The sequence below is a fragment of the Vreelandella halophila genome, from assembly GCF_009856365.1.
In the GTDB taxonomy this organism is placed as follows: Bacteria; Pseudomonadota; Gammaproteobacteria; order Pseudomonadales; family Oleiphilaceae; genus Halospina; species Halospina utahensis_B.
This window is the reverse complement of record NZ_WMEX01000004.1, coordinates 115343-172709: the sequence shown is the minus strand read 5'-3', so window position 1 is coordinate 172709 and position 57367 is coordinate 115343. Positions and strand designations below refer to the sequence as shown.

Sequence of the window (57367 nt, the reverse complement as noted above, 5' to 3'; positions counted from 1 at the left end):
CATTTATCGAGATATCCGCAAGCTCCCGCCGGCGTCCTATATCGCGCTGGACCTTAAAAACACCAGGGCTCAGGTTTGGCCGGAGCCGAAACAGTACTGGGTACTGGAATCCTTCATCTGTAATCACTGGCCCGGTACGGCCCAGGAGGCTTCCCGTCAGCTTGAATCGCTTCTGGAGGATGTCATTGGTGACCAGATGGTCTCGGATGTGCCCCTCGGCGCCTTCCTTTCAGGGGGTGTGGATTCGTCCACGGTGGTGGCCCTGATGCAGAAGCAGGCCTCGCGGCCGGTGCGCACCTTCAGCATCGGCTTTGACGAACCGGGCTTTAACGAGGCGGAGCATGCGGCAGCGGTGGCGCGTCATCTGGGCACCGACCACACGGAACTCTATGTAACGCCGGAAGATGCACTACCGCTGATTCCCGATATTCCGCGTATTTACGACGAACCCTTCGCGGATTCTTCGCAGATCCCTACTTACCTGATCAGCCGGCTAACCCGGGAGCACGTCACCGTTTCCCTGTCCGGTGACGGGGGCGACGAGCTGTTCTGCGGCTATCCCCGCTACTGGGCAACGGAGCAGGCCTGGCAGGCGCAGTGGGGGACTTCGTCGCGCTTGAGGCGTCTGCTTGCGCGGTTTCCGCGCTCCCTTACGGCTCAGCTTATCCGCACGCTGGCGCCTTCCCAATGGGGGCGTTCCGCCGGCGCGATCCGGCGCCGTCTGGTGGCCGAAGCCTGTATTGCCGGGGCGGGGGACCTGTCTGAGTTCTATCGCCAGCGTGTCTCATTCTGGCCAGCACCTGGGGAAGCGCTGCATGGTGCGCGGGAACCGGCCTATGCACTTACCGCCGCCACGCCGAGTGAACTCGGGGATGATCCGCTCAAGACCCTGATGTGGCGGGATCTGAACTGGTACCTTCCGGATGATATTCTCACCAAAGTGGATCGGGCCGCCATGGCGTGCAGCCTTGAAACGCGCATCCCCTTACTGGACCGGCGTGTTGTGGAATTCGCCATGGGACTTCCTGCCCATTTGAATTACAGCGGTGGCAACGGCAAGCAGGTGCTCAGGGATGTGTTGTACCGGCATGTGCCCAGGGAACTGATCGACCGGCCCAAACAGGGTTTTGCGGTTCCGGTGGGGCAGTGGCTGCGTGGCCCGTTGCGTGACTGGGCGGAAGCCCTGCTCGGTGAGCAGCGGCTGAGGGAGCAGGGCTGGTGGCGCCCGCAGCCCATACGCTGGCTCTGGAACGAGCATGTGAGCGGGCGTGAGGATTACAGCTTTGAACTCTGGGGGATATTGATGTTCCAGGCCTGGTATGACGAGCAACGGAGAACGCACTGATGGTGGAGGTGGTTGCATACGGGCCAGACCATTACCAGGGAATCCTGGAACTGCTGGACGACGCGCCCTTCAAGGCGCGGGTCTGGGACTGGCAGTTCGAGGACCGGGCCGTGTGCGGCCACTTCGATCCCGTCGTGCTGGTCGACGGTGATGCCGTTGTGGGCTTCAACGGCGTGATGGCGGCGCCGCTCAAATACGGCAATCAGTATGTGGAAGGGCTCTGGAGCTGCGATTTCTACATTGCCCCGAGTCATCGGGGTCAGGGGCTGGGGCGCATGATCAAGGAAACGCTGATGGAAAAGGCGCCTGTGGTGATGTCGTTCGGGGTAAGTCCTAAGGCGGCGGCTGTTCTGGAGCATCTGGGGTGGCAACGCAGCGACGAAGTCTGGAACTACCGCCATTACCGGCGCAGCCTGTCATTACGGGATTTTGCGTTGCAGTTCCTGCAGGGGCTCAATAGGTTGCGCGGTATCCGTGCACCAGGCTACACGGGAAATCTTTTTTGGGCAGACTCTTTGCCCGGGCCAGGGGAGGTTGATGCTCTCTGGGAACGCACGGCTCCATCCCTGAATAAGTCGGTTTATCGCACTCACGGGTACATGGAATGGAAGTACCAGCGCCACCCCATGGCGCGTTATGCGTTTCTGCTGGGGCGGGATAAGCAGGGCACACTGGAAGCTTTGATGGTGGTGCGCCGGAAGGGCGAATCGGTGCGGATCGTGGACTGGATTGGCGATCCGGCCCGTGAGGACCTCGTCGCTTCCATGGTGATCGAATGCCGCCGCAGCTACCACGATGCCCGTGTATTCTCTGTAACGACCAGCCATGACCGCATGGGGCTATCGCTGGAGAAGTGCGGTTTTTTCAGGAGTCGGACGCAGCCCTCGTTTTATGTGCGCTCCACACTGCCGGGCGACACGAACCCTGAAAAGGGCTGGTTCATTATGGGTGGTGATTCCGATGGAGAGCTGCTTTCGGCGGCGCGGGAAGAGTTTAAAGGTGGAGTGAAGGTATGAGCGGGATACTGCTGAAAAGGCGAGGGCGTTGATGCCGGAGACTCCGCGTTCCGGGCAGGGCGTTGAGACCCTCCAGGTGGTGCGCCTTTCCGAGCAGTATTTTGCGGATATGGCGTCATCCTGGCAGGAGCTTGTATTTGATTCCGACTCGGATCCACTGTTTATGGGCTGGCCCTGGCTGTACACCTGGTGGGAGACCTGGGCAGAGTCGCTGGGACTGGAACTGGCCCTTTTTGGCGTCTTCACAGAGGAAGGCATGCTCGTGGGACTGGCACCGTTCTACTGCCACCATTTGCGGTTGCCACTGGGGTATGAGTTACGGCGGCTGCATTTCCTTGGGAATGCCTGGCGGATAAGCCCGACGGTGCGTACTGAATACTGCGGACTGCTCATTCGCCGGGGATGGGAAGATCCGGTCGTGGAACAGGTTATGTCGGAGGTCTGTCGTCTCGACTGGCAGGAGATGGTGGTGTGTGACCAGGGTTTCCAGGATCTTCTTCAGTGCCAGGAAACCTTCGATCGTATCGGACAGACCGTGAGTACCGTTCCAAGAGTCATCGATTCCGGAGTACGCGTGGTCACGGATGGGAGTTTCGAGGACTGGCTCGGGCAACTCGGACCCAATACGCGCCTCAAGGTCTATAACCGGCGGAATTATCTCAACCAGCGGGGTGAGTTGAGGTGCCGGTATGTGTCGGAGGAGGAAACGGATGATTTTTTCCGCTCTCTGAACCGTTTTCATGAATGGCGATGGGGCAAGCCCTGTTTTGAACCGGACGCCTTACGGTTTCATCAGCGTCTCCTTGCACGCCTGACGCGGGATAACAGGGCGCTTTCCGTGCTGGAATTCAATGGGGAACCGGTTTCCATGCTTTATGATCTTCGGGTAGGGGACAGCCAGTACAACCTTCAGACCGGTTTTCTGGAGTCGTTCGATTCCAAGGTGGCTCTGGGAACCCTGCACCTCGGGTTTGCCATCGAGCAGAGTTTCAGGGATCCGCAAGTGCTTTATTACGATCTGCTGGCCGGGCAAGGGAAAAAGACCTTCTATAAGAGCCATTTCCAGGGCGAGCTCGTGCATTTTCTGACCGTCCAGTATGCGCGCCATCCGGTAATGCGGTACATTTACCGGTTACAGTCCTGGCTTCCGGGGCGCCTGCGCCAGTCAATCAACCGATTCGTCAGGCTTTGAATTAGGGATAGAGTAATGCCGCATGAAGGAGTTGGCGTGGGTAATCCTGAGCAGGGATTGCAGGTTCCGCGTGTTCTTTTCCTGATCGACTCGTTCAAGGATCCTTATGCCGGTAGTGAGCGTCAACTGTACCTTTTGGTTGAGGCGTTGGTGGCGCTAGGGATTGACTGTCATCTGGTTGTGCTTACGGCATCTGATTACCTCTTGGACGAAGATTTCCCGTGTGCGTATACCGTTTTGGGTCACACTTCTCTGGGACGCCCCGGGATTTGGGGTGCCATGTATACTGCGGGTCGGCGGTTCAGGGCGCAGGGGTTCATGATTGCGCATACGTTTTTCAATGATGTATCCGTTGTGGCGCCGCCCATGCTGCGCCTGGCAGGGTTCCGGACTGTCATTTCGCGGCGCGATATGGGGTTCTGGCATACATTGGGCAAACTTTGGTTGCTTCGGGCGATGCGCAGCCAGGTAGCGGCCTGGATTGCGAACAGCCGTGCCGTTGCGGATATGACGATTGTTCAGGAATGGGCGAAGCCGGAGCGGACACGGGTAATCTATAACGGCTTTCCGATAGAGCATGGCGCCAGCACTGAGGGCGCGGCGGATCTGGATGCGCTGCGGTCGAATGGTCGGGTTCTCGTCGGGTTGGTTGCCAATGTGAGACCGATCAAGCGTATCCAGGATCTGGTCCGTGCACTGGCCCAGCTGAAGGATGAGGTCCCGGCGTTAAATGTGGTGCTTATCGGGGCCGGTGACCAGGAACCGCTGCGTGATCTGGGCCATGAACTGGGTGTTGGCGACCGGCTGCATTGTCTGGGAAGCCGCAACGATGTCCCAGACTGCCTGAATGCCCTGGATATCGGCGTTCTCTGCAGCGAGTCCGAGGGCTTCTCGAATGCCCTGATTGAATACATGCTCGCCGGGTTACCCGTGGTTTGTACTGAGGCTGGTGGTAATCCTGAGGCTGTGGAGCACGGGGAAACGGGTCTCCTGTATAGCGTCGGCGACGTGGAGACGTTGGCAACCCATCTGCAATGCCTGGCCGGCGACGTTGAGTATCGACAGAGGCTGGGCGAGAAGGGCCGTGGGGTTGCGCAGGAGCGCTTCTCGATGAAGACGATGGTTGACGCGCACATGGCCTTATACAGCGAATTGCTTGAGTGGAGATCACGCTGATGATTCCCTCCGCCTGGGTTGACTTTGCCGGTCGCTGGGGCGGGTATGCGCTCGCGCGCCAGTACACGCGAAACCACCCGCGCATTCTCATGTATCACCGCTTTACCGGCGACGCGTCCGCGGACCCGGCTATGGCTGATGTCTTCGAGAAACAGGTGCGTCATCTGGCCAAGCACTTCAATGCAATGACTCTCGGCGAGCTCCTGGCCTATTTCCACGCCGGAGAGCGCCCACCCCCTCACACGGTTGTAATGACCGTGGACGACGGTCATCGGGATTTCTTCGAGTTCGCCTGGCCGATCCTGAGACGGCACAATGTGCCAGCCACTCTCTTCGCAGCAACGGGGTTTATTGACCGGGAACTTTGGCTCTGGCCCGATCAGGTGACCTGGCTTTTGGGGCAGTGTGGGACTCTTCCGGAACGTGTGCAGATTGCCGGGGCGCCGTTGGAGCTTGGAGACACCCCCTGGCAGGCTATTGTGGACCGTATTCTGGCGGTGTCCGACGATAACCGGTTGCGCGCGCCGTTGGAGTTGGGCGAACAGTTGGGCTGTGATCTGCCATCCGAGGCGCCCGAGGGGTATGCGCCGGTCACCTGGGATGAACTGCGGGTGCTGGAGGCCAGCGGTATCGAGATCGGTGGCCATACGCATACCCACCCCAGCCTGGCGCGGATGCCGGAGATCCGGCTACCGGAGGAAATCCATCGGTGCCGGGAGCGCCTGGACAGCGAACTGGGTATGCGTCCGCGACCGTTCTGCTACCCCAATGGACAACCAGGTGATGTGACCCCGGCCGTTCGCGCGGCTGTCAAGGATGCCGGATTCACAGGGGCCGTAATGGCGTATGCTGATGGCGCCCGACACGAGGACGTCTACCAGTTGCGGCGGCACAGCAGCTCCTCCAATCCTTTCCAGTTCTATAAGGCCAGTTCGGGGGTCGAGTGGCTCGGACGGCGTTGGCGGCGGGGAGGCCTGTCGTGAACAGTCAGCCGCTGAGTGCGACCGCTTACCGCCGTGCGTCGAGTGTTCACGAGCGCGTCGTGCCGGCGGCGCTTTTCGTCCTGCTCTGTTACTTCATGATCGACTACTTTGGGCGCCTGCCCGCCCGCCTGCCTGTATATCCTAATTTTCGGCCGACGTTATTGCTGGTCGCCGCCATCACCCTGTCGCTCTTTTCCCAGGCGGATAAGGTCAAGGACCGCTTCAGTGAGCCGGTTCTCAGGATTATCGTCGTTCTTCTTCTTTACGTGCTGTTGTCCTTGCCACTGGTGGAGTGGCCGGGCAGCGTGATCCGGGAAAACATCCAGGACTTCGTTAAGGCGGTCGTTTTTCTTTTCTTTGTCGCCATCATTGCGGACACGGACCGGCGCCTGAAGACGCTCGTTTATCTTTTTGTCAGCCTTCAGGCGTTCCGCATTCTGGAGCCGTTGTTCCTTTACTTCACGACAGGCGTTCTCGGCGGTAGCACCTATGTCGGGGGCGAGTTTGCGGGTCGCTTGAATGGCGCTCCGGCGGACGTGATCAATGCCAATGGGCTTGGTTTCGTGATCGTGACCACGCTCGGGTTCATGCACTTCCTGATGCTCCGCAGCCCCAGCCGCCTGGTGCGTTGGACCTACTACCTGCTCCTGCCAACGTTTCTTTACGCGCTTGTCCTGACGGGGTCGCGCGGCGCCTTCATTACCTTTCTCGTGCTGTTGTTCTTCATGTTCCGGGACGCGAAGCGGAAGGTGCTTCTCACGGCTGTGGTGCTACTCGGTGCGGTTGTGGCCTGGGGCCAGATGTCCGATTTCCATCAGGACCGCTACCTGTCGCTGATCAGCGAGGATACGCAAAACAGCGGCACGGTCGAGGGACGTTTCGAAGGCATGAAGACGGAGTTCCTGCTCGGGCTTCAGCGACCGATTGTTGGTCATGGCGTGGGAACCACCTCGGAAGCCAAGGTGAACAAGTTGGGCGCGCGAAGCCAAGCCGCGCACAACTTCTACGCGGAGCTGCTGATCGAAGTGGGGGTCATCGGGTTTATCATCGTCATGACCTATATCGTCAGGCTGTATAGGCTGGTGCGCCGCAATCTGTCGCGCCTTCGGGAAGCCATGGATTCCGGTGCGGAGATCGACAGCTTCAAGTACCGGCTTAACAAGGCGCTTCTGGCGGTTTTCTGGATCTATGCCGTCTACAGCATCAACTATTACGGCCTGTCCCAGGAATACTGGTACCTCTATGGAGGTATTTGTGTCGCCTTTGCTCGATCCCTTGCCCGTGATTTCTCTCAGACGGGTGATGCGCTGCGAGCTCGTGATACACGGGATTTTCGGTCACGATGGCCTGCGGCCCCGCGCGCAAGGAACGATCTATAACCTTCAGCCGGTAGCAGCGTGTTCCGAAGCGGTCCATTGGTACGCTGCATCTCGGTTTTGCCATAAAGGAAGCGGTTCATGACTAGTGGTCCACTCGTCAGTATTGTGACTCCCACCTTCAACAGGGCTGACTATCTGCGGGAGGCCATCGACAGCGTGTCAGCGCAGACGTACGCCAATTTCGAGCACCTGATCGTGGACGATGGTTCCACGGACGACACCGCGGGCGTCGTCGCTTCCTATGGTGATGAGCGCCTTCGGTATTTCCGTCAGGAGAACCAGGGGCAGAGCGTTGCGAGGAATGTTGGCATCGAGAACAGCCGCGGTGAGTTCATCTGTTTTCTGGACTCTGACAACGCCTGGGTGCCTGACAAACTTCGTCAGCAGCTCGAGGCCTTTGAAAGCCATCCGGAGGCCGGTGTCGTCTACGGTGACATCATCTCCATTGATGCGGAAGGCAGTGAGTTCTCAAGGCGCAACATGCGGCGGCACAGCGGCTGGATCACCGAGGCCCTGCTCGGTGATAACTTCGTGAGCATGAACACCACCATGACGCACACTGAGCTCTTGCGCCGGGTGGGCGGCTTCGACCCCGCCGACCGCTATGCGGAGGACTATGGCCTGTGGCTGCGTGTCTCACTCCATGCGCCCTTCGCCTACGTCCCCGAGTGTTGGGCCTACTACCGGATCATGGAAAACCAGATCTCGAGCGACAAGTTGATTCGCCTGGAGGCAAACGAGTCCCTGATTCAGTCGTTCATCCAGGAGCACGCCGATCAACTGGATTTCCGGCAGGTGCGTGAAGCACTATCCCGCTTCCACGAGCGCAAGGGGCGTCATGAGGCCAGCGGTGGCCGGCGCTGGGTAGCCCTGGCGTCAGGGGTGCGCACTGTGCGCTATGCGCCCGGCCGAACGGGGGCTTGGCGGTCATTCCTGCGCATTCTGTTTGATGTGGTCCGTTAGTATGACAGGCATGCTTGGAGTTCCCTGCCGAATTCTGTGCCTTGTAACCGCGGCTGCGGGGCACTGATGCTTCGAAGCCTCCTCGCGAGCACTGCGTCCAACGGCTCCCGTTTCGCCGTAACGACGATCATCACCCTGGTGATGACGCCGGTGTATATCCGTGAACTGGGGAACTACGACTACGGCATCTGGGAAATCATGATGTCTGTGGTCGGCTATCTCGGCCTCCTGGATATGGGGTTGCGGCCGACCATCTCTCGCTTCACCGCCTACTTGAGCAGGAGTGACGATCCTGCGGAACAGAGCGCGCTCTTTGCCACATCGCTATGCATGATGGCAGCGGTGGGCCTGCTGATCAGCATGACGCTACTGACCTGGTCGATGACGTTCCCGGGGGTGCTCGCTCCCGATAGCGATTCCGTAGGGCGTTACGCGACGCTGATCCAGATTTTTGCGGTTCACGTTGTTCTGTCCTTTCCCTATTTCTCGATCGAGAGTACGTACGAGGGGCGGCTCTTCTATACAACCAAGAACAATATCTCCATTGGCATCTCGATTATCAGTGCAACCTTTCTCTACCACTATCTCCCGCACTTCGATCCGCTGCTGTTGCTGATTACAGTCAATGTCGTGATGACCGCGTCGAAGCTGGTGCTGCTCTTTGCCATCCTGCACGCGCCTTCCTATGGGTCGTATCGATTCCATCCCGGGCACTTCAGTCCGTCGATGATGTTCCGTATGCTCCGCTTCGGGGGCAAGGCCCTGGCACAGGGAATCGCCGGGCAAGTTTCAAAACGTGCAGACCCGCTCATCATCGGGGCCTTTCTTGGTCCGCAAAAGATCGTCTTTTTCAACCTCGGTTCCATGCTGCTTGAAAAAGTCAAAGATTCAACGCAGATCATGGGCCATGCATTCATGCCGGCGTTTTCGACACTGCATTCCGCAAGTGATCAGAAAACGATGGATCAGTATTTCCAGACCGGTACGAAGTACATCTACGGCCTCGCAGCGGCTTCATGTGCGGGGCTCGCCGCAATCGGGGACGTATTCATCAGTCTCTGGATTGGGCCGGAGTATGGCGCTGAGGTGCGACCGATTATCTGGATCCTGGCGGCGACTGCTCTGGTCGGGGGTGCGTTGCCGCTGCACAATCGCTTTCTCATGGCTCTTAACAGCCATGGAATACTGGCAATCATTTACTCAGCCCGCGCGGTGATCAACGTGGTTCTGACGCTGCTCCTGGTCCGGCCCTTTGGCCTTGTCGGGGTCGCATCCGCGACGCTTATCGGGCAACTGGTGACGGCACCGTTCGTATGGGCTGCGGTTTTCAGGCATTTGGCCATGTCTCCGACAACCTATGTCCGCACCACTCTGTTGCCAATCCTTGGGTCAACACTGGTGATGATGGCCTGTCTCGTTGTTGCGCTGCAGGTCTTCCCCGCGGACGGCTGGTACCCGTTCCTGGGAATTGTTGCTCTTGGTGTCGTTGTCTATGTTCCGCTTTTCGTCTTTGGTGTGCTTGATTCCGATGACCGACATGACCTGATCAGGGCCATCCGGAAGATCAGAAAGGCTCTTTGATCGTGGTGGCAGCCCGTCCACTCATCAGTATCGTGACTCCGGCCTATAACCGGGCCGATTATCTGCCGGTGGCCATCGACAGCGTGCTGGCACAGACTTATGCCAATTTCGAGCACCTGATCGTGGACGACGGCTCTACGGATAACACATCAGGTGTGGTCAGTTCCTATGAAGATGAACGCATCCGGTACTTCCGCCAGGAGAACCAGGGGCAGAGCGTTGCGCGGAACCTTGGTATCGAGCACAGTCGCGGCGAGTTCATTTGCTTCCTGGACTCTGACGATGCCTGGCTACCGGAGAAACTGCGGCAGCAGGTTGAAGTCTTCGAGCGTCACCCCGAAGCTGGGGTCGTCTATGGCGACTACATCTTCGTCGATGCGTTGGACAATCAGCTCCCGCTGAGCAACATGCGGCGGCGCAGCGGCTGGATCACGGAGCAACTGTTGGGTGATAACTTCGTGAGCATGAACACCACCATGGCGCGCGCGGAGCTGTTGCATCGGGTGGGCGGGTTCGACCCCACAGACCGTCATGCGGAGGACTACGGTCTCTGGCTGCATGTCTCGCTCCATGCCCCCTTCGTTTACGTCCCCGAGTGCTGGGCCTATTACCGGATCATGGAAAACCAGATCTCCAGCGACAAGCTGACCCGCCTGGATGCCAACGAGTCCCTGATTCACTCATTTGTTCACGAACACGCCGATCAACTGGATGCCCGGCAGGTGCGCGACGCGCTATCGCGCTTCTACGGGCGCAAGGGGCGTCATGAGGCTAGCGATGGCCGGCGCTGGGTAGCTCTTGTTTCAGGGATGCGCGCTGTACGCTATGGTCCTGAGCTAACGGGGGCGTGGCGGTCATTCCTGCGCATTCTGTTTGATGTCGTCCGTGGAAACGGGTAGAACCCGGAACAGCATGTCCAATCCATCAATAAGTGTGATCATCCCCACATTTAATCGCGCCGGCTACCTGGAACAAGCGCTGCACCGTTTTCTGCAGCAATCTGTGGTGCTGGATGAGATCATCGTTGTAGATGACGGTTCTACGGACGGGACGCGTGACGTACTGGATAAGTGGTCATCGAGCGTCGTTGCTCTGTATCAGGAAAACGCCGGTAGGCCCAGAGCAATGAATACCGCGTTGCAATACGCGACGGGGGATTACCTTTGGTTCTTTGATGATGATCTGCCATTCAATGATGCGCTTGAGCGGCATTTGGAAGCGCTTTCATCAGACCCCGGCGCTGGTTTTACGTACAGCCCCCCTTATATTTCCGACACGGACGAGCAAGGCCGGATAAAACCACGTCATGCGTCAAGGCTCCCGGACTTTGAAAGGGATTACCATCTGCTTCAGGTCATGTTTCGCATCTTTTGTCTGCTACAAGGCTCGCTTCTTCGTGCGAGCGTGATTTCGGATATTGGTGAGTTCAGGGAGGACCTGATCCGTAATATGGATGTCGATTACGCCATTCGAGTAGCGAGGCGGTACCGGGGAGCGAGAATTGAAAATCCAACCTTCTATTTACGTAAACATGAGGGCGCTCGGGGGACAGCTAATCAGCGCTTTGATGTGCGTGATAAAGAACGTCATTGGTTCATGGCGGACCAGCTGATATATCCTTATTTCTATGAAACCATGAACCTAGAGGAGTATGTCCCTGCCTCGGCGAAAAGCGATCTCAAACAGGAAGAATGTGACAGCCTGGCCCGGCTGATACGCGCGAATATCATGGCGCGTCGAGGCCTGTGGCAATATGTGTACTCCGATCTTGAGTCCCTGCCCAGCGATATTGGCCCAAGGGTACGTAACAATCCGGCGCTGCGCTTTTGTTTGGCACACCCATGGGTTCGCCCCCATGGGGCTGCGGCACTTGCAGGTGACAGGTCAACGGTTCGGGCGCTGCGGCGTCTTATTAAAGAAAAGTCGCTCGAAAGTATGGCGAGCCAGTGGGTAAGGTCGATGTATTACAGTTTGCGGAAGTCGTCGATTACACAATCCCAAATAGCGTACGCCAAACTATTAATGACCGTCTTGTCCCTCGTCAGTGTTCCGCAGGGGCTGCGCTTAGGTGGGCGACGAGCGGCAGGTTTCTTTCGAACAACGCTCGGTTGCGCTTCGCGGCGCAATGGCCGTTGAAAAGCCAGTAATAGGGTCTGCTGCTTGCTAAAGCCGATGAGGGTACCGGCGGCGGCTCTCCTACCTCTACCCAGCCACACCAAAGTACTGCAGTTATCACCTTAACTCAAAAAGGTAATTAAATCATGGCACTACGAAAGGTACTTCGTAATTCTTTCTTTTTAATAGCAAGAAAGTTAGGAGTTGTAGCTATTCCCGAATGGCGGTTAGACTCATATTTTCTTGCAATGAGGATCAGAAAAATAATCTCTGAGTATAAAATTGACTGCATTTTCGATGTTGGCGCAAATATTGGTCAATATCGCGATTTTTTGAGAACAAATGTAGGCTATGATGGTTTAATTATTTCCTTTGAACCAGATCCTCAAAATCTTGAAACACTTCATGAGGCGCAGAAAAAAGACGAAAAATGGATCGTTTATGGCTACGCCCTTGGCAAGGATAGAAAACCGCTTGACTTTCATATAATGAAAAAAAGTGTTTTCAATTCATTTCTTGAGCCTGATAGTTCGGAGACAGAAGCATTTAAGAATAACTCAGTAATAAAGACAATAAGACTTGAAACAAAAAGGCTCGATGAGGTAATCAAAGATATAAAAAAAACACACACATTTAACAATGTATTTTTGAAACTCGATACGCAGGGGTTTGATCTGGAAGTGTTCGATGGAGCATCTGGGTGCCTTAATCTGATTCATGGGGTTCAAACTGAAGTATCGGTCATGCCGATATACAAAAATATGCCAGCTTTTGAGGATTCTCTCCAAGCATTCAAGTCAAAAGGCTTTGAAGTAAGCGGGTTATATTCGTTAAGTGAATCAAGGTTTCCGCACGCTATTGAGTTTGATTGCATTTATCTACCCAAGTGAGTGCGTTAGACACCGTAGCTCTTAACCCAAAAGATCAGGGGTTACGCGCCCTTTGACGACGATCCCAGGCAGATAAAAAACCATCCGCGATGAGTGCGAGGCGCCGCTTGAACGTGCGCCGGTTTCCTAGCGGATTACCCTCCACATCGTAGCCCCGCGTATAAAGGTTACCTCGGAGGAATCTGCGAAAGAGCCTATAGCCGTGTGAAAGTAGGGACCGGATATAACGGTGCCACAAAGAACGGGCGCACCAGTCGTTGTATCCGGAAAGAGCAGTGCTTTCAAGGAAGGCGATCCAGGTGTCCTCAATGTGCTGAACATCAACGGTTGCGCCGAGTTGTTCGGCACGCAGACGTAAACGGTCGTACAAGCCGGGTGTTTCCTTGATAACTCTTATGCGATCCAGTAATTCTTCGGCATTGATGACGTGAATGAAATCGTCTTCTGATTGTCGGTAGTGATGGAAAGCGGGTTCAGAACCGACGAAGGCTAGACACCCAGCGCGCCAGGCGTTGAACAGCTTCGCAGGCGGCTTGCCGGCCAGGAAATAGGGAAGGCCGTCCCGGACGGCGATAACAGCGTCGATGTCCGAGTAATCGTGCCATTGCTCTCGTTCCTCCTGGATGACGAGCTCGACGCCCAGAGCCTGGAGTTGTTCGGCAAACTCCGGGGTGCGAAAGCAGGCCGCCAGATTCTTTCTCGGTCCAAAGAAGCCAAGGCGCTCAAACCTGTCACCGCGTTCAGGATCTCGTGGGATCAGTGCCGGCTGTGGCCAGTGCGGGAGATAGTAAACACCCGGCGCGTCGACGACGGCAGGGCTCTGGACGACTTCCAGGTCTGAGATGAAGGTCCGCTCCCGATCGGCACGAATGGCGACGTTAAATGATCGCCATACCCCTGGGGCGCTGGCAATATCGTCTCGATGAGCGATACAGAGTGCGCCGGGAACAAAATGATCAATAAGCTTCACCGGATAGTCACGGCTACGCAATCGCGTGTAGGTACTGATAACCCAGGCATCCCGACCGTTGCGGCAGCCAAGAAGCACTTGATCGAGCCCGTGGCGCTCAATCTGTTGGTCCAGGTCCTGCCAGTCCGACAGGCCTCGATGTACAAAGTATACGAGCTGCTCCCGCCATGGATTCTCAGTCATCCTCAGCTCTATTCCTTGGCTCATAGTATCCGTTGCATGGACCTTGTAATGGGCAGCCGCTACCATGCCGATCCGGGCATAAATTAGGCGTTAATCGCCACTAACATACTTTGTCTGTGCGGTCCGTGCCAAGGGAATCAGGCCTGAACAATGCCCCCGCGCGGTTCGTCCTCCGCATGCAAACAGGGAAATGCGCTAATGAGACCTCTTGTTTCCATCGTCATGCCGGTATTCAACGTAGAGGGTATTCTGCGCGAGTGTCTGGACTCCGTACTCGCGCAAACCTTTACCGATTTCGAACTCATCTGCATTGATGATGGCTCCCAGGATGCCTCCGGCGAGATCCTTGATGCCTACGGGGCCTCGGACCAGCGGATGCGTGTGGTGCATCAGGACAATCGGGGGCAGTATCCGACTCGTAATGTGGGCCTGGAGCTGGTGCGCGGCAAGTATATGCTCTCCGTCGATTGTGACGATGTGGTCTCACCCGCATTCGTCGAGCGGCTTGTTCACCGTGCCGAGACGGATAGCGCCGATATTACCCTGGTCGGCTGGGACTACCTGAGTGGGCCTTATCGATCACCGGATGTCCGGCGTTGGAATCTTCGGAAGTGGCAGCGTGGGGATTACACTGACGGCTTCCCCCTGGCTTTCGGTTATGTCTGGATGAAACTGTACCGCGTGGAGTTTTTGCGGCGGCATGGCCTTCGGTTCCGTGAAGAGTTCTACAGCAAGGCGGACGTGATCTTCCACTGGAAGACAATGTCCCTGGCGGAACAGGTGAGCGTGGTGCCGGAGCCGCTGTATCACTACCGCGTGCACGCGAACTCGGTGACCGGCACCATCGGGCCACGGTTTATCCAGGTGATTCATGTCATGGAGGCGATAAGGGAGGATCTCCAAGAGTTGGGGGATCCCAAGGGGCTCCTGCGGGCATGGTATCCGTTTGCACTGGGGTTCATCCGTGGCGCTTACTTCCAGCTCGCCCCCGAGCACCGTCCTGCGATGAAGGAGGAACTGAGGAAGTTCCTGCAGCGCCTCGGCGGTGAGGGGCGGGCAGTACTGCGGCGACCGGGGAGTGTTCCCCGTGATGTGCGCTATTTCTACCGCGCCCTGGAGTCTCCTGGTAACGCCTTCTGGTTCGGGACGCTTTATGGCTGGCGCAAGGCGTTTGCCCAGGCGTTGCGCCGGGTTCTGCTGCCGAGCCCGGTGCGCCGACGCCTGCTCGCCGTGGCGCGGGCGCAGTCCTACAACCTCTCAACTTCCTCTATTCATGACCTCAGGGATTCTGTTGATGAGCTCAACGAGACGGTGGATCGTCTGGCGGCGGAGAATTATCGACTTCGCCAGGGTGCTGGTGAGCAATCCGTAGAGAGTGTAGCGTCTCGTTAGCGGGTTACCAGGGCAGTTCCCGGTCGAGAAGATGGGCTAAACGTTCGTTGTGGGGCGCGTAGTAGCGACGTAGTTCTTCCATTTCGTCCTCGGAGACCGGGATGTCCCAGAATCGGCTTTGCTTGACCACCTCCGGAACGTATTTGCGGGCCATATGCTGCAGCCGTCCCGGGAGCCGTGAGAGACGGTAATCGAAGGGGGATCGGCGCTTGTTGTAGCGCGCGTCCATATGTTCCGGCTGGAAGTTGTCGTCAACACCAATGTGGCGGAAAACGTTGGAGAGAGTGTCGACGCGCGCGTCGCCGGTGAGATCGTCCTCGTAGATCAGGATCTGGAAACGCTCCCTCGGGAAATACCTGAACCAGCGTTCCAGGTGTTCAGCGTAGTGGCCCATGGAGCGGATGCCCCACTGGTCGCCCACCTCGCTGATGCGTCGATTGGGGCTAACGCGGTTGGCACCGATGTGGTGGAAGTACGAGGAGACAGCACGGCTCACCGGATCCCGCAGGATGACGATGAGCTGGACGTCCGGAAAATGCTCGGCCACTCGGGCCGGGACGTCCGGCGTTGCCTCGAATCCGCGTGCCTCGCTGTGCGCGTCCCGTACCCATAGATAGTCCGGTGTGAACTCGCCGACCGCCCTGGTTTGTTCCTCACATTGGAAATGGGCCAGGTACCAGTCAAGGCCCTTGTGGTAGTGGCGATTGAAAAAATGCGGCTCCTTGGGGTCCGCGCAGCAGACCTCAGGGTGCTGTTCTACCATGCGGTAGAGCCACGATGTTCCGGCCTTCTGTATGCCGATGCACAGGAATGTCGGTTGGGCGCTTGAACTCATGTTGTCGTTTTGGTCTGAAGGAGTTAAGGATTTCCAACGATGCCTGTGATCGGCCTTCGTCCCAGCTGATTCGCAGCTGGGATCCTAACACGGCCCCTCAAAGGTAACCAGCGCCCCGGCTGGCCCTGCAGTGCGCCGCGAAACCTCTTCTTGCGAGGGGCCCGGCAAGCTCATTGCGGGATAGTGTGGTTCATGAAATAGTCAGGGCAGTAGAATGCCTAGTGGAGTTGACCGATGAGCGGTGATCGCCAGGGTGGTGAAAAACCTCTTGTCAGCCTTATCCTGGTCACGGCGAACAGGGCTGAATGGTTGGGCGACGTACTGGATGCCATTCAGGCGCAACAGGAAGACCGTTGGGAACTGATAGCGGTGGACTGCGGATCCCAGGACGCTACCCTCGAGGTGCTTGAGGCGCGCGCTGCTGGCGATTTCCGTGTCCGGGTACAGTCCATTAAGGAGACGGATAAGGCCATTGGGCGGCGCCAGGCGCTCAGTAAGGCCAGGGGGCAGTACCTGGCATTTCCGGACCCCAACAGTCTCTGGTCTCCTGGTTTTCTGACCCAACTTTGCAAGAAGCTCGACCAGAGCCCTGAAAAGACGGGAATAACCTGTGCGCCATCGGATATACTTGGAAGCGGGGACGAGGTATGTTGGACGCTTCCCGGGGATGCCCGACACCAAACCATGGTTCAGGATCTGTTCGAGAAGCCACAGCTTGTGCTTTCAGCGTTACTGATCCGCCGTAAGGTTTTAAAGCCTCTGGAAAAAACCGGGATGCGGTTCTGGCTTGCTAACGACCATGCGTTATTGATCTGGCTGACGTGCAAAACAGCCATTCAGCCGTGTGGCGGGACATCTCTGGTCAATATCCGGCCCATCGAAGGTCAATATCCGGCCTGTCTTGACCCTGTTTCTGAAGCTCGGGGAGAGGCTCTGGAATATGCCCTGGAAAACCTCCCCGGGGTGGTCCCCTCACGCTTTGCGCGCCGCTGTCTGGCAGGCTTTTACCGGGGGCGCTCGGTTTCCATTGTGGTGAATGGAGGCACGGGGGATGCCTTGGGTTGTGCTTTACGGGCGTTAATGTACCGGCCTCTGTGGCCCCGGGCATGGAAACAGCTTCTATCTATTGTCGTGAGAGGCCACTGAGCGCAGAATCCGGTTAACCATTACCCGCATGGAATGACGCACATGGAAGGTACCCCAAGCAGCTCCGGCCGCTTGAATCGTTTGGCCCCGGCGCTGATGCTTCTGGCATTGCTTGGCAGCACGGCCGGCACCTGGTGGCTGACCCTGGATCGCTGGATGAAGCTTGATGAATCCTATTCCCATGGGTTCCTTCTTCTGGTGGTTTCTCTGTTCCTTACGTGGCAGGCGTGGCACCGGGAGCGCCCTGTAGTCGGCTTTTACCCACTCTGGCTGGTTCCTTTTGTTCTGGGGCTGGCAGGGTACGCAATTGGGGATCTGCTCGGGGTTCAGGCACTGCGTCAGCTTGCGCTGGTTCCATTGATTCTCGTGGGCCTGGCGGTTCTCTGGGGCTGGCGCCAACTTGTGCCTTTCCTGATTCCCATAGGCATTCTGTTCTTTGCGATGCCGGTCTGGGATTTCATCAGCTGGCCGCTGCAGCTCATGACAACCTCCGTGAACCAGCTTCTTCTGGGCGCCTACGGGGTCGATTTCGAGGTGGAAGGCGTTTTCGTCTATCTCATCGGTATTGGTGCCTTCGAGATTGCCAATGGCTGCTCCGGGCTGCGGTATCTGCTGGTGGGGATGACACTGAGCTCGCTTTACGGCCACCTGAACCTCCAGCGCTGGTCCAGCCGCATTCTGCTCCTGGTTGTTGGCGTTGCCTTTTCGTTGATGGCGAACTGGATCCGCGTCTTCATCATCATCCTGGCGGGCTACCTGACGGACATGGAGACCAGCCTGATCGAGGATCATGATGCCTTCGGCTGGTGGGTGTTCGCAGGCACGCTGGTGCCGCTGTTCTTCATTGCGCGCCTGATCGAGGGCAGGGCGGGTGAGCGCGAGACCCCGGCTGACAGCGGTGATCGCGTTCCAGCCCAGCCGCTTCACCGAAACAGTGATCGTTGGGCTATGGGCGTTACTGTGGCGCTGCCCCTGGTCATGGTGCTGTTCTTCTCCAGCAGCCAGGCCCAGGTCGAGACGCGGATGCAGACCTATTCGCTGGACCCGCTATCCTCCGAGAGCTGGGCCCCTCTGTTCCAGCGGCAACTGGTCGATTGGCGCCCGCATATGAAGGGGACGGATCGCTCCCTGGAGAAAACCTTCTTCCGCAAGGACAGCGGTGACCCGGGTGAAGACCGTGTGACGGGGTTTGTGGGGCTCTATACCTACAACCCCCAGCGGGGTGGGCATGAGGCCGTTATGTACGGGAATCGGCTGTACGACCGGGCGAACTGGCTTCCGGACGAGACCTTCGCCGTGGATACCGGCGACGGCATCCAGTGGCAGGGCCTGACGCTGAGGCGGCGTGCTTCCGAACAGCGGTTGCACCTGGCCTACAGCTACTATGTGGAGAGCTTCTGGGAGACCGACGAGATCCGCGCCAAACTGTCGCAACTGCTCGGCACCTTCAATGCCCGCTCGGACGGGTCACTGATGGTCGTGGGGATTCACTGCGGCGAGTGCGATGGCCAGGCTACAGTTTCGGAACTGGCCGCAGAGCTGCGGCCGGATCTTCAGGCGGCTGTTGATCAATTTTCCGTCGAATAACGAGGCTTGGGTCCGTCGTTCACACCGAAATCCAAACCCAAGGTATATTGGCGGGCGCTAACCAATACCAAATATCAAGCTTATCACCCCAATCCCAACCATCGAGTACGATGAGAGCATCAAAACCCACGCCAGAAAGTAATCCCAGGGGGTTGTGTAGCGTTTGACGTCAGCTGTATTCAGGAAGCTGTCATCCTCGTCATTAAAGACCCTGTCGGGCAATGCGATAGTCCAGGAATACCAGAATGCTCTCCCTCCGAGGCCATCCCATAAGCAGGGCCTTGCTTTCCCTTCTTCCATGATTCTCTTCTCAATTCTCCATACTGAAAAGACAAGAAATACAAACCAGGTGACGGTTGCGGTCGCGAGAGTGGCGACGAAAACCAGGGAAAAGATAAGATCGAAGTTCATCCGTTTTATTCCTTGAACATCCAGTCCCAAGCCCGTCCTGCCATGCTCTGGGCTTTCTCATCCATTTGCGTGGCCAACAGTGCGCCAGTGATAATCGTAGAACCGATCAGAATCAACCAGCCACCGGGAGTGGCGGCTAGACCGATGCGTAACAGGCCATGCTTGACCAGACGACCAGTCGCAAAGCCGGTGACACCCGCGCCGCTCATCCCTGCCGTCTGAACCGCCAATTCTCTTTGCCAGTCTTCTCCCGTCTGATACTTCGAATGTACTTGATGGATACGCATTCCTCCATCAAGAACCGCGACTCCTCTTCCTGCAAACCTCAAAGCTCCTGAAAACCGGCTAACAGCTTTCCCTTGCTCCAGGTCGGCCACATTGATTCGTCTTCCTTTGGGTTGTTCCGCCAAGGTCTGGCCACGCTTCGCGCTCGTAAGTGCAGACCCCTTGTTTTTACCTCGGTGGCTTTCGGGGATCAGGGTATTCAACTCCTGTCGAAATTTTGTGTTCAGTTGTTCGTAAGCCTTATTGAGATTATTGCGCAGTTTTGCCTTCTGGGCGGCGTCCTTGGTCACAGAACGGGCAAACTTGTTAAGGGCAATCAAGGCCTTCTGGTAATCCCTTAACGCACCCTTGAAGCTCTCAGCTCGACCAACCGCTACTGCTGCGCTTGAGCTCAGCAGGCTATTGGCTTCCTGCCCCAGCTCCCATAGATCAACACCGTCCAGAAACTTCTCATGAAAACGGGCCAGTGTGACCGTATCCTGTCCGAACTGGGCCGTACATTCAGCCAGATAGGTTCGTTGTTGAGGTGAGGGCCTGTTCAGGATGCGGGAAACGGCGCGGCTTGAGCTGAGACCATCCAAGCTTACATCGTAGGCGAAGCCGGGCTTGAGGGTGTCGTTACGGTAGAGCCCATTACAGTCACCGAACGAGGCGCGGATATCCGGGTCGGAGCCACACAGTTGTGTCGCGTTCTCGGCTTTGCGGGGGAAATAGAATTCCGGCATGCACTCTCTCCTTGTGTTTGGTCCTGCCTGCCCCGAAGCTTCAGATCCCTGAATTCCCTGTGGGGCGATTTTTGGATTATTCCATCACTGGTTGTCTGCTTCAAGATATCCGCATCCGTTCATCTCAAACCGCCCTCCAGGCGTAGAATAGGGAGAGGTATCCAGCGCGCGGAGGCGATCATGAAACGCAGGCACCTGCTCTCGTCATTACTGGCCGGTGGAACGCTGTCGCTCCTGCCATGTTCATGGGCGTTCGCCCGCGACATCCGGTACTTCCACGAGGTTTCCGTTGCGGATGCGGCGCTTCAGCCTCTGGAGCACAAGGGAGAATGGTGGCGTGGCAAGGTATCGAGCGACGCCTGGCAGATCCTTTTCAGGGAGGCAACGGAGCCGGCTGGCTCAAGCCCACTGAACGGGGAGAACCGCAACGGCACCTTCGTCTGCGCGGCCTGCTACCTGCCGCTGTTCAGCTCCGAGACCAAGTACGAATCCGGCACCGGCTGGCCGAGTTTCTGGGCGGCCCATGAGAAGCACATGGGCACGAAGACCGATTACAAGGCTTTCTGGCCACGGACCGAATATCACTGCATACGTTGCGGCGGGCACCAGGGTCATATCTTCGATGATGGACCTGAGCCGACGGGAAAACGCTGGTGCAACAATGGCCTGGCGCTGACATTTGTACCGGAAGGTGAAACACTTCCGGCGTTGAGGGGGTAAGCATGCGCGTTCTGATTCCGGTGCTGCTATTGATGACCGCATTGACTGGCCATGCCCAAGAGAATACCCAGACCGCGGTATTCGCCGGCGGTTGCTTCTGGTGCATGGAGCCGCCTTACGACAAACTGGAGGGAGTGACGGAGACGACCAGTGGCTACGCGGGCGGTGATCTTGAGAACCCCAGCTACCAGCAGGTCAGCTCCGGGCGGACTGAACACCTGGAAGTCGTTCGGGTTCGATATAACCCGGATGAGGTCTCTTACGGGAAGCTGCTCGAGGTATTCTGGCGCAATATCGACCCCCTGGATGACGGCGGGCAGTTCTGTGACCGGGGTTACCAGTACACAACCGCCATTTTCACGCAGTCGGAGGCGCAGCAGGAGGCTGCACAGGCGTCAAAGCAGGAACTGGTTGAGTCCGGGCGGTTTGATCAGGAGATCGTGACGCCCGTGAGGCAACTGGAGGCGTTCTACCCGGCCGAGGACTACCACCAGAACTATTACGACAAGAACCCGATCCGTTACTGGTACTACCGCACAAGCTGCGGGCGGGACTCCAGGCTGGAGGAGCTCTGGGGCGAGGGTTAGGCGCCTCGGAGATCCCGCACCAGTGCCCGCACCGTGTGCCAGCGGTTGACCAGCAGCGCCGTGAGAATAAGTGCGCAGCCGGCGAACTGCTGCAGCACCATGGTCTCGCCAAACCATCCTGCCGCAAAGAGGGCCACCCAGACCGGTTCCATGGAGAGGATCACCACACCATGACTGTGTGCGGCCAGGCTCTGGGCCCAGGTCTGCACGAAGAACCGGGCTGCTGTCCCCACAATGGCGCTGAGCACAATCCAGAGGACCAGGTTGCCGCCGAAGTCACTGAACGTGGGCTCCCACGGTTCCAGCAGGAATGAGAGCACCAGGGTGACGAGTCCCACCATGGTTAACCCGATTGTGGTCAGGGGAAAGACGGGGAGGGCGGCACGGCGAGACTGTCGGCCTGCCGGGTTGCTGTTGGCGGCCCTGGAATTGAGCGTGAAGTAGAAGGCAAGGATCACGGCGGCGAGCAGGAAGAAGAGCTGGCCGGCTTCCGGGTTGAAACCGCCATTCAGCGAGAGCAATGCCAGCCCCGCCATGGCGACAGGCAGAGCCACCCAGGTTGTTACCGGCTGCTCCTCGGAAAACACCAGCCTTGCGATAATGGGCACGAATACCACGTTCAGGCTGATGATGAAGGCACCTTCGCCAATATGGCTGCTCAGGTGAAGCCCGGTAACCCAGCTGCTCATGCCGGCACCGAAAACAACGCCCACGCGCGCGGCCCGCAGGAGCTGCTCGCGGCTCAGGCCTGCCAGCTGCCGCCAGCCGAAGACGGCCAGAACGCCGCCGGCAAGCAGGAAACGCAGCGACAGGAACAGCAGCGGTGGCATTGCCAGAACGGCCTCGCGGGAGAACATCCAGCTGATGGCAGCCAGGAGCGCGGCTGCGACAAAGAGCAGGTCGGATTTAGCAGTATTCGAGACGGGCAAAACAGCGGCCACTTCACAGAGCGAATGGAGTGCGGACTTTACCCCCTGAGAAGCCTTGACCACAATACAGAAAGGTACTGAAAGGAGACTGCCAGGATGAACGAGCGCCGCCGTGAACAGCGCCTGCCATGGGTATCCATGGATGCCAGGATCAAGGTCCGCAAGGGGTTGATTGGATCCGCATGGGTTGATGTGGAGGTTGTGGATTACAACCGGCTGGGCATCGGGATCATCGCGGCGGACGACCTGCTGAAACCAGACAGTAAGGTACAGGTCAGCCTGCGCCTGAACACGGAAGTGGGGGAGATCACGGTGGATCAGGTGGCAGCCAGTGTTCGTCACTCCCAGACGGATGAACACGGCTACTTCTTCGGGCTGGAGTTTGAGAAAGACCCTTCCGAGGGCGTGCGTGAATCACTGCAGCGTATCGAGGGCATCCTCAACCGCCATCAGGGGCTGGCGGAGAAAGTACAGTAACCGCGGAGCCCGGGGCTCAGGCCTTGAGTTCCCGCTCGCTGTCGTCGCTGAAGTAGCGGTAGAGTTCATCGAAACTCATGGGTGAGGCGTAGCGGTAGCCCTGTACCAGTGAGCACCCGTGCATGCGCAGGAAGTACTCCTGCTGTTCCGTTTCCACGCCTTCCGCCACCACCTGCTTCTCCATCTGCTGGGCAATGCCGATGATGGTGGTGGCGATGTCCGTGTTGGGGCCGTCTTCCGGGATCTCCTTCACAAAGGTCTGTCCGATCTTGAGCATGTCGATGGGCAGCGACCGCAGCTGCCGGAGGCTGCTGAAGCCGGTTCCGAAGTCATCAATGGTGATGGTGACGCCGGTCCTGCGGATGCGCGCAAGCTGGTCCCGTGCTACCTCTGGCTCATCCGAGAGCATGCCCTCGTGAATGTCGATCTCCAGAAAGCGCGGTTCCAGGCCGGACGTACGCAGTGCAAAGTCGATCACGTTTTCCAGCCCCGGATCCCGGAACTGGCGGGCGGAAATATTGACGGCAACGCGCACGCCACGCCCGAGCAGCTGGTGCAGAAGCTTGATCTGCATGCAGGCCTGCTGCAGCACCCAGTTGCCCAGGGGCATGATCAGCCCGGTATCCTCGGCCACCGGGATGAATTCATCGGGCAGTATTTCCCCCCGCTCCGGGTGCTGCCAGCGGATCAGGGCCTCCATGGCGGTGATATCGCCGGTGTTGAGATCAACCTGGGGCTGGAAAAGCAGGAAGAATTCCTCGCGCCGCAAGCCATGGCGCAGCTCCCGCTCCAGCGTCATCAGCTGCTCGGCACGGTTATTCAGGCTCTCGGTATAGAAGTCGTACTGGTCGCGGCCCTTGTCCTTGGCGCGATACAGGGCAAGATCCGCGTTCTTCATCAGCGTGTCGGGGGTTTCACCGTCGGCTGGGGCCGTGGTGATCCCGATGCTGGTTGAGATCAGTACTTCCTGCCCCTTAAGCCGAATCGGCGCCTTCAGGCTGGCCAGCATGTTCTCGGCGATCATGGTCAGATCCTTGGTATCCGAGACATCGTGCAGGAGTATGGTGAACTCATCGCCGCCCAGTCGTGCCACGGTATCCTGGGTGCGCACACAGGACTTCAGCCGGTCCGCCACGGTGAGAAGCAGCATGTCCCCGGCGTCGTGGCCCAGGCTGTCGTTGACCTGCTTGAACTGGTCGAGGTCGAGAAAGAGCAGGGCGATCTGGGTCTGGCGGCGGGCAACGCTCTGCAGTGCCTGCTCCAGGCGGTCCTGGAACAGGCGCCGGTTCGCCAGGTTGGTCAGGCTGTCGAAGAGTGCCAGCTGCTCCATGCGTTCATGGGCCAGCTTGAGCTCGGTGATGTCCACCGCGGAGACGATGTAGTTGACGGGCTGGCCGTCATCATCGAGTACCGAGGAGGTGGTGACGGCCGTCCACAATGGTGTGCTGCCATTGGTGCGGCACAGCAGTTCACCCTTCCAGTGGGGCTGGAGGCAGTCGAGAAAGTTGGTCAGAACACCGGTTTCGGTACCGGACAGGTTCACAGTGGCACTGAGGGTGGCGACGGAGTGGCCGAGGACATCATCCCTGGAGAAGGCGGTCAGCTGGCAGAACCGGTCGTTGACGAACTCGATACGGCCCTGCGAATCCGTGATGAGGATCATGGCGCCGCTGTTCATGACGGCACTGGAGAACTTGGTCAGCGTGGTCTCACGTTCGTTCTGCTCCCTGCGCGAACGTGCGAGCCGGAAGCTGAGCACAGCCGTGGCCGCGATCAGGACCATCGTGACCACCACGGCGGTTACCGTTGCGGTCAGGGTTAGCCAGGCTGGAAGGGTTCCCAGTGCCATCAGCGCCATCCTTTGTTATTCCTTGTGCGGATGCTTCAGCTTCCACACTAGACAAGATCCTTTCTATCGTAGGGAATTACGTCACACTTGGCTTGGGATATACGAAGATTTTACGTGTTAACGCACGTTAATGGATGTATCCGATAGTAACACTTGCTCTGGTAGGGGGGAACCGGGGCCGGTAATGGCCCCGATCGCAGGCGTTGAGGCTTGTTTACAGAAGCTTTTTCGCTTCCGCCTGCCAGCTGGGGAAGCTCTTGAGCTTGCGGAACTCTTCGAGCTTCTTGCTGTCATCCGCGGAGGGATTGGCGAGCTGTTTGATGGACGTGATCCCTTTGGCCTGCATCTTCTTCGCAGTGGCCGGGCCGATGCCCTTGATCTGAGTCAGATCATCCTTGCTTGCCGTACTGGATTTCGCGGCCTTGCCGGAACCGGAGCCTGCCTTGGAAGCACTGCTGCCGGAGGTACTTTTGCCTGCAGACTGTTTCGTGCTGGAGGTGGACTTGCTTGCGGCATTCGGCTTCGTGCCGCCTGACGCACCGGACTTTTCGTTATCGGAGGGTTTGTCACTGAAGCCCGCCCGCTCCATAAGCTGTTCACGCAGGTCGTTCACCTGGTTCTGCAGCGTGTCGATCCGCTTGAGCGCATCATTGACCAGCTGCTCCACGCGCTCCACCAGCGAACTGATGCCGAGTTTCTTTTTCTTACCCATCGGTATTGCTCCCTGAATATGCCTGTGAGTCAGAGCCCTTAAAGCTCGATCAGTCTAACATTTCACCAGCGTGGGTCACCCCCGCCATTTGAGTTCGTAGAGGTCCGGCCGCCGATCCTTGAGGTTGGTGACGGAGCCCTCCGCCCGGATCACTTTCAGCTTGTCGAGATCCAGGTCCGAAAACATGATCATCTCGGTATTCGGCGTGGACTCGGACATCACCGCATCGTGGGGGAAAGCGAAGTCACTGGGCGAGAACACCGAGGACTGGGCGTACTGTACGTCCAGGCTCTCCACGCGGGGTAGGTTGCCCACGCTGCCGGTAATGACCACGTAGCACTCGTTCTCCACGGCGCGTGCCTGGGCGCAGTTGCGCACGCGCAGGTAGCTGTTCTTGGTGTCTGTCCAGAAGGGTACGAAGACAATGTCCACGCCCTGTTCCTGGGTGGCGGCGATGCGCGTCAGTTCCGGGAATTCAACGTCGTAGCAGATCTGGATCATCACGCGCCCGGCGTCGGTGTCGAACACACCCAGCTCGTTGCCGCCCTCAATAACCCAGTCCCGGCGTTCGTGGGGCGTGATGTGGATCTTGCGTTGCTCGTCGATACGCCCGTCCCGGTGGCAGAGGTAGGAGACGTTGTAGATGCGGTCGTCCTCGAACAGCGGCATGGAGCCGGCCACAATGTTGATGTTGTAGCTCACTGCCATCTGCGACATCTCGTCCCGGAACTTCTCCGTAAAGGCGGCCAGGAAACGGATGGCCTTGGTCTGGTCCGTCTGGTCCGTCAGCCCCATGAGCGAGGCGTTGAAGAACTCCGGAAAGACGGCGAAATCGCTCTTGTAGTCGGAGAGCGCATCCACGAAGTACTCCACCTGGCGCAGCACCTCGTCCACCGAATTGAATTCCCGCATCTGCCACTGCACGGCACCGAGCCGGACCTGGCTCTTGCGGCTTTCGAGCACCGAAGAGGGCGGCTCGAACATGATGTTGTTCCACTCGAGGAGTGTTGCGTACCCCTTTGATTTTTCGTCTTCTGGAATGTACTTGTGAAGGAGGCGCTTGACCTGGAAATCGTTTGAGAGCTGGAACGAGAGGATCGGGTCGTAGACCTCCTTGCGGTGCACCTGTTTGATGTACTCCGCCGGGTTCATCTCATCCGCGTACTGGCGGTAGCCGGGGATGCGTCCACCCGCGAGAATGGCGCGCATGTTGAGGCTGCGGCAGAGTTCCTTGCGAGCGTCATAGAGCCGCCGGCCAAGGCGATAGCCGCGGTAGTCCGGGTGGATGAACACATCCAGGCCATAGAGGGTGTCGCCCTCGGGGTTGTACAGGATCCGGTCATTCTTCATGACCAGGTCGTCATAGGTATGCGGGTTTGAAAAGCGCTGATAATCCACTCGGGCCGTGAGCGCGACCGCCACCAGCTTGCCGTTGTCCTCGATGCAGATCTGGCCATCCGGGAATTTTTCGATCATGTGCTTGATGGTATCCCGTGGCCAGGCGCCGCCGATGTCCTCATAGACCATATCCATGAGCTCACGCAGCTGCGGGTAATCACGCAGCTCCAGGTTGCGCGTCTGGAGGTGGAGTTCATCGTGGGCCATCAAGCTGGTTCTCCTTACTCGGTGAATCGGTACAATGCACGCCGCCCATCATAACCCAGGTTCAAGCTCAGGCGATGGTTGCCGTTAAAGACTATACTGCCCACTAATTCCCATCAGATAAGCGGAGCGCCCCCATGAAGTCGCTTTCCTTCAGCCAGAAGCTGTTGATCGTATTCGGTGCCCTGCTGGTCCTTGCCATGCTGGCCACCGCGTTTCTCAACAACACCCGCCTGAGTGCCCATACCGAGCGCAACCTCAATGCGCTCACGGAACAGGTGGTCGACCAGAGTACGGCGACCATCGCCCAGTGGCTCAACACACGGCTGAACGCGACCCGGCGCTTTGCAGAGGCGGCCGAATCCGTGACCAGCGATGAGGGCATTCGCAACCTGTCATCGACCGCAGCGGAGAGCCTCGGTCTGAAACACTTCTATGTGGGCGCCGCCGACGGCACCATGCTGATGGAGAACCGGCAGGCAGAAAGCGCGCTGCCGGACGGTTTTGATCCCTCACAGCGGCCCTGGTTCGAAAAAGCCCGCAGTGAGGGGGCCGGATTCACTGAGCCCTACGAGGACGCCGCCGGCGGCGGGCTTATCATAACCGCTACCGCTCCGGTAAACGCCGGTGACTACGAGGGCGTGGCCGGGGCCGACATCAGCATGAATGCCATCAACGATGTGCTTTCACCCGTCACCATGGCGGGTAATGGCTACGCCATGCTGGTAAGCGATGAGGGCAAGGTGCTGTATCACCCGGAATCCGACCATATCAACGCCTCGCTTTCCAGCGTATTGGGGCAGAGCGTTCCCATGGATGGGTCGCGGCACCAGGTCGAATTCAATGGTGAAAGCTACCTGGCCAGTTTCCATCCGATTTCGGAAGCCGAGGGCGTGGACTGGTACGTCGGCCTGATGGTGAACGAGAGCCAGGCCTGGGCACCGGTGATCCAGGGGCGCTGGAACGCCCTGGGGAGCACGGTTGTGGCCCTGTTAATCACACTGGGTCTGATCTACGTCAGTCTCAATGTCCTCCTCAGACCCGCCCGGCGCCTGCTCAGCGCCATGAACGAGATTGCCTCGGGTGAGGGCGATCTGACCAAGCGCCTGGAGGTTGAGAGCCGTGACGAGTTCGGGCAGCTCGCGCAAGCATTCAATGGCTTTGTTGAGAATGTGCGTGGCGTCGTTGCCGAAGCCCAGGAGAGCGCCAGCGAACTGCAGCAGCATGTGTCGTCACTGCGCAATGCCAGTGCGACCAGCCGGGACAGCGTGACGCAGCAACAGCAGGAGATTGACCAGGTGGCCACGGCCATCAACGAGATGTCGGCAGCCGTCAACGAGATCGCCCAGAACGCCCAGAGCACGGCGGATTCGGCGGGCAATGCGGACAGTGACAGCAAGGAGTCCCTGCAGACCGTCCAGTCCTCCAATGAGGCTGTTGAACGCCTGGGCCGCGAAATCGGCGAAGCGGCGCAGGTGATCGATAAGCTGGGCAATGACGTGGGCGAGATCACCGGGATTCTGGAGGTGATTGAGGGCATTGCCGAGCAGACCAACCTCCTGGCCCTGAACGCCGCGATCGAGGCGGCCCGCGCTGGCGAGGCGGGCCGCGGCTTCGCGGTAGTGGCGGACGAGGTCAGGGCGCTCGCCAAGCGCACCCAGGACAGCACCGAGCAGGTCAACAACATGATCACCCGCCTCAAGGAGGGCGCTGACAAGGCGGTGAGCGTCATGCAGGAGTCGCAGGCGGTGAGCAACATGAGCATGGAGAAGGCGCGGGATGCCATGGAAGCCCTGGAGCGGATCAGCCAGTCCATTTCCGATATCAGCGACCGGACCAGCCAGATCGCGACCGCCTCAGAGGAGCAGACCTCGGCCGTGGACGAGCTGAACAGCTCCATCACGCGTATTGCCGACCAGGGACAGGATGCGGCCGAAGCGGCCTCGGAAAACGACCGTTTGAGCAGTGAAATCAGTGAAGTCGGAAGCACACTTCATGATAAGGTAGCGCGTTTCAGGGTCTGACAGAGGACGCGTCATGAAGGTGTTCAATACGGTTGCGCCCCGGGTTCGGGGCTACTTCGGGCAGCTCGAGGAAGCCGGGCGGCCCATCCCCGGGCTGGCCCGGTTCGAGAAGAAACTGGGCTACGGCCTGCTCAACCGCCTCATTGCGGCCAGCGTGCCGTTCACCCGCCGCAATGGCTTCAGTGTGGTGGAGCTGCGTGATGGCTATCTGCGCGCGCGGTTGACCCGCAAGGGCAACCGCAACCACCTGGGCACGGTCTATGCCGGCGCCCAGTTCCTGCTTGCGGAGATTCCGTTTGGGGCCATGGCCCTGGTGGAGTTCGAGGGACGGTTGATTCCGGTTCTTAAGGATCTGCACATCTTCTACGACCAGCCGGCCCGCACGGACCTGGAGGTGGAACTGACACTGGATGCCGAACGCAAGGCCCGGATTGAGCAGGATGTAGCGGATAACGGTAAAGCCGAACTCATCATCGAACTCGACCTGAAGGACACCAGCGGGGAAGTCGTCGCACGGGCCGAGGCGAACTATCAGGTCCGCCCGGTCTGACGCCTGCTACTGCACGTCGTCGAGGCACATGCACGCCAGCTCACGCTCGGTGAGCAGGTGGCCCGGCGGCTCACCGCGCCGGTACCCGTAGATGACCGTATACGCCATGACGTTGCGCACGTACTGGCGTGTCTCATGGTAGGGCATGGTTTCGACCCAGATGTCGGACGCCAGGTCGCGGCTGTCCTCGTCAATCCACTGGCTCACCCGGTACTCGCCGGCGTTGTAGGCAGCCGTGGCAAGAATCCGGTTATTGTCGAAACGCTCCAGAAGGCTGCTCAGGTGGGCGCTGCCAAGCCGGATGTTGGCCTCCGGGTCGAGCAGGGTGGTAATGCCTTTGAAGCTGAGGCCGGCTTGCTGCGCTGTCTCACGGGCGGTTGCCGGCAGCAGCTGCAGCAGCCCGAAGGCGCCACGGTGGGACTGGGCATCCGGCTGGAATGCGCTCTCCTGGCGGGCCAGTGCATAGACCCAGTTGACGTCCAGGTTGTAATCCCGCGCCGCGCCGTGGAAGCTCTGTCGATGGGCCAGGGGGAACCGCATGCCCAGATGGTCCCAGGCGCTGGTCGCGATCGCCCCGTGAACGCCCTGTTCATGCCAGCCCCAGCCCTGAGCGATGCGTGAGGCCACAAGCACATCCCGTTTCTCCAGTTTCTCCATGGCCTGTCGCCATTCCGCGCGGGCGGCATCAAGCCGGTCCAGCCGGTACAGTTCCAGCGCCCGGCGGACGCCGGGGGTGGCCTGGACCCGTTCGATGGCCTCGCTGTTCATGGTGACGCCCTGGTGGTTCAGGGAATAGGGCTTGCCGAGCTCATCCGCTGCCATGAAGCCATAGAAGGTGCGACGATCGGAAAGCGTCTCATAGAGGGCCTGTGCTTCTGCCGGTCTGTCCATCTGGTCCAGTGCGCGAGCCTGCCAGTACTGCCATCTGGGCTTTTCCCGGAGCTCCCGGCCCATGGCACCGATACGCTCAAGCACCTTGGGCCAGTTCCGGTCCCGGAGCGCGACCCGCACCTGCCACTCGCGCAGGGCCTCATCCTCACCGTGGGACAGTGCCTGCGCGAGCCAGGTGGCCGCTTCCGGGTGGAACCGGGTTGCCAGCAGCAGTGCAAGGCGTTTCTCGATTGCCGCCACTGCACCCGGCTCGTATGGAAAACGCCCGCGGTAGAAGGGCCATATCTCCGCGGCGCGCTCTGGATCCTGGTTCACCAGTCGCCGCATGCCATAGGCAACGATCTGGCCGACGCGCTTGTCGTTACGGTTAAAATCGCGTGCTTTCCGCAGCCGCTCCGGGTTGCTGTGCACGTCCAGCAGCAGCCGGGAGAGTGGGCGGTCGTCCTGATCCAGGTAACGGCGCAGGTAGCGGGCAAGCCCGGGGTCGCCGTTGGTTACCGCAAGGTGGAACCGCGTCCAGGCAAGTTCCTGTGTAAGCCCACCGTGCTCCCGCCAGTAATCCAGCAGCGGATTGCACGCCCTGGGCAGTGAATAACCGCTTTTCCAGAGTTCCGGTACCTGGTCCATCACCAGGCTGTGCCGGCCGTCCTTGAGGTGCGCGCGCAGGGATAGGCAGCGCAGCCGGTCGCCGCCACTGGTGCCGTCATGGACCTGCCGTAGCGTTGACCACTGGCCGCTTCGCCCCAGGTGGATCAGCCACTGCCGGCGAAGTGTGTGGGCCAGGGGAATGTCGCCGTACTCCGCCATCATGGCGTCGATCTCCGCCGGTGTGGCAACGAAAAGGCGCTTACTGAGGTGTTTCAGTTCCAGATACGGTTGGAGCGGATAGTCTTCCAGCCCCTTGCTCAGCGACTCGTAAGCTTCCAGATCCAGCTTCGAAAGGGCTTTTTCCGCCTTGAGGAAGCGTTCGCGCTGTTGTTCCAGTGACGCATTGTCATCCGTTGAGCGTACAACCGGAACGGCCGGTTCACCGGAAGGCTCGGGCACTTCGAGTACCGCCTGGGTAACCGGTGCGCCGGTCAGTGCCGCTGCCGAAGCGAGAGTAAGAATGAGTCGCCGCATCCCTGATCAACCTCGTGGTGATCGACTGGTGAAACCAATGGGTAAAGGGGCTGCGTGGGACAGCGTTCCATGCATCGCAGCATTGTCTGTTATAGCAGAGCGCGGTGGGGAATGCTGGAAATCGTAATGTACATGAAGAGAAATCTTGCAATCCGGCTTCCGAGACCTCATTTAACATAATATACATTATGCGTAATAAAGGTACATGAGGCATAGCGACGGCGCAGTTAGGCGCCAGGCAAGGGATTTCCTCCGGAAACGCTTGGTACTTTCTCAGTGGAACTATTTATGGAACTATGCAATCAATTAGGGACGCAAAACAACTAGATATAAAATGCGGAAAAATCGCTGGACAGTCAGAGGATTATAGACTGTAGCGCCAAAAAGTCAGAATCGGGATAGTCTCAGCCGCATGAGAGGCGAGTCATGAAATACAACGCAAAGAAGTTCGGAAGCAATGTCCGCGAGGTCCGCAGAGCCCGCGCCATTTCCCAGGATCAGCTGGCGCTGCGTGCCGGGATCGACCGCAGCTACATGGGGAGGATTGAGCGTGGACAGGTGAACATCACCCTGGAGAAAGTCTACAGGCTTGCGGAGGCGCTGGGCTGCGACGTCCGGGAGCTCCTGCCGCTGGAGACATGACGTCGGCCTGAAAGATGGCTATCCTGCCCGTCTGAATTTGGCCAAACGGAGCGGCAATGTCCCATTCAGACGATATCCGGCCCTTTTCGGATGACGAGGTTCAGCCTGTTATCGAGCGCCTGATCAGGCAGCCTGAATTCCAGGACCTGATCGGGCGCTTCCGCGCGGAATGGCTGCACCGCTTTATGCCCGGTGTGGTTCGATTCTGGGTCCGCTGGCAGCTTCAGCGCCTGCTCGGCAGCATTGATTCCGTCGACGAACTCCAGCACCGCGTGGCGCCGCTGATCGAGCGCGGGCTGCGCAATACCACGGATGCCATCAGCTGGTCCGGTCTGGATAACCTGCGTTCGGACCAGCCCTGTCTGTTCCTGTCCAGCCACCGGGACATTGTCCTGGATCCGGCGCTGGTCAATTTCGTTCTCTATAAGAGCGGCCATGCCACAACCCGTATCGCCATTGGCGACAACCTGGTTGATGACCCCATGGTGGCGGACATGATGCGGCTCAACAAAAGCTTCATCGTCCGGCGTAACCTCTCCAATCCCCGCGAGATGCGCAATGCTTTCCTGACCCTGTCCGGCTACATCCGGGAATCGCTCGGTGATGGGCACTCCGTATGGATGGCCCAACGCGAGGGCCGCGCCAAGGACAGTATCGACGTTACGGATCCGGCGATCATCAAGATGCTCCACATGAGCCACAAGCGTGATGGCGTGAGTCTCTCGGAAGCGGTACGGGATCTCAATATTGTGCCCGTTGCCATATCCTATGAGTTTGATCCATGTGATGGTGACAAGGCACGGGAGCTTGAATCCCACTACCGCAGCGGCAGCTACAGCAAACGTCCGGGAGAGGACATGGAAAGCATCGTGCGCGGCATTACCGGTCACAAGGGGCGCGTCCATGTGGCTTTCGGCTCGCCACTCGGCGAAGGGCTCGAAAGCGCACAGAAGGTCGCGGCCGCGGTGGATGACCAGATTCTGGGGCTGTCCCGGTTCTTCCCGGTCAATTACGCCGCTGCGGAAAAGCTGGCCACCCGCAATCAGGTATCCGCCCTGCCCGACAGCGTGGAAATGCCCGAGCGGGAGGCCCTTCGCCAGGCCCATGAATGGCTGGACGGGCGACTGCGCGGCATGTCGCCGGAACAGCACCCCTGGTTTCTCGGGGTCTACGCCAATGCGCTTCTCAGGTCATCCGGCCTGGACGTCCGCCAGCTCCAGGATCCACTTGCAGAGGAGGCATCGTCATGACATCTGTGGTACTCATTACCGGAGCCAGTTCCGGGCTCGGAGAAGGCATGGCCCGCGAGTTTGCCGCCCGTGGCTGCAGTCTCGCCCTCTGTGCTCGCCGGATGGACCGTCTGGAGCAGCTCCAGGCTGACATCCAGCGGGATCATCCGGGTGTGGACGTCCGGGTTGCCACTCTGGATGTGAATGACCATGACGCCGTTTTCCAGGTATTTGATGCATTCTGCGAGCAGTTCGGGCGTATTGACCGGGTGCTGGTCAACGCCGGTATCGGCAAGGGGCAGCCACTGGGCACCGGCCGCTTCGATGCCAACCGGGAAACCGCCGAGACCGACTTCGTGGCCGCTCTGGCCCAGTTTGAGGCGGCCATGGCGATTTTCCGCCGCCAGAATCACGGCCATCTGGTGGCCGTTTCCTCGATCTCGGCAGTCCGTGGAATGCCGGGCACCATGACGGTCTATGGGGCCACCAAGGCGGGAGTGGCCTCTCTAGCTGAAGGGCTCCGGGTTGAACTGCGCAAAAAGGCCTCGCCCATCCGTGTAACCACCCTGCTCCCCGGTTATATTCTCACGGCCATCAACGAAGACGTGAAAAACGCGCCTTTCCGGGTGGATCTTGAGACAGGGTGCCGGGCCATGGTGGCGGCTATCGAGAAGGGCCGACCCGTGGCGTGCGTGCCGCCCTGGCCCTGGACCCCCATAGCTTTTCTCCTGCGCCGGCTGCCGGAATCGATACTGGCCCGTATGTTCTGACCACAGAGGACATTGCCATGCGACATGCCCTGTTGCGCATGCCTGGATGCGCCCCTGCTCTTCTCGCCCTTCTTCTGGTATGGGGGGCTGTGCCAGGTGTGGTAGCGGCACAGGAGTGGAGCGGCGCCGGTGTCCAGGACGCCCCGCATACAGACGCCCTTCCCCAGGTTCTCACCACGAGTCGTCTCAGGCAGTCAAAGGCGCAAACGCCCGGTACCGTCACCATTCTGGAAGGCGAGCTGCTGCGAGATCTCGGTGTACTCAACCTCTGGGACGCCTTCCGCCTTGTTCCAGGGATGACGGTCGGTTATGTCGGCAGCAATGATCCGGTTGTCTCCTATCACGGGACCGTAGCGGTTGAGCAGCGCCGCCTCCAGGTGCTGGTCGACGGGCGTTCCTACTATAACGCCAGCCTGGCGGACATGGACTGGACCAATCTTCCTGTGCCCATTGATGCGATCGACCGCATTGAAGTGACCCGTGGACCGAACGCCGCCGCCTATGGGGCTAATTCCTTCCTTGCTGTGATCAACATCATAACCCGCTCCCCCAGTGATACCCACGGTGTCGAACTGCGGGGAACGCAAGGCCTGCGCGGTGACGATGGTTTCGGTCACTATTACGGCTCAGTGGGCTCAAAGACCGGCCCACTGGACTGGCGGCTTTCGGTCAACCAGCGCCGTAGTGACGGTTTCGATTTCCGCTACAGGCGGGACGCATCAGGCAGTCGTACAGACCGCACCCGGAACAGTCGGGACGGGTATGACACCCTCTCCATCAACTACTCCGGGGAGCTGGCACTGGGCGCCACCGACAGGCTGGCGGTGGAGACGGGTTACCATGAGCTGAACGAGAAGGTTGATCCATCGGAATACGATGGCTTCAACCCCATCACAAACCCGGATATCACCGGGGAGGATTGGCACGGTTCCATCACCTGGCACCATGAACCCTCTGCAGATCGTTTCTTCGAGCTGCAGCTCTATCACCAGACCCGGGACCGTCGCCAGGGCTGGCGTGCTTCCTTCCCGGATCCGGAAGCGGTTCTGGATGATGGTGCCGTGCCGGATGGGGTCACCATCCCCGCCTTTGAAACCGATGTTAATGAGGATCTTGAAGAGACACGCACGCATATCGAGTTCCAGCAGACCAACGTCTTCTCTCCCACCACACAACTGGTGTTTGGTGCCAGCTACAGGGAAGACCGTTATGAATCCGATACGTTCTTCAATGGCAGCGGAGAAACCAACCGGAGCCGGGTTTTCGCCAATCTTGAACATCAGCCGACACCCTGGCTGACCACGAATCTTGGGGGCATGTGGGAGGACGACAGTCTGAGTGGCTCTTTCTTCTCACCCCGCGGCGCGGCGAATATCCATTTCAGTGACAATCAGACGCTGCGTTTTGTCTTCTCCCGTGCCCACCGCCTGCCGGACCCTTTTGAGAGCCGGCCTGACTGGCAGTACCGGGGGGAGAACGTCACGCCCGAGGAGCTCCGTCCCTTTCTTGAGGGACAGAGGCGGGGGCCCAACCTGAGTACGGCCAGCCCCGAGGTCAGACCGCTTGAAGAAGAAACGATAACGTCACGGGAAATCAGTTACCTGTATCAGAAACGCATGACGACCGGCCTGTTCCAGGGCGAAATCAAACTGTTCCGTGATTCGCTCGACAACCTAATATCAGGCGTGACCAATCTCGGACTGAATGAGAATGATGAATCCCGCTGGGATCTGGAAAATAATGTTGACCAGACCCAGAAAGGCTTCGAGCTGGAAGCGAACCTTGAGATGCGGGGAAGCCGACTGCGGCTTACCTATGGCTATCTGGACACAGAAGGGCGCTATACGGGCGAAAGGGAAAGTGATCCGGAGAGGCAGCGCGAACTGGTCAGGCTGGAACAGCGCCTGAATGCCCGTCACAGTGGCAGTGTTGCGTGGATTCAGCGCTTCGGGAGAGGCATTTCGGGAGCAGTGTCCTACTATTTCACAGACCAGCTCAGGAACTTCCATTTCGAACGCCTTGATGCCCGCGTGTCCCGTCGCTGGCATCTGGATACAACCATGGTGGAACTAGCCGGCGTATACCGTCATTATCTAACGGAGGATCCGCTTTACCGCAAGGACAATAACTGGGCGGACCAGAACCATCTGTTCGCGGAGGCGCGCCTTCGATTCTGAGGGATCAGATTATGGGTAACCAATTCAGGCAGGCAGGGATCGGCGTAGGGAGTCTACTCCTGGCGCTTGCGGCACTGTTGTATCCCGTATCTGCCCTGCCCGATTCACAGCAGACGGTCTATATCGCCCCCGTGGATCACCCTCGATTCCAGCAGGTGCGGCGACTTCTGAGCGACGAAATCAGTGGTGCGGCCGTGCGTGCCTGGTCTCCCGGCAGCGACGCGGGAGAACTGGTTATTACCCTGGATAAGGCAACGCTCTCCGAGATCCGGGCCAATGCACCGCAACAACCCGTCCTGGCTCTTTTCACGTCCTCCGGGGCCATTGACTCGATCATCCAGGACCGGGAGCATTTTTCCGCCATCTATTCGGATCCGCCGTTGCCGCGTCAGGCCCGACTGGGCCAGCTGATCATTCCCCGGGCCGGCACCGTGGCCATCCTGGCCTCCCCCGAACAGGCCGGTGACTATAGCGAACTCCGAAGCAGGCTCACAGCGACCGGTCTGGAATCACGGGTCTTTGTGATTCCCTCACAGGATCAGCTCATCCGCAATCTCGCGCGGGCGCTCAGCTATGGAGACTTCCTTCTGGGGACGCCGGACCCCGCCATCTACAACCGTGAAACCGTCAAGCCGCTGCTGCTGACCAGTTACCGCAGTAACCGGCTCGTTATCGGTCCTTCCAGGGCCTTTGTGGATGCGGGTGCCGTCGCCTCAACCTACACCAGTGCCCGGACCCAGATTCTTGAGGCGGGCAAGTTGATCCGTCACTGGCTGGACCACGGTGAGCTGCGCAGCGCCCGTTATCCGGAGGCCTTCAGTGTGGCGGTCAATAACCAGGTTGCCCGCTCCATGGACCTGCTTGTGCCTTCCGAAGAGGAATTGCACCGGATTCTGGAACGTCAGGAGGTCAAGCCATGAAAGCCGCTCGTTGGACCCTCTATCATCGGCTCCTGTTGCTTGGCATGCTCCCAGCCGTCGCCATGTTCGTGCTGATGCTGCTGTTCTTCACACAGGCACGATTGGAGGATGCCCGCCAGGGCCTTTTCCAGAGCACCCAGCTGACTGCGGACAATCTCGCTCCTGCCGTGGAGTTTCCCCTTATGGCCGGTAACCAGGCGGAACTCAGGGGCATCATCACCCAGACCCTGGAGCGTTCCGCCGCTCACCGCATCGAGGTGGTCAATCGGGACGGACGGATTGTGGCAGAGGTCTCGGAGCAGACGCCGTCGGATACGCCGGTTCACCGGTTCTCAAGCCCAGTGCGCCAGACCGCCATCAACCTTGGGGATGCCACTTCACAGGGCTTGATCAACCCGACAACGAACACAGACTGGAAGAAAAGCAGCGGCCGGCGCCTGGGCGAAATCCGTATTGCGGTTTCGGAGGCCGAGCTGGCGGGCGAGCAGGAGGAGATCCTATGGACGTCCGCCGGTATCGGCCTGATCCTGTTCGCGGCCACCTTCCTGTTCTCGGGCCGCCTCGCCCATCGGTTGAGCCGGCCCATCGAACGCCTGGCGGACACTGTCCAGAAACTGCCTGAGGAGGATCCGGATCTATCCCGGCGTGACACCCGTGTGGCACGGGAACTCCATTCCCTGCAGCAGGCTGTTGAGGCAATGGCCTACCGCCTGCGTTCGGCGGAAGCGGAACGGGAGGTCAGCTTCCGGGAACTGGACCAGGCCAGGGACAAGGCGGAACAGGCCAACCGCGCCAAATCGGATTTTCTCGCGATGATGAGCCATGAGCTGCGCACCCCGCTGCACGGGATTATTGGCATGCTTCAGTTCCTTGAGGAGGAACCACTGAACGCCCACCAGGCGGATTACGTGGTCACTGCCCGCCGCTCCACCGAGGATCTGCTGGTGATCATCAATGATCTTCTGGATTTTTCACGCATCGAACGGGGCAGACTGGAACTTGAGGACGCTCCTTTTGATCTCCGCAGCGTCATTGAGAACTGTTTCGCCTCCTTCCGCCACGATGCCGAGGGCAACCAGCTCACCTATCGGCTGGTATTTGAGGGTGATTGGCAGAAAACACCGGAAGTATTCGGGGATCCGGGCCGTCTGCGGCAGGTTCTGGCACACCTGATAGGCAACGCCATCAAGTTCACCCCCGAGGGTGAGGTGACGGTCAGCGCCACCTGGCGCCTGGACAACGAGTCCGAGGGAACATTGATCTGCCAGGTAAGCGACAGTGGCTCCGGCATTCCCACCGAAAGGCTTGGCGACATGTTCGGAAGTTTCGAGCAGATGGATATCTCGGCCTCACGCGGTAGCGGCGGGACCGGTCTGGGTCTGCCGTTGGTCCAGCGTCTGGTTGAGCTGATGGGCGGGCACGTTGCCGTGGACACCGAGCCGGGATGCGGCAGCCGGTTCCGGTTTGTGATTCCGATGAAAGTCCACGACCGCCTGCCGGGGCTGGATGAAGCAACTGGTGTGTCTGAGTCCACGCCGGCTATTGGAACACGCACACGCGAGGCCCTGGTGGTGGAGGATAACCCCGTCAACCAGCGGGTCGCGGCCCGACAGCTTGAGAACCTTGGCTTTCACGTACGCTGTGCCGCCAGCGGAACGGCCGCCGTGGACGACATCTGTGACAACGGCAACCGGTACGATGTCATCCTGATGGACTGCCAGATGCCGGGGATGGACGGCTGGGAGGCCACGCGGCGCCTGCGTGCCTGTGAACGCCAGGGCCAGGGCCGGCGTACCCCCATCATCGCCATGACGGCGGACGTTTTCGAGGATACCGAGCAGTCCTGCCTTGAAGCCGGCATGGACGCCTACCTGCCCAAGCCGGTTCGGCGTCACGGGCTGCGGGACACGCTGAGGGGGCTGCTCCCCCTCTAGGCACGGTGTCAGTCGCTGACCGGTTCGCGCATGGTCACGAATTCCTCGGCGGAGGTTGGATGGATCCCAACCGTGGCATCGAACACCGCCTTGGTGGCACCGGCTTTCAGCGCCACGGCAATGCCCTGCATCATTTCGCCCGCCTCGGGGCCGACCATGTGCGCGCCCAGAACCCGATCTGTATCCGGGTCCACCACCAGCTTCATCAGCGCTTTTTCCTCGCGCCCGGACAGGGTGTGCTTCATGGGCCGAAAGGACGTGCGGTAGATCGTGACCGAATGGCCGGCCTCACGGGCCTCCTCTTCGGTCAGGCCCACCGTGCCGATCGGCGGCTGACAGAATACCGCTGTGGGAATATTGGTGTAATCCATGCGCTTGAGCCCGGTGCCATAGAGCTGATCCACCATGACCATGGCCTGCTCGATGGCCACAGGCGTGAGCTGTGGCGTTCCGATCACGTCCCCCAGCGCGTGGATGCCTGGCACGCTGGTGCGGAACTGGTCATCGGTGATGATGGCCCCACCCTCGTCGGTTTCCACGCCAACGGATGCCAGACCGAGACCCTGGGTGCGCGGCACACGGCCGGTTGCGGCCAGGACCAGGCCTGTCCTGTGGGTACTGCCGTCGGTCAGGGTCAGTTCATAGTCCCCGCCGGACGTCGTGATGGATTCAATGTTGGTGTTGAAACGCAGGTCAATCCCCTTGCGGTCCATCTCCTGAGCGACATGATCACGGATGTCGCCGTCAAAGCCGCGCAGGAAGCGTTCCCCGCGATAGATGAGCGTGGTCCGTACGCCCAGCCCTGCCAGGATGCCCGCAAACTCCACGGCAATGTAGCCGCCCCCCCAGACCGTTGCGGTCTCAGGAAGGCTGTCCAGGTAGAACATGTGGTCGGAGACCAGAGCGTGTTCGCTGCCGGGGATCTCCGGCACAACCGGCTCGCTGCCGGTGGCGATGGTGATCCGTTCTGTTGTTACGGCGGTGCCGTCGACCCTGACTGTTCCGGCATCCTCAATATGCGCTGTGCCCTCGATCAGGGTAACGCCCGCGTTATCGATTAAGCGGCGGTAGATATCGTTGAGACGCCGGATTTCATTCGTCTTGTTGTCCCGCAGTGTGGCCCAGTCGAAACGGATCGCTTCATCCGCCACATCGAACCCATACCCCCTGGCGTCCTCGATGTCCTCACGCACGTGGGCGCCGTAGACGAAGAGCTTTTTCGGCACGCATCCCACATTGACGCAGGTGCCTCCCAGGTCTGCGGACTCCACAATGGCCACGCGCGCTCCTGCCTGGGACGCCATGCGCGCGAGCCGGACACCACCGGATCCGGCTCCGATGACAACAAGATCGTAATCAGGGGTTTTCGACACTCCTACCTCCACGTCAGGGTTCAAGGGTCAGGCGGGCATCCACCAGACCGGGTTTGTCGGTTCTGTCCAGAGAGGCCTGATCCACGGTCAGGCCATACTCACTCTGGAGGTGGCCCAACCACTGGGTCAGGTCCGTGAACGGTACGGCCTCAAGCCAGAGCCGCATGGCATCATCACCGCTGGGTTCAAAGCGCTGCAGCGGGAGCCCGGAACGGTCCGCTGAATCCGTAACGGTCTTGAGCAGGTCCGCATCACCGAGTGAGCCGCCCTGCCCGGTTTCATTCACCTGCGAAATGCGCTCCAGGGCCTGCTCCCGGGAACTGATCCAGGCGACCCGTTCGCGGGACTGCTGCATGCGCTCGTAGCCCTCGCTGCGGAACTCAACAATGGGCTGCCAGACCCCGAGATACAGGATGGCCGCAGCCAGCGCGGTGACCATGATCTGCAGGGCGCGTCTGTCACGGTGGCTCAGTTGATCATACTGGGCAATCGCGGCGCGCACCGCCGGGATCTTCCGGATTGTCTCAAGCATCTGGCTCAACCTCCCTGTCTGACCGTGAGCCGGGCTTCGGTGCCGTCGTCACTGTTCACCACGGAGCCGATCCGGGCACTGAATCCGGAGCCACTGAGTCCATTGCGCATGGCGTCGAGCTGGGCAAAGCTCTCGCCCCGAAGCTCAATGCGGAGCTCGCCCCGGCTGCGGCTGAACTGGATGGTGTCAAAGCGCAGACTCTCCGGATCATCCAGGCCCTGGTACTGTTGCCCAGTGGCTCGCAGCATCGCCAGGAAATCGCCTCCGGAGCCTCCGTCACGGGCCGCGCGGATTTTGCCCTCGGCCACGCGTCTCAGGTTGCCGGCATGGGTGCCGCTTTCGTCGGGAAAATACTCGCGATAGATTGCGACCGCCTGCTCATCAAACCGTTGCGCCTGGTTCCGGTAATAGATGCCCTCCGCGAGCATGAAGCCTAGCTGGGCGACAATACCAATTGCCGCCACAATGGCCACAGGCCGCCAGCGTCTCAAAGGGGAATGCCCGCTGGACTCGGGAGCGTAATCCCCCTGGCACAGGTTGATCGCTTCCGCATGTCCGGCTACCAGGCTTTCCACCATCAGGTGCAATGGAAGCTGTTCCAGGGTTTTCACGTGGATCAGGGCGTCCGGGTGCTGTTCCAGTGAGGCCAGGGCCATCCGGTGTTGCTCCGCCGCCTGCGGTGTCACCAGAACGCGGGCGCTCGGTGGTGCCTCGGTGCCGTTGGCCTCAATGAGCGAATCCAGGAATACGGACAGGCCCTCGACAGGCACCTCGTACCAGCCACTGTCGTGTTCCTGGATCAGCGCCTGGCTGCCTTCAACGAGGATGGTCCACTGGTGCTGGCCGGCCGGCAGGAGCATCGCGTCCGCGTGGATGGCGCGCACCGGGTAACCGAAAGTGTCAAACCAGGCCGCATAGGCATCCATCCGCCCACGGTCGATCGCGGCCACCTGCCACTCATTGCGCTTCTGGGTACCCAGGGCGAGATGGACCGAATCAATGTCCTGCGCCAGCTGCTCCTCCACCGCGAAGGGCAGTGCCTGGCGGATCATGCGTTTCTGGCGGCCGGGAATACGGGCGGCACAGGGGGTGACATCCAGTGTCGGGATGATGCCGATGACTTCTGCCGCTTCCACTCCGATGGCTTCGAGCCGGGCTTCCAGGTTCTCCCGTGAGTCGCCCTGCCCCTCGCCGCCGAAATGGCCGGAGGCATCCAGCAGCACCCAGTCAAAAACATCGGCATCGGAGCCTTCGCCGGCTCCGGCACCTGCCCTTATGTAGAGTTGATAGGCCATATTATCCGTCTTCTCTGACCCTGTTCGCAGGCGCCTACTCGGACGCCTGAACCTGTTCTTTCGTGATCAGCTGGGTTCTGCCGGTATCCCGTGACAGAATCCGTATCGTGCCATTGCGTGTGCGCTGGGCCATCGAAACCAGCCGATACACTGTACCACTGACACTGACCCTTGCGGCGATCTCGAAGAAGTCCGTGCTCACCCCGAGCCCATCCGGTTCCAGCCCGAGACCCGCGAACTCCGGCAGCGCCAGGAACTCCTCCACGCTTTCAGCCGGAGATTCCCGCAGCGTCTCCCGGATGCTCTCCGCCTGCCCCTGGCTGATGCGGTCGTGCAGCGAGCGTAGCACGGCCGTGGAGGCAAAGTTGACGTTGAGCGTGCCATCCCGGTTCGGCAGCGCCGTGATGTGCGGCCGCAGGCGCTGGTAGGCTGCTTCGCTCATGCCATCCAGGAGCCGCACTTCGGTCACGCTGACGAACGGCTGATCACCGGCCCGGTAGGGCGGATCGAGGAGCATGTAATCGCTGTCCTCCGCACCGCCCGCACCACTGCGCTGGTCGTCCGCATCCACCCAGTCCACAAAGGTTGCCGGCCTGACATTCCGGATCTCCAGAACGCGCAGCAGCCGTTCCAGCCGGTTGCGCTGGCGTTCATTCACGGTCCCGTCCACCTCCGTCAGGGCATTGAGGTTGAGCCGGCCCCGCAGGTCGTTGATCTGGGCCTCGATGACGCCCTTTTCCACCGGTAGAGCCAGTGCGGCCCGTGCCCAGTCCTCACCGGGATGATCCACTTCCCGGCGGGTGGCCGTTCCCTCCTGTTCGCCGTCAGTGCCCTGGTCACCCTCCTGGTTTTCCTCCGGGGTATTGCCTCCCCCCTTCAGGTCCCTTGCCAGGAACTGGCGGGCAAAGGCCTCTGCCCCAAGTGCCAGGCTGCGGGCATCATTCTGGGCCAGGTAGGTGGTGGCGCCACGAATCATCACGCTCTGGCGCGTCAGCATGCCGGAGGCGAGGATCGAGCCCAGCGCAAAGGCCATCAGGACAATGATCAGCGCAACCCCCTGCTGGCGTGTGAAACGGCGGGATCTCATTCGCCCTCCCCTCCGTTCCCACTGTTCCCGCTGTCTCCGTCAGCCTGTCTGCGCCGGTCCGGAACCTGTGCGCCCATCGCCATGGGTTCACCCAGCGCGACGACCCGCCGCAGGGTGCCAAAGCGATCATGCTCGATGACCACTTCCACGGCACGGGGCATGGGCATCCTCAGTACCTCTGTGCCCTCGGCATCGGCAAATCCGCTGCTGTCGCCGCTGTCACCCGGCCACTGGCTGAGCCACTGGCCATTACTGTCGCGGAACTGCACCTCCACGGATTCCACATTTCCGAGCAGCTCCTGCTCGCGGCTGCGCGTGCCCTGGGCCCGGTCCAGCACCGGCCAGTAGCGGCGGATCAGGCGCTCCTCCAGTTCGTCGTATTCCCAGGCTACGCGCTGGAGCTCACTGCGTTTGTCTCCCAGCGGGTTCCGCCAGCCCTGGCGTGTCAGTTCAAGTTCGGAGTCGTTGATTCGGCTGGTAAGAGCAGGCAGCCGTTCGCCGTAGGCATCCTTCACCGGGCGTTTGACCGCCTGCAGCAGATCCCGTTCCAGAAGTGAGACGGTTTGCTGTACGTCCCGGAAAGCCCCTGAGACCCTTTCGATGCCTTCGCGGGAATTCATCAGGGTGTTCATGACCTGCCATACCCCCAGCGAGATCATGCTGGTGATGAACACAGCAATAAGAACCTCCAGCAGCGTGAAGCCCTTTTCCGTATCCGTTCCGCTCATCGGTTACGCTGCCCCAGAAAGCCCGTGAAAACCAGCTGCTGCACGGGATCACCATTCGGGGCGACCCGGTAAAGGGTCATCTCAACCCGCCGTATTGCCGGATCCTCGGTGGCGCTGACCACCGTCTCGATTTCCCATTCGTGGCCCCCGAACGCCACCTCATCATCGGACTCACCGGTCGCGGGCATCTGATCCTGGAGGCGCATCTCCGTGAGGCGATTCTGGGCGATCCAGGAGGCCATGGTCTGGCTTTCAATGCGCCGGTAATTGGATATGTAGCCGGAGGCGACCTGCTGCAGTGTGGCTGCCAGCAGGCCGAAGATCATCAGCGCGATCATCACCTCCATGAGCGTGAAGCCACGCGCGCGGGCCGGCATGACAGGCATTACAGGCGCTCCCTGTAGTCCTGATCGCCAGGCTGGCGCCATTCCACCCCGGTGGCGCCGTCACTGGTCAGAAGCTGGGCACTTCCATCATCGGCGCCTTCCCACCAGAGGTAGAGGTCAAAGGCGGTGGACTCGCCGGAGGAGAAAAACACCAGGTCCGGTTCCGGCTGGTCTTCCTCCTGGGTTTCCAGGGCATCCGCCTCACCGCCATCGGTGATCAGCTCCAGCTCAACCCACTCGGGCATGCTGGCTCCGGTGAGACCGCCACGCGGAAGCGGGGTCCACTGGGCCTGGTCGCGATCCAGCTGGACAAACCCATAGCCGTCGTCACGGAATCGCACACCGATCTCCCGGTTGGTCATGACAGCCTGCTCTGAGGCCGCCTGCATCCTGAGATAGAGGCTGCGCGTCATCTCCTCGAGTTCCCGCCGTTCGCCGCCGCCGCCAATGCTGAGCCCGACCAGGCTGATCAGAAGACCAACCACAACGAGCACCACCATCAGCTCGATGAGCGTGAACCCTGCTGAGCGCCAGCGCCCCATTCCGGGGTTACTCTTCCACGTCCCAGACGCTGATGTCCGCATTCACGCCTTCGCCGCCCTCGCGGCCGTCCGCACCATAGGAATACAGGTCGTAGGGCCCTTCGGAGCCCGGCTGGACATACTGGTATTCATTGCCCCAGGGGTCCTTCGGGATGGCGTTCATGTAGCCCTCAGGGTTCCAGTTGGAGGGCTCGGGGGAACCAGTGGGCTTCTCAACCAGTGCCTCGAGCCCCTGTTCCGTGGAGGGATAATGGCTGTTGTCCAGCCGGTACAGGTCCAGGGCACTGCTGATGTTGCGCAGCTGTGCCTCGGCGGCCGTCACGCGGGCCTCATCTCCCCGGCCCATGATATTCGGCGCCACCAGCGCCACCAGCAGCCCGAGGATCACCATTACAACCATGATCTCAATCAGCGTGAAACCGCCACTGCGATTTGCATGTTTCATTGTCATCAACGTCTCAACCCATCAGTTGGCTCATATTCATGATTGGCAGCATGATCGCCAGCACGATGATCAGTACCACCCCACCCATCACCAGCAGCATCAGCGGCTCGAACAGCCCCACCAGTGCGGAGATCTTGCCCTGGAGGTCATTCTCCTGGTGTGTGGCCGTGCGTTCCAGCATTTGGTCCAGTTCGCCACTGGCCTCGCCACTGCCAATCATATGGATCATCATCGGGGGGAAATACCCGGTGTTCTCCAGGGCATTTTTAAGCGACCCACCCTCGCTCACGGACTGGGTCGCTTCCCGGATCCGTTCCTTCAGGTACTCATTGGACAACACTTCACCGGCGATACGCATTGCCTCCACCAACGGAACGCCGCTGGTTGTGAGGATGCTCACAGTACTGGCGAAGCGCGCGGTGTTGAGGCCACGGATGAGACGGGAGATGAAGGGAATATGGAGAAGCTGCCGATGGACTCTGAGCCGGAAGGAGGGGCGACGCAGTGCAAGCCGGAACCCGATGCCCGCGGCAACCAGCAACAGCAACAGCAGCCAGCCCCAGTCCACAAAGAAGCTGCTCACGACCAACAGCCCTTCGGTCAGCGCCGGCAGCTCCTGGCCACTGCGCACGAAGACCTCGATGATGTCCGGCACGACATAGGTCAGCAGAAAGATCACGATGGCGATGGCCACGAACGTCAGAATCACCGGGTAGATGGCCGCGAGCTGGATCTTCTGGCGGGCCTCCTGGCGGGCTTCGGTGTAGTCCGCCAGACGGTTCAGTACGAGGTCCATGTGCCCGGCGTGCTCGCCTGCGGCGACGGTAGCGCGGTAGAGATGGGGAAAGGCTGAAGGAAACTCGCTCAGGCTGCCTGCCAGGGTATGGCCTTCCAGAACCTTGGCGCGGATGGCCAGCATCATGCTCTTGATGCGCGGTCTTTCGGATTGGTTGGCAATGGCTGACAGGGCCTGCTCCACCGGAATCCCGGACTGGATCAGGGTTGCGAGCTGGCGTGTCACCAGCGCCAGATCCGCCGCGGACAGCCCCCGGCCCAGTGTGAATCCAGAGCGCTGCTGGCGTTCACGGGTCGGTGATACCTCCAGCGGTGCCCAGCCACGGTCCCGCAGCTGCTGGCGAACAGCGCGCGCACTGTCGGCTTCCAGAACGCCCTTCTTCTGCTTGCCGCGCGTGTCGAGAGCCCTGAATTCAAATGCCGCCATGGATCATCCCCGGTGCGTCACCCGCAGCACTTCCTCCACCGTGGTGGTGCCGTCCAGGATCTTGGAGACACCATCCGCGTGGATGCTCGGGCCACGTTCGCGCGCCGCCTGCTCGAGCGCCTGCTCAGCGGCCCGGTCATGGATCAGGGTCCGCAGGCCCTCGTCGACGCCAATGACCTCGTAGATGCCCATACGGCCCCGGTAACCCAGCTGGTTGCAGGCGTCACAGCCGCCGTGGTGATAGATGGTGGGCGGATTGTCGGGATCGGCGCCCAAAAAGCGGCATTCGGTGGCATCCGGCGTATAGGGTTCCCGGCACTCCGGGCACAGCACCCGCACCAGGCGCTGGGCGACAATGCCGGCCAGACTGGAAGAGATGAGGAAGGGCTCGACACCCATGTCGATCAGGCGTGTGATGGCGCCGGTGGCGGTGTTGGTGTGCAGTGTGGAGAGCACCAGGTGACCGGTCAGACTGGCCTGGACCGCAATCTCCGCGGTCTCCAGGTCCCGGATCTCCCCGATCATCACCACGTCCGGGTCCTGGCGCAGGATGGCCCGCAGCCCCCGGGCAAAAGTCATCTCCACCTTCGGGTTCACCTGGGTCTGGCCGATGCCGGGCAGGTTGTACTCAATCGGATCCTCAACGGTCAGGATGTTGCGCGACCGGTCGTTGATCTCGGTGAGTGCACCATAGAGTGTTGTGGTCTTACCCGAGCCGGTTGGCCCGGTCACCAGCAGAATGCCATAGGGGCGGTTGACCAGATCCTTGAGCAGGCTGAGGTCGCGCTCCGCCATGCCAATGGAATCCAGCTCCAGAAGCCCCGCCTCCTTGTCCAGAAGCCGCAGCACTACGCGCTCGCCGTTGGATGACGGCATGGTGGACACACGGATGTCCACTTCGCGCCCGGCCACGCGCAGCGAGATGCGTCCGTCCTGGGGGACCCGCTTCTCCGCGATGTCCAGCCGCGCCATGACCTTGATGCGCGAGACCAGCAGTGGCGCCAGGGCTCGCTTGGGCTGCACCACCTCTCTCAGGACCCCGTCCACCCGGAAGCGGACAACCAGGCGTTTCTCGTAGGTTTCGATGTGGATGTCCGAAGCGCCGCTCTTGATGGCCTCGGTCAGAATGGCGTTGATCAGGCGGATGACCGGGGCATCATCCTCCTGCTCCATCAGATCCTCGGTTTCGGGAACCGATTCCGCCAGGCTGGCGAGGTCCATGTCCTCGCCGATGCCCTCAACCATCTGCATGGCTTCCTCGGAATCGTTCTGGTAGGCGCGGGTCAACGCCTCATCAAACGCCTCGGCTTCCATTTCACGGATGCGGGCACGGCCGCGGCTCAGGCGCGTGGCCTCGGCAATGGCCCGCGCCGAGGCACCAGGGCGCACCAGAAGCTCCAGTTCGCCCTGCTCGTCCGGTGTCAGCACAACGCCATTGCGTCGGGCAAAACTGAAGGGCAGTCTGGCCTCCGTGGTGCGGGTCTCGTTCAGGGTTTCGCCCATGTCGCAAACCGTGCGCTGTTGGTTTGTGGTTACGTTAGTATCCCGGGATAATGAAGGCAACCGTCATTCCCGGTCACCGGAAAGGGCTGATTGTCCATGGAAAAACGCATCAATGCCATGCCCATGATCACAGCAGCAGTGCTCGCTGTGGCAATCGCGGCCGTAATCGGCTGGCAGGGACTACGCATGGAGGACCGGGTTTCCGAGATGCCGCAGACCGCGAGCGGGGAGGACCCCCCCGGCAACAGCAGCAGTAGTGGCGATGGTGAAGCGCCAGAACTTGCGGATCTGGCCTTTTTCGGAACGCCGGGCGAACAGGCCACTGAGTCGGTTGAACGTGCGGAAACCCTTCCCGAAACCAACCTACAGCTTATGCTGCGGGGCGTGATGGCCGGCGACACGGAAAAACGCGACAGCGCCCTGGTGGAGGGGCCCGACGGCAAGACCGAGGTTTACCGCGTCGGGGACGCCCTGCCCGGCAATGCGAGCCTGCGCGAGGTGCGTCAGCGCCGTATCGTCATTGAGCGTGCCGGTGCCCTGGAAACCCTGACCTTCCCAGAGAGCCAGGGGGGAAAGCTGGCGCTTAACGGCAACCAGCGGTCATCGGCCGGCGACAGCAGCAGTGATGCGGCGGACGATGCAGCCACGGACACCTCGACGCCCAGTGAGCGCTCCAGTTCGGATGTCCGGAGCCGGCTGGAAGAACTCCGCGAACGCCTGAGCAACTGACCGGGTAAGGCCGCCCATGCGCCTGGCTGTATTAACGGTGTTGCTGATCGCGGGCCTGGCCCATGGCATTGACCTTGGACAGGACCTGCTTGCGTACGTCGAGCGCCAGTTCGGCGGTGACGCCCGCGCCCGGCTGACGGCCTGGGAGCAGCTCGTGGCCGAGCACGAGGGTGCCAGCGAAGCGCGCCAGATGCAGGTGGTGAACCGCTTCTTCAACCAGCGTGATTTCGTTACCGACCAGTCGCACTGGGGGCGCCAGGACTACTGGGCCACGCCGGTTGAGTTCCTGGCCACCAATGCCGGTGACTGCGAGGAATTCGCCAATGCCAAGTACATGACCCTGCGTGCCATGGGGGTGCCCGAAGAACACCTCCGTATCACCTATGTGGACGCGCTCCACCTGGAACAGGCACACATGGTGCTGGCCTGGTACCCCGAACCCGGCGCTGAGCCCATGATTCTCGATAACCTGGTGGATCAAATCCAGCCCGCATCGCGGCGCCAGGACCTCAAGCCCGTCTACAGTTTCAACGGCACAGACCTCTGGCTCAGCCGGGACGAACGCTCGGACCGTCGTGTCGGCAGCGCCGACGAAGTCGAACAGTGGCGTCATCTCCGTAACCGTATGCTCAACGTCACGGGTAATTGATTCCCTCCTTTCCGTGTCATCCAATTGCGGCTTCCTCGTGCTTTACGTTAACGTCAACGTAAGACGTAATGGAGGCCGGCATGAACGCTGAAACCCAGACCACCCATACCATCAGCGACCTGGCGCGGGATTTCGACATCACCACCCGCACCATCCGTTTCTATGAAGAAGCCGGCCTTCTGGAGCCAAGGCGCGAGGGTCAACAACGGATCTACACGGACGCGGACAGGGTCAAGCTGAAACTGATCCTGCGGGGTAAACGCCTTGGCTTCAGCCTGGCGGAATCCCGGGACATCATCGAGATGTACGATCCCTCCTCCGGCAATGAGCGGCAACTCAATGCGTTACTGAGCAAAATTCGGGAACGACGTGAACAGTTGAACGACCAGATGCGTGAGCTCCAGCTCATGCAGGTGGAGCTTGATGAAGCGGAACAGCGCTGTCTCGATGCCATGAATCACTGAACAACAACAAAGCGGAGCCTCTCCATGACCTACCCCGGCCTCAATTTCAACCTCGATGACACAACGGCGATGCTCCAGGACCAGGTTCGCCAGTTCGCTCAGGGCGAGATCGCACCGCGCGCGGCAGCCATCGACAGTGACAATACTTTCCCTCGCGATCTCTGGCCCCAGATGGGCGATATGGGCCTGCTGGGCATGACGGTCCCGGAAGACGACAACGGCACTGGCATGGGCTACCTCGCTCACGTCATCGCCATGGAGGAAATCAGCCGCGCCTCCGGCTCCGTGGGCCTGAGTTACGGGGCCCATTCCAATCTCTGCGTGAATCAGATCGCTCGCAACGGCAATTCGGAACAGAGGTCAAAATACCTTCCGAAACTGATGACCGGCGAGCACGTGGGCGCACTGGCCATGAGCGAGCCCAATGCCGGCTCGGATGTGGTCAGCATGAAGCTGCGGGCCACCCGAGACGGTAACGGGTTCCGCCTCAATGGCAGCAAGATGTGGATCACCAACGGCCCGGACGCGGACGTCTATGTGATCTACGCCAAGACCGATCCCGAGAAAGAAGCCCGTGGCATCACCGCCTTCCTGGTGGAACACGACACTCCCGGCTTCAGCCAGGGCCCCAAGCTGGACAAGCTGGGCATGCGTGGTTCCAACACCTCGGAGCTGATCTTCGAGGACGCCTGGGTCCCGGAAGAGAACATTCTGGGCGCAGAGAACAACGGCGCCCGCGTGCTCATGTCCGGTCTCGATTACGAGCGCGTGGTTCTGGCCGGCGGCCCCGTAGGGATCATGCAGGCGTGCCTGGACCTGGTGCTGCCGTACGTGCACGACCGCAAACAGTTCGGCCAGGCCATCGGCGAGTTCCAGCTGATCCAGGCCAAAGTGGCGGACATGTACACCGAGCTCAACGTCTGCCGCTCCTACCTGTATACCGTGGCCGCCGCGTGCGACCGGGGCGAAACCAGCCGCAAGGACGCTGCGGGGGCGATCCTCTACTGCTCCGAGAAAGCCACCAGAATGGCGCTTGAGGCTATCCAGATCCTGGGCGGCAACGGCTATATCAACGAATACCCCGCCGGGCGGCTGCTCCGTGATGCCAAGCTCTACGAGATCGGGGCCGGCACCCAGGAGATCCGTCGTATGCTGATCGGGCGGGAACTGTTCAAGGAAACGGAGTAAGCCATGGCGATCCTCGAATCCTCCGTGGACACCGACGGAGCCCTCTTCCGGGAGCGCCGGGAGCATATGCAGGCGCTGGTGGACGACCTTACTGAAACGCTCGCCACCATCAGCGAAGGCGGTGGTGAAAAGGCTCGGGAACGCCACCGTACCAAGGGTAAGATGCCCGTGCGCGAGCGCATCAACCGGCTTCTGGACCCGGGGTCCCCCTTTCTGGAACTGGCTCCCATGGCCGCCTACCAAGTCTACGACAGTGAGGTTCCCGCCGCCGGTGCGGTGGGCGGCATCGGCCGGGTCAACGGGGTTGAGTGCGTCATCCTGGGCAACGACGCCACGGTCAAGGGCGGCACCTACTTCCCGCTGACCGTGAAGAAACACCTGCGCGCCCAGACCATCGCCGCGGAAAACCACCTGCCGTGCATCTACCTGGTGGATTCGGGCGGCGCCAACCTGCCCCAGCAGGACGAGGTTTTCCCGGACCACGATCACTTCGGTCACATCTTCTTCCGCCAGGCCAACCTTTCCGCTAACGGCATTCCCCAGATCGCCGTGGTCATGGGCCCCTGCACCGCCGGCGGCGCCTACGTGCCCGCCATGGCGGACGAGGCGATCATGGTCGATGGCCAGAGCACCGTCTATCTGGCGGGGCCGCCCCTGGTGAAAGCCGCTACCGGTGAGAGCGTCTCCGCCGAGGAGCTGGGCGGCGCCGAGATGCACACAAGCACCTCCGGCCTGGCGGATCACCTGGCGCACAGTGAGGAAGACGCCCTGGAACGTGCGCGCGCCTGCATCGCCAACCTCAACTGGCACAAAGGGGACTGGTTGCGCCGCCGCGAGCCACGCGAGCCGCTCTACCCGGCCGACGAGCTGTACGGCGTGGTGCCCACGGACCTCAAGACGCCCTATGACGTCCGCGAGGTCATTGCCCGGCTGGTGGATGGCTCTGAGTTTGACGAGTTCAAGGCCCGCTTCGGCACTACCCTGGTCTGTGGTTTCGCGCACTGGGCCGGCATGCCCGTGGGCATCATCGCCAACAACGGCATCCTGTTCTCGGAGTCCTCCCAAAAGGGCGCGCACTTTGTGGAGCTGTGCTGCCAGCGCGGCATCCCGCTGGTGTTCCTGCAGAACATCACTGGCTTCATGGTTGGACGCGAGGCGGAACAGGGCGGCATCGCCCGCCACGGCGCCAAGCTGGTCAATGCCGTTGCCTGCGCCAGCGTGCCCAAGTTCACGGTTATCATTGGCGGCAGCTTCGGCGCCGGCAACTACGGCATGTGCGGTCGCGCCTATGAACCACGCTTCCTGTTCATGTGGCCGAATGCGCGCATCGCTGTCATGGGCGGCGAACAGGCTGCCGGAGTGCTGGCGGATGTAAAACGCGGCGCCATCGAACGCCAGGGGGAGACCTGGTCCGATGAGGACGAAGCCGCCTTCAAGCAGCCGGTGGTCGAACAGTTCGAGCGCCAGTCGCACCCCTACTACGCCAGCGCCCGGCTCTGGGACGACGGCATCATCGACCCGGCCAGAACCCGTGAGGTAATTGCCCTGGCCCTCTCCGCCGCGCTCAATGCCCCCGAGGCCGACACCCGCTACGGCGTCTTCCGGATGTAAGGAGCCCCAGATGAATAATATCGATAACGCCGTGCTGGTCGACACACCCCGGCAAGGACTGCGCCGCATCCGACTCAACCGCCCGGACAAACGCAACGCCTTCAATGCCGGTATCATCGCGGAGTTGAGCAGCGCCATCGAAGCGGCAGCGCGTGACGATGAAATACGCGCTGTTCTGCTGGCGGCCGAGGGCAAGCACTTCTCCGCCGGCGCCGACCTGGAATGGATGCGCTCCACCGCCGCCATGGGCGCGGAAGAGAACCGGGAGGACGCCCTGGCGCTGGCCCGCCTTATGCGCCTTCTGGACGAATGCCCCAAGCCCACGCTGGCCCGGGTCCAGGGCGCCGCTTTCGGGGGTGCGCTGGGGCTGATCTGCTGTACCGACATTGCCATCGCCGCCACCGATGCCCGTTTCTGCCTGAGCGAGGTGCGCCTTGGACTGGTACCGGCAACCATTGGCCCCTACGTGGTGCGCACCCTGGGTCAGCGCCAGGCACGGCGCTACATGCTCAGCGCGGAGCTGCTCGAGGCGGAACAGGCCCGGTCGCTTGGATTGATCCACGAACTGGCGGATCCGGCACAGCTTGATGACCGGGTCGAGGCGCTTGCCGGGCAATTGATGCAGGCCGGGCCTGAGGCCCAGTCCGAGTGCAAGCTCCTGCTGCGCGGGCTGGATGATCCGGCTGCTGGCGAGGGCGTGGATGAGTTCACCGCCGCCATGATCGCCCGGGTCCGCACCAGCGCCGAGGGTCAGGAGGGCCTGAGGGCCTTCCTGGAAAAGGATACCCCCGCCTGGCAGGAGGCCAGCCCCGATGAATGACCTCACCCTGCTGATCGCCAACCGGGGCGAGATCGCTGCACGCATCATCCGCACCGCCCGCCGCATGGGCCTGCGTACCGTGGCCGTGTATTCCCAGGCGGACCGTGATGCCCCATTCGTGGCCGCCGCGGACCAGGCTGTCGCCATCGGCCCGGCGCCGGCCCGGGAATCCTACCTGGACCCGGACCGCATCCTGCGGGCTGCGCGGGAGACCGGCGCCGACCTGATCCACCCGGGCTATGGCTTCCTATCCGAGAGCACGGAGCTGGTCAGGCGCTGCGAGGACGCTGGCATCCGGTTCGTGGGTCCGGGCACCGACGCCATTGCCGCCATGGGCGACAAAACCGCCGCCAAGCGACTGATGGAAGATGCCGGCGTACCACTGGTGCCCGGCTACCACGGCGACGATCAGTCCCTGGACCACCTGGAATCCGAAGCCCGCCGGATTGGCCTTCCGGTGCTGATCAAGGCCAGCGCCGGCGGGGGCGGCAAGGGCATGCGCGTGGTGCGTGAATTCAGTGAGCTTCGCAACGCCCTGGATGGCGTCAAGCGCGAGGCCAGCGCCGCCTTCGGTAATGACCAGGTTCTGCTGGAACGCTTTGTGGACCAGCCCCGGCACGTGGAAGTCCAGGTCCTGTTTGATCACCACGGCAACGGCCGACACCTGTTTGACCGTGACTGCTCCATCCAGCGCCGCCACCAGAAAATCCTGGAGGAAGCACCGGCCCCGGGTCTCACCCAGGCCACGCGTGACGCCATGGCGGACGCCGCGTTGCGCTGCGCCCACGCCATCGGCTATCGCAACGCCGGCACCGTGGAGTTCCTGCTCGGGCCCGACGGCCGCTTCTACTTCATGGAGATGAACACCCGCCTTCAGGTGGAACACCCCGTCACCGAGGCCATTACCGGCCTGGACCTGGTGGAGTGGCAGATCCGCATCGCCCTGGGCGACCCCCTCCCCTGGCCCCAGGAGGCGCTGGCGATCAACGGCCACGCCATGGAAGCGCGCGTCTATGCCGAAGATCCGGACCAGGGGTTCCTCCCGACCAGCGGCCGCATCCAGTATCTGGATGAGCCCGAAAACATGGCCGGCATACGCATTGACTCCGGTATTGCCCAGGAGTTGACGGTCTCAAACCATTACGACCCCATGCTCGCCAAGGTCATCACCCATGGCACGGACCGCCACGCCGCCATTAGCCGCCTGCGCGGGGCCCTGATGCGTTACCATCTGGGCGGATTCCCCACCAATATCGGCTACCTGTGCCGGATACTGAACCATGACTCTTTCATTAACAGCGATTTACAGACACATTTTGCGGAACAACATGAAGCGGATCTGGTAGCGCCAGCAATCACCGGGGACACCGCCCTGGCACTGGGCCTGCTGGGCTGGCTCTGGCTCCAGCAGCCGGAAACCGCCTCAGCCGACCCCTGGGATGCCCTCACCGGATGGCGCCTCGTTGGCGAGCCGTGGCAGCGGGCGGAAGTCCACCACGGCGAACGCCATACCCTGGAATACGCCCTCCAGCCCAGGACCGGCGATTGGCATCAGGTCCGGGTCCGGGGCCTCTCCGATCACACCCTGACCCTGCGCTGGCACCGCCGGGGCCATCAGGGCACGGTATTGGTGGAATCCCCCGGACGGTGCCGCCGGGAACTGTCCCTCACCGCCATCAGCCGCCCACCGGCAGGGGTGACGCTCTTTGCCGAGGGCGAAGCCTGGACCGTGCGCGTTAACCACCCGGAAATGGATCTGGCCGAAGCGGACACCGGCAACCTGACCGCCCCCATGCACGGGCGCGTGGTCGCGCTGCACTGCGCCGCTGGCGAGCGGGCCAACAAGGGTCAGCCGCTGGTGGTCATGGAAGCCATGAAAATGGAACACACCATCACCGCCCCGGCCGACGGCACGGTCACGGAACTCTACTGCAGTGAAGGCGACAGCCTCAGCTCCGGCCAGACCCTGCTCGCCTTCGAACCGGACGGAGACACCCCATGAGCGACCATGCCGAAATCGTCGAAGTCGGCCTGCGCGACGGCCTCCAGAACGAAGGCACGCCCGTCGACGCCACAACCCGCGCCCGCTGGTTCAACGCCCTCGCCGACGCCGGCCTGAACCGGATCGAGGCCGGCAGTTTCGTCTCGCCGAAATGGGTTCCCCAGATGGCCAGCACTGACCAGGTCATCGCCGGCATCCAGCGGCGCCCCGGTCTTTCCGTTGAAACCCTGATCCCCAACCAGAAAGGCCTCGACGCTGCCCTGGCTTCCCGGGTGGACCGCATCGCCGTCTTCACCGCCGCCTCCGATGCGTTCACGCAGAAAAACATCAACTGCAGCATCACCGAAAGCCTCGAGCGCTTCGCCCCCTTGATTGAAGCGGCCAATAACGCCGGCCTCCGCGTACGCGGCTACATCTCCACCATCGCCGCCTGCCCCTACGCCGGCCGAATCCAGCCCGGGGCCGTCGCCGACGTCACCGAACGCCTGCTGGGACTCGGCTGCGACGACATCTCCCTGGGCGACACCACCGGCGTCGCCCGGCCCAGGGAAATCGATGCCATCCTGGATGCCGTCCTCCCTCTCGTGCCGGCAGAGCGACTCGCCCTGCACTGCCACGACACCTACGGCCAGGCCCTTGCCAACATCCTCCAGGGCCTCAACCGCGGCATCAGGACCTTCGACAGCGCCGTCGCCGGCCTCGGCGGCTGCCCCTACGCCAAAGGCGCCTCCGGCAACCTCGCCACCGAGGACCTGTTGTACCTCCTTGAAGGCCAGGGCCTGCACACCGGCGTCGACCTCGAGGCGGTATGCCGCATCGGCAACGACATCTGCCACAGACTTGATCGACGTACACCCTCGAAAGTCGCGCAGGCGATGCAATGTTAAGCTGAGCGGCAGACAAGCGCCAAAACAACCCAGGAACCCAACCCATGACTGAAGCCCCAATCTGGCAACCGTCACAGGAACGAATCCAGAACGCCCGCATCACCCACTACCACAACTGGCTCCAGACCCAGGGCCATCAACCGGGCAACACCTGGCAGAGCCTCCACCAATGGAGCATCGACAACCCCGCGGCATTCTGGGAAACCATCTGGCAATACTTCGACGTCCGCGGCCAGTACCAGGCCCGCCGCATCTTCGAGAACGGCGACCAGATGCCCGGCGCCACCTGGTTCGGCGGCGCCCGCCTCAACTTTGCCGAAAACCTTCTGCGCGGCGAACCCGACCGTGTCGCCCTTATCGAGCAACGCGAAGACGGCCGCGGCCGCCAGATGACCTACGGCGAACTGCGTGAACACAGCGCCCGCCTCGCCGGCACCCTCCAGGAACACGGCGTCAGCAAGGGCGATCGTGTTGCCGCCTTCATCACCAACGGCATCGAAGCCATCATCGGCATGCTGGCCACCGCCCGCCTGGGCGCCGTATGGTCCTCCTGCTCTCCGGACTTCGGCTTCCAGGGTGTGCTGGAACGCTTTGG

At 60.6% G+C, this 57367-nt stretch carries 53 protein-coding genes (2 of these 53 cut by a window edge); 34 read left to right on the top strand and 19 right to left on the bottom strand.

What is annotated here, in order from left to right:
* The 11 genes from asnB to GLW01_RS08400 form a co-directional block, all read left to right on the top strand.
* On the top strand, window positions 1–1345 hold the 3' portion of the coding sequence (asnB, locus tag GLW01_RS08450; RefSeq protein WP_160898787.1) for an asparagine synthase (glutamine-hydrolyzing). The gene continues 596 nt to the left of window position 1, outside the view; only the last 1345 of its 1941 coding nucleotides appear in the window; the start codon falls outside the window, past its left edge; its stop codon occupies window positions 1343–1345.
* Window positions 1345–2361, top strand: coding sequence for a GNAT family N-acetyltransferase (locus GLW01_RS08445; protein ID WP_160898786.1), 1017 nt, complete (start codon window positions 1345–1347; stop codon window positions 2359–2361). Before asnB ends, GLW01_RS08445 begins: the two co-directional genes overlap by 1 nt.
* Before the next feature lie 31 nt (window positions 2362–2392).
* Window positions 2393–3553: a GNAT family N-acetyltransferase gene (locus GLW01_RS08440; protein ID WP_160898785.1), complete on the top strand. Its 1161-nt coding sequence runs from the start codon at window positions 2393–2395 to the stop codon at window positions 3551–3553.
* Window positions 3554–3589: 36 nt separating this feature from the next.
* Window positions 3590–4729: a glycosyltransferase gene (locus GLW01_RS08435; protein ID WP_340162445.1), complete on the top strand. Its 1140-nt coding sequence runs from the start codon at window positions 3590–3592 to the stop codon at window positions 4727–4729.
* Window positions 4729–5712 carry a polysaccharide deacetylase family protein gene (locus tag GLW01_RS08430; protein ID WP_160898783.1) on the top strand — a complete coding sequence of 328 codons (984 nt, stop codon included), beginning with the start codon at window positions 4729–4731 and terminating at the stop codon, window positions 5710–5712. Before GLW01_RS08435 ends, GLW01_RS08430 begins: the two co-directional genes overlap by 1 nt.
* Window positions 5709–7091, top strand: a complete 1383-nt coding sequence (locus tag GLW01_RS15800) for an O-antigen ligase family protein (protein WP_160898782.1) — start codon at window positions 5709–5711, stop codon at window positions 7089–7091. The genes GLW01_RS08430 and GLW01_RS15800 overlap by 4 nt, the downstream gene beginning before the upstream one ends.
* A 78-nt stretch (window positions 7092–7169) precedes the next feature.
* Window positions 7170–8054, top strand: coding sequence for a glycosyltransferase (locus GLW01_RS08420; protein WP_160898781.1), 885 nt, complete (start codon window positions 7170–7172; stop codon window positions 8052–8054).
* Between the two features lie 66 nt (window positions 8055–8120).
* On the top strand, window positions 8121–9635 hold the full coding sequence (locus GLW01_RS08415) for an oligosaccharide flippase family protein (RefSeq protein WP_160898780.1): 1515 nt from the start codon (window positions 8121–8123) through the stop codon (window positions 9633–9635).
* Between the two features lie 2 nt (window positions 9636–9637).
* Window positions 9638–10534, top strand: coding sequence for a glycosyltransferase (locus GLW01_RS08410; RefSeq protein ID WP_160898779.1), 897 nt, complete (start codon window positions 9638–9640; stop codon window positions 10532–10534).
* 13 nt (window positions 10535–10547) lie between these two features.
* Window positions 10548–11771, top strand: coding sequence for a glycosyltransferase family 2 protein (locus tag GLW01_RS08405; protein WP_160898778.1), 1224 nt, complete (start codon window positions 10548–10550; stop codon window positions 11769–11771).
* 125 nt (window positions 11772–11896) lie between these two features.
* On the top strand, window positions 11897–12640 hold the full coding sequence (locus tag GLW01_RS08400) for an FkbM family methyltransferase (RefSeq protein WP_160898777.1): 744 nt from the start codon (window positions 11897–11899) through the stop codon (window positions 12638–12640).
* Window positions 12641–12674: 34 nt separating this feature from the next.
* Here the strand turns inward: GLW01_RS08400 and GLW01_RS08395 are convergent, their stop codons facing one another.
* The gene (locus GLW01_RS08395; RefSeq protein ID WP_160898776.1) at window positions 12675–13793 is read right to left on the bottom strand and encodes a hypothetical protein; all 1119 of its coding nucleotides are present in this window, start codon (window positions 13791–13793) and stop codon (window positions 12675–12677) included.
* A gap of 198 nt (window positions 13794–13991) precedes the next feature.
* Here GLW01_RS08395 and GLW01_RS08390 point away from each other — a divergent pair, with 198 nt between their 5' ends.
* Window positions 13992–15185 carry a glycosyltransferase family 2 protein gene (locus GLW01_RS08390; protein WP_160898775.1) on the top strand — a complete coding sequence of 398 codons (1194 nt, stop codon included), beginning with the start codon at window positions 13992–13994 and terminating at the stop codon, window positions 15183–15185.
* Window positions 15186–15189: 4 nt separating this feature from the next.
* On the opposite strand, the gene GLW01_RS08385 is transcribed toward GLW01_RS08390, so the two are convergent.
* The gene (locus GLW01_RS08385; RefSeq protein WP_160898774.1) at window positions 15190–16020 is read right to left on the bottom strand and encodes a sulfotransferase domain-containing protein; all 831 of its coding nucleotides are present in this window, start codon (window positions 16018–16020) and stop codon (window positions 15190–15192) included.
* Window positions 16021–16254: 234 nt separating this feature from the next.
* On the opposite strand from GLW01_RS08385, the gene GLW01_RS08380 reads away from it, so the two are divergent.
* Together GLW01_RS08380 and GLW01_RS08375 are read left to right on the top strand one after the other, a co-directional pair.
* Window positions 16255–17166, top strand: coding sequence for a glycosyltransferase family 2 protein (locus tag GLW01_RS08380; RefSeq protein WP_160898773.1), 912 nt, complete (start codon window positions 16255–16257; stop codon window positions 17164–17166).
* A gap of 42 nt (window positions 17167–17208) precedes the next feature.
* The gene (locus tag GLW01_RS08375; RefSeq protein ID WP_160898772.1) at window positions 17209–18753 is read left to right on the top strand and encodes an exosortase/archaeosortase family protein; all 1545 of its coding nucleotides are present in this window, start codon (window positions 17209–17211) and stop codon (window positions 18751–18753) included.
* A 57-nt stretch (window positions 18754–18810) separates the two neighbouring features.
* Here the strand turns inward: GLW01_RS08375 and GLW01_RS08370 are convergent, their stop codons facing one another.
* A complete protein-coding gene (locus tag GLW01_RS08370) occupies window positions 18811–19164 on the bottom strand; it encodes a hypothetical protein (RefSeq protein ID WP_160898771.1) in 354 nt (117 codons plus the stop codon).
* Between the two features lie 5 nt (window positions 19165–19169).
* Window positions 19170–20174, bottom strand: a complete 1005-nt coding sequence (locus tag GLW01_RS08365; RefSeq protein ID WP_160898770.1) for a hypothetical protein — start codon at window positions 20172–20174, stop codon at window positions 19170–19172.
* A gap of 180 nt (window positions 20175–20354) precedes the next feature.
* Between GLW01_RS08365 and msrB the strand changes: the two genes are divergently transcribed.
* Window positions 20355–20894 (top strand): peptide-methionine (R)-S-oxide reductase MsrB, encoded by a 540-nt coding sequence (gene msrB / locus GLW01_RS08360; RefSeq protein ID WP_160898769.1) that lies wholly within the window; start codon window positions 20355–20357, stop codon window positions 20892–20894.
* 2 nt (window positions 20895–20896) lie between these two features.
* Window positions 20897–21481, top strand: coding sequence for a peptide-methionine (S)-S-oxide reductase MsrA (msrA, locus tag GLW01_RS08355; protein ID WP_160898768.1), 585 nt, complete (start codon window positions 20897–20899; stop codon window positions 21479–21481).
* Here msrA and GLW01_RS08350 read toward each other — a convergent pair.
* Window positions 21478–22410, bottom strand: coding sequence for a DMT family transporter (locus GLW01_RS08350; RefSeq protein WP_151439479.1), 933 nt, complete (start codon window positions 22408–22410; stop codon window positions 21478–21480). The genes msrA and GLW01_RS08350 overlap by 4 nt on opposite strands.
* 96 nt (window positions 22411–22506) lie before the next feature.
* On the opposite strand from GLW01_RS08350, the gene GLW01_RS08345 reads away from it, so the two are divergent.
* A complete protein-coding gene (locus GLW01_RS08345; RefSeq protein WP_151439480.1) occupies window positions 22507–22887 on the top strand; it encodes a PilZ domain-containing protein in 381 nt (126 codons plus the stop codon).
* A 16-nt stretch (window positions 22888–22903) separates the two neighbouring features.
* Here the strand turns inward: GLW01_RS08345 and GLW01_RS08340 are convergent, their stop codons facing one another.
* The 3 genes from GLW01_RS08340 to GLW01_RS08330 form a co-directional block, all read right to left on the bottom strand.
* A complete protein-coding gene (locus GLW01_RS08340; protein WP_160898767.1) occupies window positions 22904–24736 on the bottom strand; it encodes a putative bifunctional diguanylate cyclase/phosphodiesterase in 1833 nt (610 codons plus the stop codon).
* A gap of 214 nt (window positions 24737–24950) precedes the next feature.
* Window positions 24951–25448 (bottom strand): helix-hairpin-helix domain-containing protein, encoded by a 498-nt coding sequence (locus GLW01_RS08335; RefSeq protein ID WP_202405633.1) that lies wholly within the window; start codon window positions 25446–25448, stop codon window positions 24951–24953.
* 75 nt (window positions 25449–25523) lie between these two features.
* Complete coding sequence (locus GLW01_RS08330; protein WP_160898766.1) at window positions 25524–27053, bottom strand: bifunctional GNAT family N-acetyltransferase/carbon-nitrogen hydrolase family protein; 1530 nt, start codon at window positions 27051–27053, stop codon at window positions 25524–25526.
* Window positions 27054–27187: 134 nt separating this feature from the next.
* Between GLW01_RS08330 and GLW01_RS08325 the strand changes: the two genes are divergently transcribed.
* Entirely contained in the window at window positions 27188–29074 is a 1887-nt protein-coding gene (locus GLW01_RS08325; protein WP_160898765.1) for a methyl-accepting chemotaxis protein, read from the top strand.
* A gap of 13 nt (window positions 29075–29087) precedes the next feature.
* The gene (locus tag GLW01_RS08320; protein WP_151439485.1) at window positions 29088–29624 is read left to right on the top strand and encodes a YiiD C-terminal domain-containing protein; all 537 of its coding nucleotides are present in this window, start codon (window positions 29088–29090) and stop codon (window positions 29622–29624) included.
* Window positions 29625–29630: 6 nt separating this feature from the next.
* On the opposite strand, the gene GLW01_RS08315 is transcribed toward GLW01_RS08320, so the two are convergent.
* Window positions 29631–31637, bottom strand: coding sequence for a transglycosylase SLT domain-containing protein (locus GLW01_RS08315; RefSeq protein ID WP_160898764.1), 2007 nt, complete (start codon window positions 31635–31637; stop codon window positions 29631–29633).
* Window positions 31638–32063: 426 nt separating this feature from the next.
* Here GLW01_RS08315 and GLW01_RS08310 point away from each other — a divergent pair, with 426 nt between their 5' ends.
* The 6 genes from GLW01_RS08310 to GLW01_RS08285 are packed head-to-tail and all read left to right on the top strand — an operon-like array spanning window position 32064 to window position 39309.
* Complete coding sequence (locus GLW01_RS08310) at window positions 32064–32279, top strand: helix-turn-helix domain-containing protein (protein WP_095616915.1); 216 nt, start codon at window positions 32064–32066, stop codon at window positions 32277–32279.
* A gap of 56 nt (window positions 32280–32335) precedes the next feature.
* Window positions 32336–33529, top strand: coding sequence for a 1-acyl-sn-glycerol-3-phosphate acyltransferase (locus GLW01_RS08305; protein ID WP_151439493.1), 1194 nt, complete (start codon window positions 32336–32338; stop codon window positions 33527–33529).
* Window positions 33526–34278 (top strand): SDR family oxidoreductase, encoded by a 753-nt coding sequence (locus GLW01_RS08300; protein WP_160898763.1) that lies wholly within the window; start codon window positions 33526–33528, stop codon window positions 34276–34278. The genes GLW01_RS08305 and GLW01_RS08300 overlap by 4 nt, the downstream gene beginning before the upstream one ends.
* Window positions 34279–34295: 17 nt before the next feature.
* Window positions 34296–36455 (top strand): TonB-dependent receptor plug domain-containing protein, encoded by a 2160-nt coding sequence (locus GLW01_RS08295; protein ID WP_160898762.1) that lies wholly within the window; start codon window positions 34296–34298, stop codon window positions 36453–36455.
* Between the two features lie 11 nt (window positions 36456–36466).
* Window positions 36467–37375 carry a hypothetical protein gene (locus GLW01_RS08290; RefSeq protein WP_151439496.1) on the top strand — a complete coding sequence of 303 codons (909 nt, stop codon included), beginning with the start codon at window positions 36467–36469 and terminating at the stop codon, window positions 37373–37375.
* Window positions 37372–39309 (top strand): HAMP domain-containing hybrid sensor histidine kinase/response regulator, encoded by a 1938-nt coding sequence (locus GLW01_RS08285; RefSeq protein ID WP_160898761.1) that lies wholly within the window; start codon window positions 37372–37374, stop codon window positions 39307–39309. The genes GLW01_RS08290 and GLW01_RS08285 overlap by 4 nt, the downstream gene beginning before the upstream one ends.
* 8 nt (window positions 39310–39317) lie before the next feature.
* Here the strand turns inward: GLW01_RS08285 and gorA are convergent, their stop codons facing one another.
* The 10 genes from gorA to gspE are packed head-to-tail and all read right to left on the bottom strand — an operon-like array spanning window position 39318 to window position 48422.
* Complete coding sequence (gene gorA, locus GLW01_RS08280) at window positions 39318–40682, bottom strand: glutathione-disulfide reductase (protein ID WP_151439498.1); 1365 nt, start codon at window positions 40680–40682, stop codon at window positions 39318–39320.
* Window positions 40683–40695: 13 nt separating this feature from the next.
* Window positions 40696–41214, bottom strand: a complete 519-nt coding sequence (gene gspM / locus GLW01_RS08275; RefSeq protein WP_151439499.1) for a type II secretion system protein GspM — start codon at window positions 41212–41214, stop codon at window positions 40696–40698.
* 5 nt (window positions 41215–41219) lie between these two features.
* A complete protein-coding gene (gspL, locus tag GLW01_RS08270) occupies window positions 41220–42509 on the bottom strand; it encodes a type II secretion system protein GspL (RefSeq protein ID WP_160898760.1) in 1290 nt (429 codons plus the stop codon).
* Between the two features lie 34 nt (window positions 42510–42543).
* Window positions 42544–43596: a type II secretion system minor pseudopilin GspK gene (gene gspK, locus GLW01_RS08265; protein ID WP_151439501.1), complete on the bottom strand. Its 1053-nt coding sequence runs from the start codon at window positions 43594–43596 to the stop codon at window positions 42544–42546.
* On the bottom strand, window positions 43593–44324 hold the full coding sequence (gspJ, locus tag GLW01_RS08260) for a type II secretion system minor pseudopilin GspJ (RefSeq protein ID WP_151439502.1): 732 nt from the start codon (window positions 44322–44324) through the stop codon (window positions 43593–43595). The genes gspK and gspJ overlap by 4 nt, the downstream gene beginning before the upstream one ends.
* Entirely contained in the window at window positions 44321–44710 is a 390-nt protein-coding gene (gene gspI, locus GLW01_RS08255; RefSeq protein ID WP_202405631.1) for a type II secretion system minor pseudopilin GspI, read from the bottom strand. Before gspI ends, gspJ begins: the two co-directional genes overlap by 4 nt.
* Window positions 44710–45252: a type II secretion system minor pseudopilin GspH gene (gene gspH / locus GLW01_RS08250; protein ID WP_160898759.1), complete on the bottom strand. Its 543-nt coding sequence runs from the start codon at window positions 45250–45252 to the stop codon at window positions 44710–44712. The genes gspI and gspH overlap by 1 nt, the downstream gene beginning before the upstream one ends.
* 7 nt (window positions 45253–45259) lie before the next feature.
* On the bottom strand, window positions 45260–45697 hold the full coding sequence (gene gspG, locus GLW01_RS08245) for a type II secretion system major pseudopilin GspG (protein ID WP_192497275.1): 438 nt from the start codon (window positions 45695–45697) through the stop codon (window positions 45260–45262).
* A gap of 13 nt (window positions 45698–45710) precedes the next feature.
* Entirely contained in the window at window positions 45711–46919 is a 1209-nt protein-coding gene (gspF, locus tag GLW01_RS08240) for a type II secretion system inner membrane protein GspF (protein ID WP_160898758.1), read from the bottom strand.
* A 3-nt stretch (window positions 46920–46922) separates the two neighbouring features.
* Entirely contained in the window at window positions 46923–48422 is a 1500-nt protein-coding gene (gene gspE, locus GLW01_RS08235; RefSeq protein ID WP_160898757.1) for a type II secretion system ATPase GspE, read from the bottom strand.
* Between the two features lie 96 nt (window positions 48423–48518).
* On the opposite strand from gspE, the gene GLW01_RS08230 reads away from it, so the two are divergent.
* From GLW01_RS08230 to GLW01_RS08190, 9 genes are all read left to right on the top strand, one after another.
* A complete protein-coding gene (locus tag GLW01_RS08230) occupies window positions 48519–49151 on the top strand; it encodes a type II secretion system protein N (protein ID WP_160898756.1) in 633 nt (210 codons plus the stop codon).
* 16 nt (window positions 49152–49167) lie between these two features.
* Complete coding sequence (locus tag GLW01_RS08225; RefSeq protein WP_151439509.1) at window positions 49168–49800, top strand: transglutaminase-like cysteine peptidase; 633 nt, start codon at window positions 49168–49170, stop codon at window positions 49798–49800.
* Between the two features lie 80 nt (window positions 49801–49880).
* Window positions 49881–50264: a MerR family transcriptional regulator gene (locus GLW01_RS08220; protein ID WP_095616897.1), complete on the top strand. Its 384-nt coding sequence runs from the start codon at window positions 49881–49883 to the stop codon at window positions 50262–50264.
* 24 nt (window positions 50265–50288) lie between these two features.
* Window positions 50289–51452: an isovaleryl-CoA dehydrogenase gene (locus tag GLW01_RS08215; protein ID WP_160898755.1), complete on the top strand. Its 1164-nt coding sequence runs from the start codon at window positions 50289–50291 to the stop codon at window positions 51450–51452.
* Window positions 51453–51455: 3 nt separating this feature from the next.
* Complete coding sequence (locus tag GLW01_RS08210) at window positions 51456–53063, top strand: carboxyl transferase domain-containing protein (protein ID WP_160898754.1); 1608 nt, start codon at window positions 51456–51458, stop codon at window positions 53061–53063.
* 10 nt (window positions 53064–53073) lie between these two features.
* The gene (locus GLW01_RS08205; RefSeq protein WP_202405630.1) at window positions 53074–53883 is read left to right on the top strand and encodes an enoyl-CoA hydratase-related protein; all 810 of its coding nucleotides are present in this window, start codon (window positions 53074–53076) and stop codon (window positions 53881–53883) included.
* Window positions 53876–55885, top strand: coding sequence for an acetyl/propionyl/methylcrotonyl-CoA carboxylase subunit alpha (locus tag GLW01_RS08200; RefSeq protein WP_160898753.1), 2010 nt, complete (start codon window positions 53876–53878; stop codon window positions 55883–55885). The genes GLW01_RS08205 and GLW01_RS08200 overlap by 8 nt, the downstream gene beginning before the upstream one ends.
* Complete coding sequence (locus GLW01_RS08195; RefSeq protein WP_160898752.1) at window positions 55882–56772, top strand: hydroxymethylglutaryl-CoA lyase; 891 nt, start codon at window positions 55882–55884, stop codon at window positions 56770–56772. The genes GLW01_RS08200 and GLW01_RS08195 overlap by 4 nt, the downstream gene beginning before the upstream one ends.
* Window positions 56773–56816: 44 nt before the next feature.
* Window positions 56817–57367 carry the beginning of an acetoacetate--CoA ligase gene (locus GLW01_RS08190; protein ID WP_160898751.1) on the top strand. The gene runs 1423 nt beyond the window's last position, so 551 of the gene's 1974 nt are visible here — the first part of the coding sequence; the start codon lies at window positions 56817–56819; its stop codon lies beyond the right edge, outside the window.

Bases quoted from the DNA above. Each gene is read 5' to 3' on its own strand.
- GLW01_RS08225 (WP_151439509.1), top strand. From the start codon at position 49,168: ATGCGCCTGGCTGTATTAACGGTGTTGCTGATCGCGGGCCTGGCCCAT.
- gspK (WP_151439501.1), bottom strand. From the start codon at position 43,596: ATGAGATCCCGCCGTTTCACACGCCAGCAGGGGGTTGCGCTGATCATT.
- GLW01_RS08380 (WP_160898773.1), top strand. From the start codon at position 16,255: ATGAGCGGTGATCGCCAGGGTGGTGAAAAACCTCTTGTCAGCCTTATC.
- GLW01_RS08440 (WP_160898785.1), top strand. From the start codon at position 2,393: ATGCCGGAGACTCCGCGTTCCGGGCAGGGCGTTGAGACCCTCCAGGTG.
- GLW01_RS08405 (WP_160898778.1), top strand. From the start codon at position 10,548: ATGTCCAATCCATCAATAAGTGTGATCATCCCCACATTTAATCGCGCC.
- GLW01_RS08395 (WP_160898776.1), bottom strand. From the start codon at position 13,793: ATGACTGAGAATCCATGGCGGGAGCAGCTCGTATACTTTGTACATCGA.
- GLW01_RS08210 (WP_160898754.1), top strand. From the start codon at position 51,456: ATGGCGATCCTCGAATCCTCCGTGGACACCGACGGAGCCCTCTTCCGG.
- GLW01_RS08430 (WP_160898783.1), top strand. From the start codon at position 4,729: ATGATTCCCTCCGCCTGGGTTGACTTTGCCGGTCGCTGGGGCGGGTAT.
- GLW01_RS08200 (WP_160898753.1), top strand. From the start codon at position 53,876: ATGAATGACCTCACCCTGCTGATCGCCAACCGGGGCGAGATCGCTGCA.
- GLW01_RS08325 (WP_160898765.1), top strand. From the start codon at position 27,188: ATGAAGTCGCTTTCCTTCAGCCAGAAGCTGTTGATCGTATTCGGTGCC.
- GLW01_RS08195 (WP_160898752.1), top strand. From the start codon at position 55,882: ATGAGCGACCATGCCGAAATCGTCGAAGTCGGCCTGCGCGACGGCCTC.
- gspL (WP_160898760.1), bottom strand. From the start codon at position 42,509: ATGGCCTATCAACTCTACATAAGGGCAGGTGCCGGAGCCGGCGAAGGC.
- GLW01_RS08445 (WP_160898786.1), top strand. From the start codon at position 1,345: ATGGTGGAGGTGGTTGCATACGGGCCAGACCATTACCAGGGAATCCTG.
- GLW01_RS08400 (WP_160898777.1), top strand. From the start codon at position 11,897: ATGGCACTACGAAAGGTACTTCGTAATTCTTTCTTTTTAATAGCAAGA.
- gspH (WP_160898759.1), bottom strand. From the start codon at position 45,252: ATGGGGCGCTGGCGCTCAGCAGGGTTCACGCTCATCGAGCTGATGGTG.
- GLW01_RS08205 (WP_202405630.1), top strand. From the start codon at position 53,074: ATGAATAATATCGATAACGCCGTGCTGGTCGACACACCCCGGCAAGGA.
- gspG (WP_192497275.1), bottom strand. From the start codon at position 45,697: ATGAAACATGCAAATCGCAGTGGCGGTTTCACGCTGATTGAGATCATG.
- GLW01_RS08365 (WP_160898770.1), bottom strand. From the start codon at position 20,174: ATGCCGGAATTCTATTTCCCCCGCAAAGCCGAGAACGCGACACAACTG.
- GLW01_RS08345 (WP_151439480.1), top strand. From the start codon at position 22,507: ATGAACGAGCGCCGCCGTGAACAGCGCCTGCCATGGGTATCCATGGAT.
- GLW01_RS08385 (WP_160898774.1), bottom strand. From the start codon at position 16,020: ATGAGTTCAAGCGCCCAACCGACATTCCTGTGCATCGGCATACAGAAG.
- GLW01_RS08300 (WP_160898763.1), top strand. From the start codon at position 33,526: ATGACATCTGTGGTACTCATTACCGGAGCCAGTTCCGGGCTCGGAGAA.
- GLW01_RS08335 (WP_202405633.1), bottom strand. From the start codon at position 25,448: ATGGGTAAGAAAAAGAAACTCGGCATCAGTTCGCTGGTGGAGCGCGTG.
- GLW01_RS08390 (WP_160898775.1), top strand. From the start codon at position 13,992: ATGAGACCTCTTGTTTCCATCGTCATGCCGGTATTCAACGTAGAGGGT.
- GLW01_RS08290 (WP_151439496.1), top strand. From the start codon at position 36,467: ATGGGTAACCAATTCAGGCAGGCAGGGATCGGCGTAGGGAGTCTACTC.
- gspM (WP_151439499.1), bottom strand. From the start codon at position 41,214: ATGCTTGAGACAATCCGGAAGATCCCGGCGGTGCGCGCCGCGATTGCC.
- gspI (WP_202405631.1), bottom strand. From the start codon at position 44,710: ATGCCTGTCATGCCGGCCCGCGCGCGTGGCTTCACGCTCATGGAGGTG.
- GLW01_RS08320 (WP_151439485.1), top strand. From the start codon at position 29,088: ATGAAGGTGTTCAATACGGTTGCGCCCCGGGTTCGGGGCTACTTCGGG.
- gspJ (WP_151439502.1), bottom strand. From the start codon at position 44,324: ATGAGCGGAACGGATACGGAAAAGGGCTTCACGCTGCTGGAGGTTCTT.
- GLW01_RS08330 (WP_160898766.1), bottom strand. From the start codon at position 27,053: ATGGCCCACGATGAACTCCACCTCCAGACGCGCAACCTGGAGCTGCGT.
- GLW01_RS08415 (WP_160898780.1), top strand. From the start codon at position 8,121: ATGCTTCGAAGCCTCCTCGCGAGCACTGCGTCCAACGGCTCCCGTTTC.
- GLW01_RS08305 (WP_151439493.1), top strand. From the start codon at position 32,336: ATGTCCCATTCAGACGATATCCGGCCCTTTTCGGATGACGAGGTTCAG.
- GLW01_RS08230 (WP_160898756.1), top strand. From the start codon at position 48,519: ATGGAAAAACGCATCAATGCCATGCCCATGATCACAGCAGCAGTGCTC.
- msrB (WP_160898769.1), top strand. From the start codon at position 20,355: ATGAAACGCAGGCACCTGCTCTCGTCATTACTGGCCGGTGGAACGCTG.
- GLW01_RS08285 (WP_160898761.1), top strand. From the start codon at position 37,372: ATGAAAGCCGCTCGTTGGACCCTCTATCATCGGCTCCTGTTGCTTGGC.
- GLW01_RS08370 (WP_160898771.1), bottom strand. From the start codon at position 19,164: ATGAACTTCGATCTTATCTTTTCCCTGGTTTTCGTCGCCACTCTCGCG.
- GLW01_RS08420 (WP_160898781.1), top strand. From the start codon at position 7,170: ATGACTAGTGGTCCACTCGTCAGTATTGTGACTCCCACCTTCAACAGG.
- GLW01_RS08215 (WP_160898755.1), top strand. From the start codon at position 50,289: ATGACCTACCCCGGCCTCAATTTCAACCTCGATGACACAACGGCGATG.
- msrA (WP_160898768.1), top strand. From the start codon at position 20,897: ATGCGCGTTCTGATTCCGGTGCTGCTATTGATGACCGCATTGACTGGC.
- GLW01_RS08220 (WP_095616897.1), top strand. From the start codon at position 49,881: ATGAACGCTGAAACCCAGACCACCCATACCATCAGCGACCTGGCGCGG.
- GLW01_RS08310 (WP_095616915.1), top strand. From the start codon at position 32,064: ATGAAATACAACGCAAAGAAGTTCGGAAGCAATGTCCGCGAGGTCCGC.
- GLW01_RS08340 (WP_160898767.1), bottom strand. From the start codon at position 24,736: ATGGCACTGGGAACCCTTCCAGCCTGGCTAACCCTGACCGCAACGGTA.
- GLW01_RS08315 (WP_160898764.1), bottom strand. From the start codon at position 31,637: ATGCGGCGACTCATTCTTACTCTCGCTTCGGCAGCGGCACTGACCGGC.
- gspE (WP_160898757.1), bottom strand. From the start codon at position 48,422: ATGGGCGAAACCCTGAACGAGACCCGCACCACGGAGGCCAGACTGCCC.
- GLW01_RS08375 (WP_160898772.1), top strand. From the start codon at position 17,209: ATGGAAGGTACCCCAAGCAGCTCCGGCCGCTTGAATCGTTTGGCCCCG.
- gspF (WP_160898758.1), bottom strand. From the start codon at position 46,919: ATGGCGGCATTTGAATTCAGGGCTCTCGACACGCGCGGCAAGCAGAAG.
- GLW01_RS08295 (WP_160898762.1), top strand. From the start codon at position 34,296: ATGCGACATGCCCTGTTGCGCATGCCTGGATGCGCCCCTGCTCTTCTC.